At 67.5% G+C, this 56,676-nt stretch carries 51 protein-coding genes (2 of these 51 cut by a window edge); 20 read left to right on the top strand and 31 right to left on the bottom strand.

Annotated features, from left to right (window positions below):
• The 4 genes in view from M8A51_RS04930 to hemC are tightly spaced (at most 56 nt apart) and all read right to left on the bottom strand, a layout consistent with a single transcriptional unit that may run on beyond the window.
• Positions 1–102, bottom strand: the start of a protein-coding gene (locus tag M8A51_RS04930) for a heme biosynthesis HemY N-terminal domain-containing protein (RefSeq protein WP_251777000.1). It extends 1,146 nt beyond the left edge of the window; the window shows 102 of its 1,248 coding nt (coding positions 1–102); it begins with the start codon at positions 100–102; the stop codon falls past the left edge of the window.
• A gap of 14 nt (positions 103–116) precedes the next feature.
• Positions 117–1,211, bottom strand: a complete 1,095-nt coding sequence (locus M8A51_RS04925) for a uroporphyrinogen-III C-methyltransferase (protein WP_251776999.1) — start codon at positions 1,209–1,211, stop codon at positions 117–119.
• Between the two features lie 56 nt (positions 1,212–1,267).
• Positions 1,268–2,050 (bottom strand): uroporphyrinogen-III synthase, encoded by a 783-nt coding sequence (locus M8A51_RS04920; RefSeq protein ID WP_251776998.1) that lies wholly within the window; start codon positions 2,048–2,050, stop codon positions 1,268–1,270.
• Between the two features lie 4 nt (positions 2,051–2,054).
• The gene (hemC, locus tag M8A51_RS04915) at positions 2,055–2,993 is read right to left on the bottom strand and encodes a hydroxymethylbilane synthase (protein WP_251776997.1); all 939 of its coding nucleotides are present in this window, start codon (positions 2,991–2,993) and stop codon (positions 2,055–2,057) included.
• 110 nt (positions 2,994–3,103) lie between these two features.
• Between hemC and ppc the strand changes: the two genes are divergently transcribed.
• Positions 3,104–5,956, top strand: coding sequence for a phosphoenolpyruvate carboxylase (gene ppc / locus M8A51_RS04910; RefSeq protein ID WP_407062202.1), 2,853 nt, complete (start codon positions 3,104–3,106; stop codon positions 5,954–5,956).
• A 13-nt stretch (positions 5,957–5,969) separates the two neighbouring features.
• Here ppc and M8A51_RS04905 read toward each other — a convergent pair whose 3' ends face one another.
• From M8A51_RS04905 to apbC, 5 genes are read right to left on the bottom strand one after another with little or no spacing between them, the layout of a single operon-like run.
• Positions 5,970–6,599, bottom strand: coding sequence for a TorD/DmsD family molecular chaperone (locus tag M8A51_RS04905; RefSeq protein WP_251776996.1), 630 nt, complete (start codon positions 6,597–6,599; stop codon positions 5,970–5,972).
• Entirely contained in the window at positions 6,596–8,722 is a 2,127-nt protein-coding gene (locus tag M8A51_RS04900; RefSeq protein ID WP_251776995.1) for a 4Fe-4S binding protein, read from the bottom strand. The genes M8A51_RS04905 and M8A51_RS04900 overlap by 4 nt, the downstream gene beginning before the upstream one ends.
• Positions 8,646–9,221 (bottom strand): DUF3306 domain-containing protein, encoded by a 576-nt coding sequence (locus M8A51_RS04895; RefSeq protein WP_251776994.1) that lies wholly within the window; start codon positions 9,219–9,221, stop codon positions 8,646–8,648. Before M8A51_RS04895 ends, M8A51_RS04900 begins: the two co-directional genes overlap by 77 nt.
• A gap of 3 nt (positions 9,222–9,224) precedes the next feature.
• Positions 9,225–9,746: a DUF3305 domain-containing protein gene (locus tag M8A51_RS04890; RefSeq protein ID WP_251776993.1), complete on the bottom strand. Its 522-nt coding sequence runs from the start codon at positions 9,744–9,746 to the stop codon at positions 9,225–9,227.
• On the bottom strand, positions 9,747–10,838 hold the full coding sequence (gene apbC / locus M8A51_RS04885) for an iron-sulfur cluster carrier protein ApbC (protein ID WP_251776992.1): 1,092 nt from the start codon (positions 10,836–10,838) through the stop codon (positions 9,747–9,749).
• A 138-nt stretch (positions 10,839–10,976) separates the two neighbouring features.
• On the opposite strand from apbC, the gene metG reads away from it, so the two are divergent.
• Entirely contained in the window at positions 10,977–13,058 is a 2,082-nt protein-coding gene (gene metG, locus M8A51_RS04880) for a methionine--tRNA ligase (protein ID WP_251776991.1), read from the top strand.
• Positions 13,059–13,208: 150 nt separating this feature from the next.
• Here metG and lolA read toward each other — a convergent pair whose 3' ends face one another.
• From lolA to M8A51_RS04860, 3 genes are all read right to left on the bottom strand, one after another.
• Positions 13,209–13,814 (bottom strand): outer membrane lipoprotein chaperone LolA, encoded by a 606-nt coding sequence (gene lolA, locus M8A51_RS04875; protein WP_251776990.1) that lies wholly within the window; start codon positions 13,812–13,814, stop codon positions 13,209–13,211.
• A complete protein-coding gene (locus M8A51_RS04870) occupies positions 13,811–16,195 on the bottom strand; it encodes a DNA translocase FtsK (protein ID WP_280925984.1) in 2,385 nt (794 codons plus the stop codon). Before M8A51_RS04870 ends, lolA begins: the two co-directional genes overlap by 4 nt.
• A gap of 112 nt (positions 16,196–16,307) precedes the next feature.
• Entirely contained in the window at positions 16,308–16,976 is a 669-nt protein-coding gene (locus M8A51_RS04860) for a Crp/Fnr family transcriptional regulator (protein WP_251776989.1), read from the bottom strand.
• Between the two features lie 242 nt (positions 16,977–17,218).
• On the opposite strand from M8A51_RS04860, the gene trxB reads away from it, so the two are divergent.
• The 3 genes from trxB (at position 17,219) to rpmG (ending at position 18,843) form a co-directional block, all read left to right on the top strand.
• The gene (gene trxB / locus M8A51_RS04855; protein ID WP_251777047.1) at positions 17,219–18,178 is read left to right on the top strand and encodes a thioredoxin-disulfide reductase; all 960 of its coding nucleotides are present in this window, start codon (positions 17,219–17,221) and stop codon (positions 18,176–18,178) included.
• Between the two features lie 234 nt (positions 18,179–18,412).
• Positions 18,413–18,646: a 50S ribosomal protein L28 gene (rpmB, locus tag M8A51_RS04850; RefSeq protein WP_251776988.1), complete on the top strand. Its 234-nt coding sequence runs from the start codon at positions 18,413–18,415 to the stop codon at positions 18,644–18,646.
• A 29-nt stretch (positions 18,647–18,675) separates the two neighbouring features.
• The gene (gene rpmG, locus M8A51_RS04845) at positions 18,676–18,843 is read left to right on the top strand and encodes a 50S ribosomal protein L33 (RefSeq protein WP_047194013.1); all 168 of its coding nucleotides are present in this window, start codon (positions 18,676–18,678) and stop codon (positions 18,841–18,843) included.
• A 196-nt stretch (positions 18,844–19,039) separates the two neighbouring features.
• On the opposite strand, the gene M8A51_RS04840 is transcribed toward rpmG, so the two are convergent.
• The 3 genes from M8A51_RS04840 to purN all read right to left on the bottom strand — a co-directional run bounded on the left by M8A51_RS04840 (position 19,040) and on the right by purN (position 22,345).
• On the bottom strand, positions 19,040–20,263 hold the full coding sequence (locus M8A51_RS04840) for a DesA family fatty acid desaturase (protein ID WP_251776987.1): 1,224 nt from the start codon (positions 20,261–20,263) through the stop codon (positions 19,040–19,042).
• Positions 20,264–20,429: 166 nt separating this feature from the next.
• Positions 20,430–21,686: an RsmB/NOP family class I SAM-dependent RNA methyltransferase gene (locus M8A51_RS04835; RefSeq protein WP_251776986.1), complete on the bottom strand. Its 1,257-nt coding sequence runs from the start codon at positions 21,684–21,686 to the stop codon at positions 20,430–20,432.
• A 32-nt stretch (positions 21,687–21,718) separates the two neighbouring features.
• Entirely contained in the window at positions 21,719–22,345 is a 627-nt protein-coding gene (gene purN / locus M8A51_RS04830; protein WP_251776985.1) for a phosphoribosylglycinamide formyltransferase, read from the bottom strand.
• A 135-nt stretch (positions 22,346–22,480) separates the two neighbouring features.
• On the opposite strand from purN, the gene M8A51_RS04825 reads away from it, so the two are divergent.
• Together M8A51_RS04825 and M8A51_RS04820 are read left to right on the top strand one after the other, a co-directional pair.
• Positions 22,481–23,791, top strand: coding sequence for a tryptophan--tRNA ligase (locus tag M8A51_RS04825; protein ID WP_251776984.1), 1,311 nt, complete (start codon positions 22,481–22,483; stop codon positions 23,789–23,791).
• A gap of 17 nt (positions 23,792–23,808) precedes the next feature.
• Positions 23,809–24,264, top strand: coding sequence for a DUF3717 domain-containing protein (locus tag M8A51_RS04820; RefSeq protein WP_251776983.1), 456 nt, complete (start codon positions 23,809–23,811; stop codon positions 24,262–24,264).
• Here the strand turns inward: M8A51_RS04820 and M8A51_RS04815 are convergent.
• The 6 genes from M8A51_RS04815 to M8A51_RS04790 all read right to left on the bottom strand — a co-directional run bounded on the left by M8A51_RS04815 (position 24,236) and on the right by M8A51_RS04790 (position 30,189).
• Positions 24,236–25,576: a sensor histidine kinase gene (locus tag M8A51_RS04815; protein WP_251776982.1), complete on the bottom strand. Its 1,341-nt coding sequence runs from the start codon at positions 25,574–25,576 to the stop codon at positions 24,236–24,238. The two genes, M8A51_RS04820 and M8A51_RS04815, sit on opposite strands and share 29 nt — an antisense overlap.
• Complete coding sequence (locus tag M8A51_RS04810; RefSeq protein ID WP_251776981.1) at positions 25,573–26,298, bottom strand: response regulator; 726 nt, start codon at positions 26,296–26,298, stop codon at positions 25,573–25,575. Before M8A51_RS04810 ends, M8A51_RS04815 begins: the two co-directional genes overlap by 4 nt.
• A gap of 93 nt (positions 26,299–26,391) precedes the next feature.
• Positions 26,392–26,928 carry a Spy/CpxP family protein refolding chaperone gene (locus M8A51_RS26470; protein WP_251776980.1) on the bottom strand — a complete coding sequence of 179 codons (537 nt, stop codon included), beginning with the start codon at positions 26,926–26,928 and terminating at the stop codon, positions 26,392–26,394.
• Positions 26,929–27,127: 199 nt separating this feature from the next.
• Positions 27,128–28,072 (bottom strand): XdhC family protein, encoded by a 945-nt coding sequence (locus tag M8A51_RS04800; protein ID WP_251776979.1) that lies wholly within the window; start codon positions 28,070–28,072, stop codon positions 27,128–27,130.
• A gap of 6 nt (positions 28,073–28,078) precedes the next feature.
• On the bottom strand, positions 28,079–29,527 hold the full coding sequence (locus tag M8A51_RS26465) for an ATP-binding protein (RefSeq protein WP_251776978.1): 1,449 nt from the start codon (positions 29,525–29,527) through the stop codon (positions 28,079–28,081).
• The gene (locus tag M8A51_RS04790; RefSeq protein WP_251776977.1) at positions 29,524–30,189 is read right to left on the bottom strand and encodes a response regulator transcription factor; all 666 of its coding nucleotides are present in this window, start codon (positions 30,187–30,189) and stop codon (positions 29,524–29,526) included. The genes M8A51_RS26465 and M8A51_RS04790 overlap by 4 nt, the downstream gene beginning before the upstream one ends.
• Positions 30,190–30,337: 148 nt before the next feature.
• On the opposite strand from M8A51_RS04790, the gene M8A51_RS04785 reads away from it, so the two are divergent.
• Together M8A51_RS04785 and M8A51_RS04780 are read left to right on the top strand one after the other, a co-directional pair.
• Positions 30,338–30,802, top strand: a complete 465-nt coding sequence (locus M8A51_RS04785; RefSeq protein ID WP_368408522.1) for a (2Fe-2S)-binding protein — start codon at positions 30,338–30,340, stop codon at positions 30,800–30,802.
• Positions 30,803–30,812: 10 nt separating this feature from the next.
• A complete protein-coding gene (locus tag M8A51_RS04780; RefSeq protein ID WP_251776975.1) occupies positions 30,813–33,032 on the top strand; it encodes a xanthine dehydrogenase family protein molybdopterin-binding subunit in 2,220 nt (739 codons plus the stop codon).
• Here M8A51_RS04780 and M8A51_RS04775 read toward each other — a convergent pair.
• The 5 genes from M8A51_RS04775 to M8A51_RS04755 all read right to left on the bottom strand — a co-directional run bounded on the left by M8A51_RS04775 (position 33,010) and on the right by M8A51_RS04755 (position 37,802).
• A complete protein-coding gene (locus M8A51_RS04775; protein ID WP_251776974.1) occupies positions 33,010–33,816 on the bottom strand; it encodes an FkbM family methyltransferase in 807 nt (268 codons plus the stop codon). The two genes, M8A51_RS04780 and M8A51_RS04775, sit on opposite strands and share 23 nt — an antisense overlap.
• Before the next feature lie 161 nt (positions 33,817–33,977).
• Complete coding sequence (locus tag M8A51_RS04770) at positions 33,978–34,439, bottom strand: hypothetical protein (protein ID WP_251776973.1); 462 nt, start codon at positions 34,437–34,439, stop codon at positions 33,978–33,980.
• Between the two features lie 173 nt (positions 34,440–34,612).
• The gene (locus M8A51_RS04765; protein WP_251776972.1) at positions 34,613–36,784 is read right to left on the bottom strand and encodes a xanthine dehydrogenase family protein molybdopterin-binding subunit; all 2,172 of its coding nucleotides are present in this window, start codon (positions 36,782–36,784) and stop codon (positions 34,613–34,615) included.
• A gap of 10 nt (positions 36,785–36,794) precedes the next feature.
• Complete coding sequence (locus M8A51_RS04760) at positions 36,795–37,253, bottom strand: (2Fe-2S)-binding protein (protein WP_251776971.1); 459 nt, start codon at positions 37,251–37,253, stop codon at positions 36,795–36,797.
• A 42-nt stretch (positions 37,254–37,295) separates the two neighbouring features.
• On the bottom strand, positions 37,296–37,802 hold the full coding sequence (locus tag M8A51_RS04755) for a DoxX family protein (protein ID WP_251776970.1): 507 nt from the start codon (positions 37,800–37,802) through the stop codon (positions 37,296–37,298).
• Positions 37,803–37,944: 142 nt separating this feature from the next.
• Here M8A51_RS04755 and M8A51_RS04750 point away from each other — a divergent pair, with 142 nt between their 5' ends.
• Both M8A51_RS04750 and M8A51_RS04745 read left to right on the top strand, forming a co-directional pair.
• Positions 37,945–38,853, top strand: a complete 909-nt coding sequence (locus M8A51_RS04750) for a LysR family transcriptional regulator (protein WP_251776969.1) — start codon at positions 37,945–37,947, stop codon at positions 38,851–38,853.
• A 116-nt stretch (positions 38,854–38,969) separates the two neighbouring features.
• Positions 38,970–39,647: a class I SAM-dependent methyltransferase gene (locus tag M8A51_RS04745; protein WP_251776968.1), complete on the top strand. Its 678-nt coding sequence runs from the start codon at positions 38,970–38,972 to the stop codon at positions 39,645–39,647.
• Here M8A51_RS04745 and M8A51_RS04740 read toward each other — a convergent pair.
• Positions 39,547–40,521 (bottom strand): LysR substrate-binding domain-containing protein, encoded by a 975-nt coding sequence (locus tag M8A51_RS04740; protein WP_251776967.1) that lies wholly within the window; start codon positions 40,519–40,521, stop codon positions 39,547–39,549. The genes M8A51_RS04745 and M8A51_RS04740 overlap by 101 nt on opposite strands.
• A 107-nt stretch (positions 40,522–40,628) precedes the next feature.
• On the opposite strand from M8A51_RS04740, the gene phnC reads away from it, so the two are divergent.
• The 6 genes from phnC (at position 40,629) to M8A51_RS26220 (ending at position 44,770) form a co-directional block, all read left to right on the top strand.
• The gene (phnC, locus tag M8A51_RS04735) at positions 40,629–41,441 is read left to right on the top strand and encodes a phosphonate ABC transporter ATP-binding protein (protein WP_259371840.1); all 813 of its coding nucleotides are present in this window, start codon (positions 40,629–40,631) and stop codon (positions 41,439–41,441) included.
• A 41-nt stretch (positions 41,442–41,482) separates the two neighbouring features.
• Positions 41,483–42,349, top strand: coding sequence for a phosphate/phosphite/phosphonate ABC transporter substrate-binding protein (phnD, locus tag M8A51_RS04730; RefSeq protein WP_251776966.1), 867 nt, complete (start codon positions 41,483–41,485; stop codon positions 42,347–42,349).
• Positions 42,349–43,158 (top strand): phosphonate ABC transporter, permease protein PhnE, encoded by an 810-nt coding sequence (gene phnE, locus M8A51_RS04725; protein WP_259371839.1) that lies wholly within the window; start codon positions 42,349–42,351, stop codon positions 43,156–43,158. The genes phnD and phnE overlap by 1 nt, the downstream gene beginning before the upstream one ends.
• A gap of 7 nt (positions 43,159–43,165) precedes the next feature.
• The gene (locus M8A51_RS04720) at positions 43,166–44,158 is read left to right on the top strand and encodes an NAD(P)-dependent oxidoreductase (RefSeq protein WP_251776965.1); all 993 of its coding nucleotides are present in this window, start codon (positions 43,166–43,168) and stop codon (positions 44,156–44,158) included.
• A gap of 118 nt (positions 44,159–44,276) precedes the next feature.
• On the top strand, positions 44,277–44,570 hold the full coding sequence (locus M8A51_RS04715; RefSeq protein ID WP_251776964.1) for a PsiF family protein: 294 nt from the start codon (positions 44,277–44,279) through the stop codon (positions 44,568–44,570).
• A 71-nt stretch (positions 44,571–44,641) separates the two neighbouring features.
• Positions 44,642–44,770 (top strand): hypothetical protein, encoded by a 129-nt coding sequence (locus M8A51_RS26220; RefSeq protein WP_259371838.1) that lies wholly within the window; start codon positions 44,642–44,644, stop codon positions 44,768–44,770.
• 63 nt (positions 44,771–44,833) lie between these two features.
• Here M8A51_RS26220 and M8A51_RS04710 read toward each other — a convergent pair whose 3' ends face one another.
• Positions 44,834–45,592, bottom strand: a complete 759-nt coding sequence (locus M8A51_RS04710) for a hypothetical protein (RefSeq protein ID WP_251776963.1) — start codon at positions 45,590–45,592, stop codon at positions 44,834–44,836.
• A gap of 291 nt (positions 45,593–45,883) precedes the next feature.
• Between M8A51_RS04710 and M8A51_RS04705 the strand changes: the two genes are divergently transcribed.
• The gene (locus M8A51_RS04705; RefSeq protein ID WP_251776962.1) at positions 45,884–48,145 is read left to right on the top strand and encodes a hybrid sensor histidine kinase/response regulator; all 2,262 of its coding nucleotides are present in this window, start codon (positions 45,884–45,886) and stop codon (positions 48,143–48,145) included.
• A gap of 52 nt (positions 48,146–48,197) precedes the next feature.
• Here the strand turns inward: M8A51_RS04705 and M8A51_RS04700 are convergent, their stop codons facing one another.
• The 3 genes from M8A51_RS04700 to M8A51_RS04690 form a co-directional block, all read right to left on the bottom strand.
• On the bottom strand, positions 48,198–49,676 hold the full coding sequence (locus M8A51_RS04700) for an eCIS core domain-containing protein (protein ID WP_251776961.1): 1,479 nt from the start codon (positions 49,674–49,676) through the stop codon (positions 48,198–48,200).
• Positions 49,677–49,825: 149 nt separating this feature from the next.
• The gene (locus tag M8A51_RS04695) at positions 49,826–51,406 is read right to left on the bottom strand and encodes an HrpF/NolX family T3SS translocon protein (protein ID WP_251776960.1); all 1,581 of its coding nucleotides are present in this window, start codon (positions 51,404–51,406) and stop codon (positions 49,826–49,828) included.
• A gap of 336 nt (positions 51,407–51,742) precedes the next feature.
• Positions 51,743–52,177 carry a hypothetical protein gene (locus tag M8A51_RS04690; RefSeq protein WP_251776959.1) on the bottom strand — a complete coding sequence of 145 codons (435 nt, stop codon included), beginning with the start codon at positions 52,175–52,177 and terminating at the stop codon, positions 51,743–51,745.
• Positions 52,178–52,397: 220 nt separating this feature from the next.
• On the opposite strand from M8A51_RS04690, the gene M8A51_RS26460 reads away from it, so the two are divergent.
• Entirely contained in the window at positions 52,398–54,986 is a 2,589-nt protein-coding gene (locus tag M8A51_RS26460) for a sensor histidine kinase (RefSeq protein ID WP_251776958.1), read from the top strand.
• Positions 54,983–56,676 carry the 5' portion of an EAL domain-containing protein gene (locus M8A51_RS04680; RefSeq protein ID WP_251776957.1) on the top strand. 598 nt of this gene lie beyond the right edge of the window, so the window shows 1,694 of its 2,292 coding nt (coding positions 1–1,694); the start codon lies at positions 54,983–54,985; its stop codon lies beyond the right edge, outside the window. Before M8A51_RS26460 ends, M8A51_RS04680 begins: the two co-directional genes overlap by 4 nt.

The raw sequence follows: 56,676 nt of genomic DNA, 5'->3' as shown, positions 1-56,676 counted from the left end.
CGGTGCCCAGAACACCGTGACCAGGGCGTCGTTGGCGCCGAGAAACGCGGCTGAGACCACAGCCGCCGCGAACAGCAGAACCAGCCAGACGATCGCGCGCATCGCTCGATGCCCCTTCAGCGCCCGGCCGCCACGGCGGTCAGCGCGGCGAAGGTGTCGTCGGGGCGAGGCACGACGGATTGATGCGCTTGGCTGGCAACCTGCCGCAACAGGTCGCCCACGGTCGCCGTCCGGCGTGCGCTGCCGTCGAAGTAGCGCTCCAGCGACTGCTGCGCGATGACGATGTCGGACTGCACCGTTTCGAACTGACGGCTCAACAACGCAAGCCGGGCGTTGAGCAGCCGCAGTTTCAGGTTTTCGCGCAGGAAGAAGGCCTGTTCGGGCGCGACCAGCATCGCCTCGGGCCGATCGATGCGGGTCACGCGGATCAGCGATTTCGCCTCGGTCCAGACGCGCTCACCGGCTTGGCGCCACCAGTCGGACGATGCCTGGGGCGGGGCGGCAACCGCGGGCCCGGATGCGGTCGCCCCTGCGCGCGAGACCCGGCGGGGTTTGGCGGGAGCAGACGCGGCGGCCTCGGCAGTGGGCGCCGCCTGCTTCAGGCTCGCAGGGCTGGAGACCAGCGGCAGTTCGTCGACCAGGCGCTCGGCCTCGTCGAGCCGGATCACGAGCGCCGAGACATCGGCCACGCTGACCGAGCGCACGCGTTCGAGGTCTCGCGCGATCGCGCGCCGCACCCCTTCGAGCCGCGGCTGATTGACGCGCTGCAAGCGCTCATCGGCCGACTTCAAGGCAGCGACGAGCGGCTCGGCGCTGCCGGTGATGGCCGTCTGCTGCACGGCCACGCGCAGGCTGGCTTCGATGTCGACGACCAGGTTCTCGTCTCGCGAGCGCGACAGCGACTGCATCAACTCTTCGAGTTGCGTGCGCTGCACCGCGACCTCGGCCAGCCTGGCTTCGACCAGCGCGACCTTGGCGCTGGCGTCGCGCGAGACGTCCTGCGCCTGGCGCGCCAGTGCCCGCGCCTCGGTCGCCTGCTCCTGGCTGTCCTGCTGCCGGCGCACGAGTTCCTGCTCGAGGCTCTGCACTTGCTGCTGAGCTTGATAGGCCAGGACGATGCTGGCAACGCCGAGCAGCACCAGCGCGAGCACCACGAGCCACCTGAGGGCCCGTCCGGCATTCGAGGGCTGGCTCGATTGCACAGCCGGCATGCGGCCATGGGCGTCGCGAGAGTGCGTGTCGGTCGGGGATGGGGAAGAGGTATCGCTCACGGTGCGGACGATTGTATAGAGCGCTCGATAGCGGCCGTGACGGCCTCCATCGACGGCCGGCACTCGACCGGCTCGACGATGCCCAGTCGGCGTGCACGCTGCACAATGCGCGGGTGCGTCGCGAGAGCCCTGGCCTGCGACCAATCGGGATGCAGGCCGCGCTCGGCGCAGCAGCGTTCGAGATGGTCGACGGCTTCGGAGCTGCTGAAGAACCACAGATGCTGCGCGGGCCGCGCGATCGCATCGCCGAGCAGCGCCTGAGCGCCGGCATCCAGCAGCGGCGCATGGCGCCGGTAGGCGCAGACGAACTCCACCTCGGCCCCTGCTTCGCGCAGCCGTTCGGCCAACCAGTTGCGGCCGCCGTCGCCGCGCACGACGAGCACCCGCTCGCCGGGCCACGACAGCTCGCGCAGGCGTTCCCACAAGCTGGTCGAATCGAACTGCACCGCCGCGCTGTCGGGTTGCAGGCGCTGTGTCGCCGGCACGCCGGCCGCCTGCAGCGCCGTGTCGGTTCCCGGCCCGGGCGATGCGGCCAGCACGGCTTCGGGCCATGCCGCCGCCGGCGGGCGCAGCGCGAAGAACTGCTCGACCGCATTCGGGCTCACGAACATCACCGCACGATAGCCGCCGAGGCGCAGCCAGGCGCCATGCACCGCGGCCGCATCGGGCGGCGGGGCGATGTCGATCAGCGGCAGTGCATGCGCGTCCAGCCCGGCACGCCGCAGCTGGGCGACCCAGGCTGCGGCTTGCGCGGCCGGCCGCGTGACGAGCACTCTCATGCGGTCAGCCGCGTGGCAGGTAGCCGGCAGCACCCTGCTCGAGCAGGCGGGTGGCCGCAGAGGCTCCCAGCGCTTCGGCCTGCGCCGCGTCGTCGACCGGCCCGCTCACGGCAGCCTTCAGCAACGGTGCATCGGCCCGTTCGGGATGCCCGACCGCGGCAGCGAGCGTCATCCGGCCGGCCTGCCACACCGCATGGGCAGCGAGCGGCACGCTGCAACTGCCCCCCAGCGCACGCGATACGGCACGCTCGGCGTGCACGGCGAGCCAGGCCGGCGCATCGATCAATTGCGCCAGCCGCTCGGCCAGCTCCTGCTGCTCGACACGGATCTCGATGCCGAGCGCACCCTGGCCCGCCGCCGGGATCATCTGCTCGACGCTGAACCGGCAGCGGATGCGCTCGGGCAGGCCGAGCCGCATCAGGCCTGCCGCGGCCAGCACGATGGCGTCGTACTGCCCTTCGTCGAGCTTGCGCAAGCGCGTGTCGAGATTGCCGCGCAGCGGCTCGATTCGCAGGTCCGGCCGCATGGCGCGAAGCTGCACGACGCGGCGCAAGCTGGACGTGCCGACCACCGCGCCTCGCGGCAGCGTCGTGATCGACTCGTAGCGCGGCGAGACGAAAGCATCGCGCGGGTCTTCACGTTCGAGCACGGCAGCCAGCACGAAGCCGGCCGGCAGCTCCATGGGCACGTCCTTCAGCGAATGCACCGCCAGATGGGCGCGCCCTTCTTCCAGGGCGACCTCGAGTTCCTTGACGAACAGGCCCTTGCCGCCGACCTTCGACAGCGTGCGATCGAGGATCTGGTCGCCGCGCGTGGTCATGCCCAGCAACTCGACCGGGCGGCCGAAACGTTGCTGCAGCAAGGCCTGAACGTGATGGGCCTGCCACAGGGCAAGCCGGCTTTCTCGGGTGGCGATGACCCACGGGGTGGATGACGTCGTCATGATGCCGGCATGCTACCCGAGCGCCGGCGCGCCGCCGCCGACGGCCCTTCCCGGTGCTACCATCGTGGGTTTGTAACTTAGTTACCACTCTTCTTCAACCGAGGTAACCGATGCCGCGCGCCGCCCGCCCTGCTGCTTCCCCTGTCTCCCCGCCGGCCGCACGCCGCCGCACGTCAGCCGCTGCCGCGGCGCTCAGCAGCGACGACGCCGCGGAGAAGAACCGGCCGCTGATGGAAGACATCCGGCTGCTGGGGCGCATCCTCGGCGACGTGATCCGCGAGCAGGAGGGCAAGGAGGCCTTCGAACTGATCGAGCGCATCCGCAAGCTCTCGGTGGCCTACCGGCTGAAGCGCGACGCCGACGCCGGCAAGACGCTGTCGCGCCTGCTGAAGAACCTGAGCAGCGACCAGGCAGTCTCGGTGATCCGGGCGTTCAGCTATTTCTCGCACCTGGCCAACATCGCCGAAGACCGCCATCACGTGCGCCGCCGGGAACACCACGAGCGCCAGGGCCACCTGCAGGAAGGCTCGCTGGCGATGACCTTCGAGCGGCTGGCCGAGAAGGACGTGCGCGCCGAAGAGATTGCGAAGACGCTGGACCACGCCTACATCTCGCCGGTGCTGACCGCCCACCCGACCGAGGTGCAGCGCAAGTCCATCCTCGACGCCGAGCGGGCGATCGCGGAGCTGATCCACCTGCGCGACGAGCTGCACACGCAGCGCGAACTGGACGACAACCAGGCGATGCTGCGCTCGCGCGTCACGCAGTTGTGGCAGACGCGCATGCTGCGCTACACCAAGCTCACGGTCGCCAACGAGATCGAGAACGCGCTGAGCTATTACCACGCGACCTTTCTGCGCCAGATCCCGCGTCTGTACCGCGAGCTGGAACACGCGCTGCCCGGGTTCGACATCGCGCCCTTCTTCCGCATGGGCAACTGGATCGGCGGCGACCGTGACGGCAACCCCAACGTCACGGCCGACACGCTGACGCTGGCCCTGAGCGCACAGAGCGAGACCGCGCTGCGCTTCTACCTCACCGAGGTGCACGAGCTCGGCGCCGAGCTGTCGATCTCGGCCATGCTGGTGCAGATCACGCCGCAGATGCAGGCACTGGCGGAACGCTCGCCGGACACCAGCGACCACCGCAAGGACGAACCCTACCGACGCGCGCTGATCGGCATGTACTCGCGGCTGGCTGCAACGCTGCAAGAACTGACGGGCACCGAGGCGCTGCGCCACGCAGTGGCGCCGTCGACGCCGTACGCCGCGGTCGACGAGTTCCTCGCCGACCTGCGCGTCATCGAGTCCTCGCTGGTGTCGCACCATGGCACCGCACTGGCCAACACGAGGCTGCGTCCGCTGATCCGCGCGGTACAGGTGTTCGGCTTCCACCTGGCCACCGTCGACCTGCGGCAGAGCTCCGACAAGCACGAGGCGGTGATTGCAGAATTGCTGGCGCATGCCAAGGTCGAGCCACGCTATGCCGAGCTGACCGAAGACGACAAGATCGCGCTGCTGCTGCGCCTGCTGAACGACGCGCGCGGCCTGCGAGTGCGTGGGGCGACCTATTCCGAACTCGCCGAGAGCGAGCTGGCGATCTTCGAGACGGCAGCCCGGATGCGGCGGCGCTTCGGCCCGGCGTCGATCAAGCACTACATCATCAGCCACACCGAGACGGTCAGCGACCTGCTCGAAGTGCTGCTGCTGCAGAAGGAAGCGGGCCTGGTGCGCGGCACGCTCGACGACGGCGCGACGGCCGACCTGATCGTCGTGCCGCTGTTCGAGACCATCGGCGACCTTCGCAATGCGGCACCCATCATGCGCAGCTTCTATGCGCTGCCGGGCGTGCTCGATCTGGTCAAGCGCTCAGGCGCCGAGCAGGACATCATGCTCGGCTACAGCGACAGCAACAAGGACGGCGGCTTCTTCACCAGCAACTGGGAGCTGTACCGCGCCGAGATCGCACTGGTGGAGCTGTTCGGCGGCCTGCGCGAGGCGCACGGCATCACGCTGCGCCTGTTCCACGGCCGTGGCGGCACGGTCGGCCGTGGCGGCGGCCCGAGCTACCAGGCCGTGCTGGCGCAGCCGCCCGGCACGGTGAACGGCCAGATTCGCCTGACTGAACAGGGCGAGGTCATCGCGTCGAAATACGCGAACCCGGAGATCGGCCTGCGCAACCTCGAGACGCTGGTCGCTGCCACGCTGGAAGCCACGCTGTTGCATCCGACGAAGTCGGCGCCGAAGTCCTTCCTCGATGCAGCGCAAGAGCTCTCGAATGCCAGCATGTCGGCCTACCGCCAGCTGGTCTACGAGACGCCCGGCTTCACCGACTATTTCTTCGCCGCAACGCCGATCCGCGAGATCGCCGAGCTGAACATCGGCTCGCGCCCGGCCTCGCGCAAGGCGACGCGCGCGATCGAGGATTTGCGCGCGATCCCCTGGGGCTTCTCGTGGGGCCAGTGCCGCGTCGCGCTGCCGGGCTGGTTCGGCTTCGGCTCGGCGGTCGAGGCCTATCTGGGCGCCACGCCCCGGGAGCGCAAGGAACGCCTGGCGCTGCTGCAGCGCATGCACAAGCAATGGCCCTTTTTCCGTACGCTGTTGTCCAACATGGACATGGTGCTGGCGAAGAGCGATCTTGCCGTCGCGGCGCGCTATGTCGAGCTGGTCGAGGACAAGCGGCTGGGCAAGAAGATCTTCGCGGCGATCCAGACCGAGTGGCAGCGCACGCACGATGCCGTGTCGCTGATCACGGGCGAGAAGCGGCGGCTGGCGTCCAACCCGGCGCTCGCGCGCTCGATCGAACACCGCTTTCCCTACCTCGACCCGCTGAACCACCTGCAGGTCGAACTGATGCGCCGCTATCGCCAGCTGAAGGAAGGCGGGCAAACCAACGAGCGTGTCCAGCGCGGCCTGCACATCTCGATCAACGGCGTCGCGGCAGGGTTGCGCAACACCGGCTGAGCGGCCTCAGGCCTCATTCGAGCAGGTCGAAGCCCTGCGCCTCGACCTCGACGAACTTCTGCGTGAAGCCGGCGACCGCGCGGTACAGCCGGGCACGCGGGTGCCCTGCCAAGGCCTCGCAAAGGCTGCCGAGCCAGGGCTGCACATGCGCGCGAAAGAAGCGGCGCTGCTGTTCGAGGTTGCAGACCTCGATGTCGTCGCCCGCGATCAGATAGCGCATCACCTCGAAGACATACGCCACATGGTCCTCGGTCTCGCCGGCGCCTTCGTCGCGGCCCAGCCCGAGCCGGGTCAGCTCGGTGCGCAGGGCCGCGAGCGGCTTCTCATTCAGAAAGCCAGCCAGGTAATAAGAGCCGTACAGGAAGACCTCGGGCTTGCCGACGCCGAGGAACAGTGCGTCGTATTCGTCGGCCGCGGCCCGCGTATCGGTGGCGCGCATGGCCGCCACCAGCTCCTGCCATGGCGCCTCGAGAAAGGCACCCTCCTGCGGCGCCTGTGTCACGGCGACGCGAAACTGCGACAGCAGCGGTTCATCAGGCGCCGCCACGTACAGCCGCGCGAGCAGGCCGTACAACTCGGCCCGCGCCAACTCCTCGCCGTCGTCCGGCGTCGTGAAGGCCAGAGCCTGCGCACGGGTGCTCATAGGTCGGTGATCCTCACTTCGTTGCTCTGCATGTGCATGTCGATGACGCGGCAATCGCCGCACATGCGCAAACGGTCGGCGGCCGCGCCCCGGAACGCAGGATGGTCGGCCAGCTTGCCGAGCATCAACTCGATCGCTTTCAGCGTGCCGAACGGCTTGCTGCAGCGAATGCAACGGTACGGCTCGACCTCGTGCAGCACGCGCGCCTGCTTGCGCGCCTTGCCTTCGTCGGCGAGCAGCAGGCGGGGCTGCAGCGCGATCGCGCCCTCGGGGCAGGTGGTCGCGCACAGGCCGCATTGCACGCAGTTTTTCTCGACGAAGCGCAGTTGCGGGCGCTCCGGATTGTCGGCCAGCGCGCTTTCGGGGCAGGCACCGACGCAGCTCAGACACAAGGTGCACTTGTCGGTGTCGACCTGCACCGCACCGAACGGGCTGCCGGAGGCGGGCAGCGCGATCTCGTCGGGCGCCGCCGGCGCCTGCGCCAGCAGGTGGTCGAGCGCCAGGTCGAGGGTGGCCCGCTTGTCGGCCTGCGCTGCATAGGCGGCCGGCTGCGCGACGCCCTGCGCCGCAGCGAGTTGCAAGGCCGCGTCGAGCGCCGGCAGATCGCGCGCATCGCGCACCTGCAGCAGGCGCACATGCTCGCCCCGGTAACCCATGCCCTGGAGAATCGCGTTCGCGACCGCTGCCTGCTCGGCCAGCGCCACACGGTACTCCGGCGCTTCCTCCTCGGTCAGCAGCAGCCACACGTCAGCGGCGCCGTAGGCCACGGCACTCAGCCACAGGTCGAGGCCGACGCTGGCGGTGTGCCACACGGCCAGCGGCAGCACGCGCGCCGGCACACCGTGCACCGAGCGGTCGGTGCGGGCCGCGCGTCCCAGGTCGTCGATCACGCGGGCCCCGGCGCCTTCGCTGTGGACCAGCAACGCCGCATCCCGGCCACCGGCGCGCCGGTAGGTCTGCAGCAGCGTGCGCAGGCGCTTGCCTTGGTCGACCGTGCCGGGGTAGGCATACGCCAGTGCACCGCTCGGGCACACCGTCGTGCAGGCGCCGCAGCCGACGCACAAGTGCGGCTCGACGAAGATGCCTCCGTTCGTCTGTGCCTCGCTGCGTATCGCACGCGCCGAGCAGACCTCGATGCAGGCATCGCAGCCCACCTGCTCGTTGCGGCTGTGCGCGCAGAGCTTGGACTTGTACTGGAAGAACTTCGGCTTCTCGAACTCGCCGCTCATCTCGCGCAGCTTCAGCACCGCATCGATCAGGCGCCGTTCGTCCCCGCCGGCATGAAAGTAGCCCTGCGGCGGCTGGTGCATCGACAACAGTGGCCTCTCGCCCAGGTCGAGCACCAGGTCGAAGCGCTCGCCGAAATCCTGCGGGGCGCGCTCGAAGTCGATCGCCCCGGCCGCCTCGCACACCCGCACACAGTCGCGGTGGGAGCGACAGGCAGCCAGGTCGATCTGGTAGCCGAAGTCGATCGCACCTTCGGGACAGGCGTCGATGCAGGCGTTGCAGCGGGTGCACAGTTCCAGGTCGATCGGGTTGGCGTGGCGCCAGCTGAGCTCGAACGCGCCGAGCCAGCCGCGCAATTGCGTGACCTCACCGGCGAACACCGCACGCTCGCGGCGCTGCGACAACGCACCTCCCGCGCGGTCGACCAGCAGGGTCACGTCGAGCCGGTCGTCCAGCATCGCTGCCGCCCGCTCGGCCGCTTCGGCCGGACCGATGACGACGCAGCGGCCACCGCTGCGGTAGCTCACGGTGGGGACGGGTTCGGGGTCAGGCAGTTGCGCGGCAGCGATCAGCGCCGCCAGCTTGGGCGTCGCGCCCACCGCGTCCCTGGACCATCCACCCGTCTCGCGAATGTTGACGAAGCGGATGGGCCGCTCGGCCACGCCGGGCGCGCCTTCCGTTTCCTGGTTCAGTTCCAGGAAAAGCCGGCTTTCCTGCGTGCAGGCCACGAGCAGGTCGTCGCCCGACCGGGCCGCGCGCTGAAAGGCGCCTGCCTCACGGCGGCACAGGGTGGTGTGGACCGGGATCGGTGCGCCGCCGTCAGCGCCCAGCGCCTTGGTCAGGGCCGGGCCGTCCAGCGGCATCGTCCGGTTGCAGTTGCACAGCAGGGTTTTCATCGTGGGGTACTGCAGCGCCCGCTGCATCGGCGGGCGCGGTGTCGTGAGGTGTCGATGACTCTGACACGTTCGGCGTCGCGGCACCAGAGGAGCTTCCAGCGGCAGGGGCATCGCCGGACGGCTCATCCTGGAACAGCCCGAGCATGCGCGCCTGCGTCATCTGGCGGAGCATCGCCAGCGGGATCGGGTCCGGCCGGCTGTAGTCGTCGATATAGACGTCGAGCCCATCCATCTGGTTGAAGTGCGGGTCGCTGAACAGCTTTTTCATCGCCGCGCGCTTCACGTCGTCGTCGACGCCGCGCGAGACGAAGCGCGAATAATCAGACTGGTGCGTCAAGCGCGCAACGTCGTCCATCGTCGGTGGCGGTTCAGGCGGCGGTGCGTCAACGGGTGCGTCGTCAGCCGGTGCCTCGACGGCGGGCGGCGCGGCAGGCTCGGCCTCTTCGCGTGCCTCGGCCTTGCGACGCGACCAGCGGGAGAAGAAGCTTTCGTCCGCCATGGCTCACTCCTTGCCTTCCGGCATGCCGGCAGGCCCGGGCCGTGCGTCGGGTGCGACAAAGGACGCGGGCCGCTGCCGTTTTTTCGGCTCGGGCCGGTAGTGTTCGTCGGTGTAGGCGGTCAGCCATTGCGTCACGTCCACCGGCAGCGGCAGGTTGTCGACGCGCTCCTGCGCGTCGAGCCAGCGCCCCGCTTCGTTGTAGGACAGGCTCACGGCCTGCACCGAAGCACGCGACGGATCCTCGTCGTCCACGCGCCACATCACGAACCACACCGGCCGGCCCGACGTCAGGTTCAGGTAGTAGCCCTCGCCCTCATCGCGGAACAGCGCCACTTGCAGCGCCGGGAACAGCCAGCGCGCGATGCGCCCGTCATCGACCAGCAGCCGCGGCTCGCTGCCGAAGGCGTCTTGCTGCCGGGTGACCTCGGCGATACGGAAACGCCAGTCCTCCCAGGCATTGGGCTGCGCTTCGCGCTCCAGCACCACTGCAACGTCCATCGAGGGCCGGGCCGCTGCCATGGCCATTCACGTGTTCTTCGAGATCGAGATCGTCGGGAACTTGGCGGAGTAGTCCTTCGCCCTCTCGGCGATCTTGACCGCGACGCGGCGCGCGACCTCCATGTAGAGCCTGGCGATCTCGCCGTCGGGCTCGCTGACCACCGTCGGACGGCCCGCGTCGGTCTGCTCGCGGATGCTCAGGTTCAGCGGCAGCGCACCGAGGTAGTCGACACCGTATTCGGCCGCCATGCGCTTGCCGCCGTCGGCGCCGAAGATGTGCTCGACATGACCGCAGTTGGAGCAGACATGCACGGCCATGTTCTCGACCACGCCGAGGATGGGCACGCCGACCTTCTCGAACATCTTCAGGCCCTTGCGTGCGTCGAGCAGCGCGATGTCCTGGGGCGTGGTGACGATCACCGCGCCGGTCAGCGGCACGCGCTGGCTCAGCGTCAGCTGGATGTCGCCGGTGCCCGGCGGCATGTCGACGATCAGGTAGTCGACGTCGCGCCAGTTGGTCTGCTTCAGCAACTGGTCGAGCGCCTGCGTGGCCATCGGGCCGCGCCAGATCATCGGGTTGTCGGGCTCGATCAGGAAGCCGATCGACATCACCTGCACCCCGTAGTTCTCGAGCGGCTCCATGGTCTTGCCGTCCGAGCTTTCGGGGCGGGCGTCGATGCCCAGCATGGTGGGCTGGCTGGGGCCGTAGATGTCGGCGTCCAGCACGCCGACCGTCGCCCCCTCGGCGGCCAGCGCCAGCGCGAGGTTGACCGCCGTGGTGCTCTTGCCGACACCGCCCTTGCCGGATGCGACCGCGATGATGTTCTTGACGTTGGGCAGCAGTTGCACGCCGCGCTGGACGGAGTGCGCGATCACCTTGCTGGCGATCTGCACGCTGACGTTCTCGACCCCCGGCACGCCGCGCGCCGCGGCGATCAGCGACTTGCGCAGCAGCGCCACCTGGCTTTTGGCCGGGTAGCCGAGCTCGATGTCGAACGTGACATCGCCACCGTCGACGCGCAGGTTCTTCACCGCCTTGGTCGAGACGAAATCCTTGCCGGTATTGGGATCGATGACGGGCTTCAGCGCGTCGAGTAGGGCTTGCTCGGTCAGGGCCATGGGTGGGTGCGAAAACGGAGGTGGGAAGGCGAATGGCCAGTCTAGCGCAGCGCCCGACAAGCTGCGGCACGGCGCCTAGAATCGGGGGTTTCCCCGAACGACGCGCCCTGCCGCGGGCGCCACCACCCCGAGGCCACGATGACCCGCAAGCTCTTTGTCACCACTGCGCTGCCCTACGCCAACGGCAATTTCCACATCGGCCACATCATGGAATACATCCAGGCCGACATCTGGGTGCGGTTCCAGCGCATGCAGGGTGCCGAAGTGCATTTCGTCGGTGCGGACGACGCACACGGGGCGCCGATCATGATCGCCGCCGAGAAGGCCGGCAAGACGCCGCAGGAGTTCGTCGCGTCCATCGCGGCCGGGCGCAAGCAGTACCTCGACGGTTTCCACATCAGCTTCGACAACTGGCACTCGACCGACAGCCCGGAGAACACCGAACTGGCGCAGGGCATCTACCGTGCGCTGCGCAGGAACGGCCTGATCTCCTCGCGCAACATCGAGCAGTTCTTCGACCCGGTCAAGGAAATGTTCCTGCCGGACCGCTACATCAAGGGCGAGTGCCCGAAGTGCGCCGCGAAGGACCAGTACGGTGATTCGTGCGAGGTGTGCGGCGCGGTCTATACCCCCACCGACCTGAAGAACCCCTATTCCACGCTGACCGGCGCCACGCCGGTGATGAAGACCAGCGAGCACTACTTCTTCCAGCTCTCGTCCCAGCGCTGCATCGACTTTCTGCAGCAGTGGACCCAGGACGGCAAGCTGCAGCCCGAGGTCGCGAACAAGATCAAGGAGTGGTTCACCACCGACGAGGCCGGCGCGGGCGGGCTGTCGGACTGGGACATCTCGCGCGATGCGCCCTACTTCGGCATCGAGATCCCCGATGCGCCGGGCAAGTACTTCTACGTGTGGCTCGACGCGCCGGTCGGCTACCTGGCGTCGCTGAAGAACTACTTCGACAAGGGTGGCCCGAAGGCCAGGTACAACGAGGCGCGCAGCTTCGACGAATTCATCGCCGACCCGCACGTAGAGCAGTATCACTTCATCGGCAAGGACATCACCTACTTCCACACGCTGTTCTGGCCGGCCATGCTGCAGTTCAGCGGCCGCAAGGTGCCGAACAACGTCTTCGTGCACGGCTTCATCACCGTGAGCGGCGAGAAGATGAGCAAGAGCCGCGGTACCGGCATCGACCCGTTGAAATACCTGTCGCTGGGCATGAACGCCGAATGGCTGCGCTACTACATTGCGGCCAAGCTCAATGCCAAGGTCGAGGACGTCGACTTCAACCCGGAAGACTTCGTCGCGCGGGTCAATGCCGACCTGGTGGGCAAGTACGTCAACATCGCCAGCCGCGCAGCCGGCTTCGTCAGCAAGCGCTTCGGCGGCGAGCTGACGGCGGCCCTCTCCGCCGACGGCGAGCAGTTGCTGGGCGGTCTGCGCGCGGGCGCGGACGAGGTACAGCGTCTGTACGAGGAGCGCGAATTCGGCAAGGCGCTGCGCGAGATCATGCTGCTGGCCGACCGCGTCAACGAATACGTCGACCAGAACAAGCCGTGGGAGCTGGCCAAGCAGCAAGGCATGGACACACGCCTGCACGACGTCTGCTCGGTGTGCATCGAAGCCTTCCGGCTGCTGACGATCTATTTGAAGCCGGTGCTGCCGGCCCTGGCGGCCAACGTCGAGGCCTTCCTGAAGGTCGGTCCGCTGACCTTCACCGATGCCCAGCGCCCGCTGGGTGCTCATGCCATCGGCGCCTACCAGCACCTGCTGCAGCGTGTCGACCCGAAGCAGCTCGATGCGCTGTTCGAGGCACCCGCTGCGGCCGACACCGCGCCCGCCACGGCGTCGCTGCCGGGCGGCGAGGAGATCGCGCCCACCATCGGCATCGAGGACTTCGCCAAGGTCGACCTGCGCATCGCGAAGATCATCAACTGCGAATATGTCGAAGGCTCGGACAAGCTGTTGCGCCTGACGCTGGACGCCGGCGAGGGCCAGACGCGCAACGTCTTCAGCGGCATCAAGTCGGCCTACAAGCCCGAGGACCTGATCGGCAAGCTGACCGTGATGGTGGCAAACCTGGCGCCGCGCAAGATGAAGTTCGGCTTGAGCGAAGGCATGGTGCTGGCGGCCTCGCACACCGACGAGCAGGCGCACCCGGGTGTGTTCGTGCTGGAGCCCTGGCCGGGCGCCGAGCCCGGCATGCGCGTGCGCTGAACAAGCAAAGGGTGGGTTCGAGCCCCCGCGGGGCCACCGCGGAACCACGAGTGCGCCGCGCCGGCCGCCCCATGCGACCGAGAACTCCGCAGGGGCCGTCTCCCGCCCGAGAGCCTAGCCGGGATCGGCGACGCCGACGTTACAAATCGATCATTGCTCCAGCACGTCCGCGCCCTGCGGCGGCGTGAAGCGGAAGTCGTCGGCCGGGACCGCGGCATTGGACTGGACCTGGCTGAAGTTCAGCAGCGACTTCTGGCCGAAGTTGTCGAGGATCTCGAGCGCAGCCAATGCGCCGCCGCGAAAACCGACCCGCACCGACTGGAACTGGCTGTCCTTCTCGCGCGGCACGGCTTCAGCCCATTGCAGGCCGTCACGGTCGGCCATGGCTTTCAGCTGGAAATCCTTCTCGAGCGCCCCGCCGGCCAGCAGCGCGGCGGGGGTCGCGCCCAGCGCCTGGCTCATCGGCCGCACAGTCACCTGGTTCAGATCGGGGTCGTAGAGCCAGACCTTCTGGCCGTCGGCGACGATCAGTTGCTCGAACGGCTTGTCGTATTCGAAGCGAAACCGCCCCGGACGCGAGAACGCGAAGCTGCCCTGCGTGGTGCGCTTCTTGGCACCGTCGGGCGAGGTCACGGTCTGCGTGAAGGCCGCGCGGCCGCTCTTCACGTCCTGCACGAAGCTCTTCAGCGTGTCGACGGCGTCAGCCCAGGCGGGCACGACAACGGCCAGCAGTGACATCAGTAGGAGTTTCTTCATTCTTCGCGAGACGGTACGAGGATGTCCCGGTTTCCGTTGGTGGCCATGCCGGATACGAGCCCGGACTTTTCCATTTGTTCCAGCAGCCGTGCGGCGCGGTTGTAACCGATGCGCAAATGCCGCTGCACCAGCGAGATCGACGCGCGCCGATGCTGCAGCACCACCTGCACGGCTTGGTCGTACATCGGGTCGGCCTCGCCTTCGCCGTCCGCACTGCCGCCCTCGCCGGCCGGCCCGCCTTCGCCGTCGAGCGTGCCGCCTTCAAGGATGCCCTCGATGTAGTTCGGCTCGCCCTGGCTCCTGAGGTATTCCACGACGCGATGCACTTCGTCGTCGCTGACGAAGGCGCCGTGCACGCGCACCGGCAGGCCGGTGCCGGGCGACAGGTAGAGCATGTCGCCCTGACCCAGCAGCGCCTCGGCGCCCATCTGGTCGAGGATGGTGCGGCTGTCGATCTTGCTCGACACCTGGAATGCGATGCGGGTCGGGATGTTGGCCTTGATCAGGCCGGTGATCACGTCGACACTGGGCCGCTGTGTCGCCAGCACGAGGTGGATGCCGGCCGCGCGCGCCTTCTGCGCCAGGCGGGCGATCAATTCCTCGATCTTCTTGCCGACCACCATCATCAGGTCGGCCAGCTCGTCGATCACCACGACGATGTAAGGCAGCCGGTCGAGCGGCTCGGGCTCCTCGGGCGTCAGGCTGAACGGGTTGGACAGCTTCTCACCGCGATCGGCGGCTTCGGCGATCTTCTTGTTGTAGCCGGCCAGATTGCGCACGCCCAGCTTGCTCATCAGCTTGTAGCGGCGCTCCATCTCACCCACACACCAGTTGAGCGCGTTGCCCGCCTGTTTCATGTCGGTGACCACCGGTGCCAGCAGGTGCGGGATGCCTTCGTACATGGCCATCTCCAGCATCTTGGGGTCGATGAGGATCAGGCGCACGTCGCGCGCCTCGGCCTTGTACAGCAGCGACAGGATCATCGCGTTGATGCCGACCGACTTGCCCGAGCCGGTGGTGCCGGCCACCAGCAAGTGCGGCATCTTGGCAAGGTCGGCGACCACTGGGTGACCGACGATGTCCTTGCCCAGGCCCATCGTCAGCATCGATTGCGCGTCGTTGTAGACCTGCGAGCCGAGGATCTCGGCCAGGCGAATGCTCTGCCGCTTCGCGTTCGGCAGCTCCAGCGCCATCAGGTTCTTGCCGGGGATGGTCTCGACCACGCGGATGCTGACCAGGCTGAGCGATCGTGCCAGGTCCTTCGCCAGGTTGACGATCTGCGAACCCTTCACGCCGGTGGCCGGCTCGATCTCGTAGCGGGTGATGACCGGGCCGGGCGAGGCCGCGACCACCCGCACATCGACGCCGAAGTCCTTCAGCTTCTTCTCGATCAGCCGCGACGTCATCTCGAGCGTCTCGGGCGTCACGGTCTCGGTCTTGCCCGGCGCGGAGTCGAGCAGGTCGACCTGCGGCAGCTTGGTGTCGGCCAGCTCCGTGAACAGCGGCTTCTGCCGCTCCTTGACGACGCGCTCGGACTTCGGCACCTCGACGATCTGCGGCTCGATCAGGATGGGTGCATGGTCCACGATGACCTGGCGCTCGACCTCGACGATCTGCTCGCGCTCCTTCATCGCCTTCTCGCCCAGGCGCAGGTCTTCCTTGATTTCGCGCTGCGTCTCGCGCCGCACACGCCAGCTGTCGATCCAGCCACCGAGCTGCTCGGCGGCGCGCACCCACGAGAAGCGCAGCGCCATCGACACACCGGCCACCAGCAACGCGATCCACCAGACACCCGAGCCGGCAAAACCGAGCAGCCGCATGCTCAGCGGGCCCAGCGTGTGGCCGAGCACACCGCCGGCATGGCCCGGCAGGTAGGCTTCGAGCTGGTACAGCCGCGTCCATTCGAGGCTGCTGCTCGCGCACAGCAGCGCCGCCACGCCGGCCCACAGCAGCCACCTGGGTGGGGCATCGGCGCTCTCGGCCACCGGTGCCTGCTCGCCACGCAGCAGGCGCGCGAGCGACGACAGCCAGCTGCGCATCGCGATCAGCACGATCCACCAGGCCGAAAAACCGAACAGGAACAGCAGCAGGTCGGAGGCCCAGGCCCCCAGCACGCCGGCCGCGTTGTGCACGCCGGTGCCGTCGCCGGTGGTCGACCACGCGGCATCGGACGACGAATGGGTCGCCATCGCGAGCAGCAGCAGGACCAGCCCCAGCGCGCCGAGGAACACGCCGAGCTGCAGGCGCCAGCGGGGCGGCGCGGGCGGTGGCTCGACCGCCTTGGGCTTGCGCGTGTAGGCCGCGGACGACCCGCGCGCGGACGACGACGAAGGAGGAGCGGTGCCGGGATCGGCCCCGAGGGACCCGAGAGGAAATGCCATGCGCGGATTGTGAATCAAGCGCGCACCGGAACACCGGGCCGAGGAAACATCTGCATACCTTGGCGGCCGGCAGAGCGCGGCTTGTGCCGCACCGGCAACCGCTGCCGGGCGCTCAGCCGGCCTGCAGGCGTTCCTTGATGATGACCGAGCCGTCCGGCTGGGTCTCGACGTATTGCCGTTCCTCGAGGTCCTTCATGACGCGGCTGACCATCTCGCGCGAGGCGCCGACGATCTTGGCCAGGTCCTGGCGCGAGACCTTGTTGCGGATCAGCAGCGTGCCGTTGCTGTCCTCGGCCATGTCGAGCAGCGTGCGGGCCACGCGGCCGTAGACGTCGAGCAGCGCCAGCGACTCGATCTGGCGGTCGGCGGCGCGCAGGCGCGACACCAGGCCGCGCATGATCGCGTAGGACAGGCTCGAGTTCTCGGGCAGGCAGCGCGCGAACTCGGTGCGCCCCAGCACCAGCACGTCGGTCTGCACCTCGGCGCGCACGGTGGCGGAGTGCGGCTCGTTGTCGATCAGGCTCATCTCGCCGACGTAGTCGCCGGGGTGCAGCATCGCGAGGATGACTTCACGGCCACGCGCGTCGGCCGTCAGCACCCGGGCGCGGCCGGTGAGCAGGATGAACAGGGCGTTGGACTTGCGGCCTTGCTCGACGATGATCTCGCCGCGGCGGTACCGCCGCTTGACCACGCCTTCAGCGACCGCCTCGGCCTGGGTGCTGGTGAGCATGGAGAACAAGGGAACGCGTCGAATCAGGTCGAGGTTGGACAGCATCGCCATGAGAGATCACCTTTTGTTCGTCGTTGATCGCGCGCAAAGCCCGCGTCGTGCGCCCGGCCGTCGGCCTTTCCTACAATGCCGCCTTGCGGTGGCGCCCGAAGGCCCCATCTGCCAGCGGTACGCACGTCCTTCCTGCGGGCCTGTGAGATATCTCACAGCCGGCACTCTACCGTAAGCGAGGCATTCGCTGGAAGGTGTGCAACCCGAGCATGTCTTCACTTCGCACCAACAGCGCCAACGCCATGAGCACCACATCCAAGCACGCCCAGGTCCTGATCCTCGGTTCCGGCCCCGCGGGCTATACCGCCGCTGTCTACGCCGCGCGCGCCAACCTGAAGCCGATGCTGGTCACCGGCCTGGCGCAGGGCGGGCAGCTGATGACGACGACCGAGGTCGACAACTGGCCGGCGGACGTGCATGGCGTGATGGGGCCGGACCTGATGCAGCGCTTCCAGCAGCATGCCGAACGCTTCAACACCGAGATGGTGTTCGACCACATCAACGAGGTGAACCTGTCGAAGCGGCCGTTCTGGCTCAAGGGCGACGCCGGCGAATACACCTGCGACGCACTCATCATCGCGACCGGCGCTTCGGCCAAGTATCTCGGCCTGCCGTCCGAAGAAGCCTTCATGGGCCGCGGCGTCAGCGGCTGCGCCACCTGCGACGGCTTCTTCTATCGCGACCAGGACGTCTGCGTCGTCGGCGGCGGCAACACCGCCGTCGAGGAAGCGCTGTACCTGTCGAACATCGCACGCAAGGTCACCCTGATCCACCGCCGCGACAAGTTCCGCGCCGAGCCCATCCTGGTCGACAAGCTGATGGCGAAGGCCGCCGACGGCAAGGTCGAGCTGAAGCTGTTCTCGACGCTCGACGAGGTGCTGGGCGATGCGTCCGGCGTGACCGGCGTGCGGGTGCGCAGCGTCAATGACGACAGCACCGAGGAGATCGCGCTGAAAGGCTGCTTCATCGCCATCGGCCACCAGCCCAACACCGATATCTTCAAGGGCCAGGTCGAGATGAAGGACGGCTACATCCTGACCCGCTCGGGCCTGAACGGCTTCGCGACGATGACCAGCGTGCCGGGCGTGTTCGCCGCCGGTGACGTGCAGGATCACGTCTATCGTCAGGCCATCACCAGCGCCGGCACCGGCTGCATGGCCGCGCTGGACGCCCAGCGCTTCCTGGAGCAAAGCGGCACCTGACCGCGGCCCGCCACCCCGAAAGGCCGGTCTCATTTGGCCGGCCTTTGCTTTGTGGCTATAATCGCTGTCTTTGCCGATTGTGGCTGCGCCGCTCAAGCCTTTGCAGGCTTTGTAGTGCGTGGTCCTCGAAGGGCGTCCACCAGGTGAGCGGGTCGACCGACAACGGTCTTCATGACATCGCGCTCACCTGCTCTAGGCGTCACCTCTGAACCGAGATTGAAACGGAGAAGCGTCATGGCACGCGTCTGTCAAGTTACGGGCAAGCGCCCGATGGTGGGCAACAATGTGTCCCACGCCAACAACAAAACGAAGCGCCGCTTCCTGCCGAACCTGCAGTACCGCCGCTTCTGGCTCGAGACCGAGAACCGCTGGGTGCGCCTGCGCGTGAGCAACGCCGCGCTGCGCCTGATCGACAAGGTGGGCATCGACCAGGTGGTCGCCGACCTGCGCGCCCGGGGCGAACTCTGATCGCCGCCGCCGCATAAAGGAACCGCATCATGGCCAAGACCGCTCGCGAAAAGATCAAGCTGGAGTCGACTGCAGGCACCGGTCACTTCTACACGACCACCAAGAACAAGAAGACGACGCCCGAGAAGATGGAGATCATGAAGTTCGATCCCAAGGCTCGCAAGCACGTTGCCTACAAGGAAGTGAAGCTGAAGTAATTCAGCCCTCTTTCCGCGAAAAACCCGCCCGCTCCGCCTGGCGGGTTTTTTCTTGCCCTCTCCGCATCCTCCTCGCCTGCCTGCGGCTGCGGCGCTGGCTCTGCACGTGCGCCGCTGTTCTGCCAGCCGGGCTGTCACCAGGCATGAAAAAAGGCGCCTCGAACGAGGCGCCTTTTCCTGGCCGCGGCTCAGGGGATCAGGCGTGCGCGGCGCGCAGCTTCAGCGCGAAGTCCTGCAACGCGGCCACACCGCTTTCCTCGGCCTTCTTGCACCACGCCTGCAGGTCGACCACCAGTTGCTCGGCGGACACGTTGGTTCGCGTCCAGAGCTGACGCAGTTCTTCTCGCATGGCGACCAGCTTGGCGAGTGCCGGCGACTGGGCGCAGGCGCTGGCGAGTTGCGGCTTCACGCTGGACGGGATGCGGTCGTCGTCGCGGTGCAGCCAGCGCTTGGCCAGGCGCAGCTCCTTCCATTTGGCTGAGTTCTTCGCGCCGCTGTCCTTCAGGTGCGCCAGCTCGGCCTTGCAGGCCCGGCGCAGCTCGCGCCCGTACTTCGCCATCACTTCGTAGCGGTTGGCGATGATCGCCTCCAGCGTGTGGGCGTCGGCCACCGGCTTGATGGTTCCAAGCTTCAGCATCGGCGGCGTCTTGCGGACCTTCGCCAGGCCCAGCATCTCCATGCCGCGGATATAAATCCAACCGATGTCGAACTCGTACTTCTTGACCGAGAACTTCGCCGACGTCGGATAGGTGTGGTGGTTGTTGTGCAGCTCCTCGCCGCCGATCAGGATGCCCCAGGGCACCACGTTGGTGGACGCGTCGGGTGCTTCGAAGTTGCGGTAGCCCCAGAAGTGGCCGATACCGTTGATCACGCCGGTCGCCATGACGGGGATCCACAACATCTGCACGGCCCAGACCGTCAGACCCACGCCGCCGAACAGCAGCAGGTCAAGAATCAGCATCAGGCCGACACCTTGCCAGGTGAATCGGCTGTAGAGGTTGCGCTCGATCCAGTCGTTCGGCGTTCCGAGCCCGTACTTGGACACGGTTTCCGGATTGGCAGCCTCGGTGCGATACAGCTCCACGCCGGTCAGCAGCAGGGCTTTCAGGCCGCGCGTCTGCGGGCTGTGCGGATCTTCCTCGGTTTCGCACTTGGCGTGGTGCTTGCGGTGCACGGCCACGAACTCCCTGGTGACCATGCCGGTGCCGATCCACAGCCAGAAACGGAAGAAGTGCGAGGGGATCGCGTGCAGGTCGAGCGCACGGTGAGCCTGGGCCCGGTGCAGGAAGATCGTGACGGACGCGATCGTGATGTGGGTGGTGACGAGCGCGAACAGAACGATCTGCCACCAGGCAGCGTCGGCCACGCCATGGGCGAGCCAATCGATCAAGCTTTCCCACACGATCAGGAGTTGTGACATCTAGAACAGCCTTTCTGAAGCTGGCGGAATTGTAGGTGAGCGCCCTCCGCACGCGCCGCCAAAATGCACCGGATTCCCGGTGCCTTCAGACGCTTTGTATGGATACACGGCAAGATTCGAGCCTGCCGGCAAAACTGTTCGGGGACTCCCGTCAGACCGGATCGCGCTATTTGCGTTCCCAGATGGCGGCAAAAAAGCCGTCGGTCGCGTGACGGTGTGGCCACAAACGCAGGAAATCGCCGGATGTGAGCGCTTGCCCGTCGATCTTGCCTTGCTCCAGCACGGCAGCGGCCGGCACGGCCGTGAACTCGGGGTGCGTTTCGGCAAAGCTTTCGGCGATGCGTTCGTTTTCGCCCTCCAGCAGGCTGCAGGTGGCGTAGACCAGCCGCCCGCCGGGCTTCAGCAGGCGGGCCGCGCCGGCCAGGACCGCCTGCTGCTTGGCACGCAGCTCCTCCACCGCCTGCGGCGACTGGCGCCATTTCAGGTCAGGGTTGCGCCGCAGGGTGCCCAGCCCCGAGCAGGGGGCGTCGACCAGCACCCGGTCGATCTTGCCGGCCAGCCGCTTGATGCGCTCGTCGCGCTCGTGGACGATCTGCGCCGGGTAGACGTTGGACAGGCCACTGCGGGCCAGGCGGGGTTTCAGGTTGTCCAGGCGATGGCCCGAGACGTCGAAGGCATAGAGCCGGCCGGTGTTGCGCATCGCCGCGCCGAGGGCCAGCGTCTTGCCGCCCGCCCCGGCACAGAAGTCCACCACCATCTCGCCACGCTTGGCGCCCGTCAGCACGGCGAGCAACTGGCTGCCTTCGTCCTGCACCTCGACATCACCGCGGGTGAACATCTCGAGCTTGTTCAACGCCGGCTTGCCGTCGATGCGCAGACCCCACGGTGAATACGGGGTCGGCTTGGCGTCGATGCCGGCCCGGGCCAGTTCCTCGGCGGCGGCGTCGCGCTTGGTCTTCAGCAGGTTGACGCGCAGGTCGAGCGGTGCGCTTCGGGCGAGGCTGTCGACCAGCGGCCAGAACTCTTCGTCGCCGAGCGACTGCTTCAGAGGCGCCGCCAGCCAGTCCGGCAGGTTGTGGCGCAGCTTCTCGGGCAGGGCGCTGCGGTCCACGGCCTGCACCTGGGTCAGCCACTGCTGTTCGTGCGGGCCGAGCGCGCTGCGCAGGAAACTCTCGCTGCCCTGCCAGCCCAGGATAGCGAGGCGCCGCTCCAGCGAGCCGGAGCCCGATTGCGCGAAGTGCTGGAACAGCAGCCGCTGGCGCAGCACGTTGTAGGCCGTTTCGGCCAGCGTGTGCCGCTCGCGCGGCCCCAGCTCGCGGCGCTGGCGGAAGAAGGCCGAGACGACGCTGTCGGCCGGAGCGTCGAACTTCAGCAACTGGCGCAACAACTCGGTCGCCAGGTCAAGCAGGGCATTGGGGTGCATGGCCCGGATTATCCCCGCGACCCCGGGGAGCCTCAGACGAGGAGTTGCGGCTCGCTGCCCCGGTGGGTGACGACGCCGTCGCGCAGGTGCAGTTCGTCGCTGACGATCCAGCGCACCGCGCGCGGGTAGATCACGTGCTCTTTCGCGAGGATGCGCTGCGACAGCGAGTCTTCGGTGTCGTCGGGGTGTACCGGCTCGACGGCCTGGATGATGATGGGCCCATGGTCCAGTTCGGCCGTCACGTAGTGCACCGTGGCACCGGCCAGCTTGCAGCCCAGCTCGATGGCGCGACGGTGAGTGTGCAGGCCGGGGAAGGCCGGCAGCAGCGACGGGTGGATATTGATCATGCGGCCTGCGTAGTGCTCGACGAAACGCGCAGTCAGGATGCGCATGAACCCGGCCAGCACGACCACATCGGGTGCGTGCCTGTCGATCACTCGCGCCAGCTCGGCGTCGAAGGCCTCGCGCGTCTCGTACTGCTTGTGGTCGACCGCTTCGGCCGCGATACCTCGGCTGGCGGCGAACTGCAGGCCGCGGGCTTCGGGCCGGTTGCTGACGACCGCGGCCACCGTGGCGGGCCAGCGTTCGGCGGCGCAGGCCTCGACAATGGCCTCCATGTTGGAGCCCCGGCCGGAGATCAGGATCACGATGCGCTTCATGGGCCGCGAGTGTAGGGCTTTCGCGCCCTGCCCGGCGCGGACCGCGACGCTCCTGCGGGCGAGCCCCGCCACCTACAATCTCCCCCTCGCGGCGCCACGCCGCATGAACTTCGACCCGCCTCGCAGCCGCCCACCATGACCGAACGTGTCCTTACCGGCATCACCACCACCGGCACCCCGCACCTGGGCAACTACGTCGGTGCGATCCGGCCCGCGATCGAGGCCAGCCGGGCGCCCGGCGTCGAGAGCTTTTTCTTCCTGGCCGACTATCACGCACTGATCAAGTGCGACGACCCGGATCGCATCGAACGTTCACGCCTGGAACTTGCCGCCACGTGGCTGGCCGCAGGGCTGGATCCGCAGCGGGTGTACTTCTTCCGTCAGAGCGACCTGCCCGAGACACCGGAACTGACCTGGCTGTTGACCTGCGTGACCGCCAAAGGCCAAATGAACCGCGCCCATGCCTACAAGGCGGCGACCGACGCGAACGAGGCAGCCGGCGAGGACATCGATGCCGGCATCACGATGGGCCTGTACTCCTACCCGATCCTGATGGCCGCCGACATCCTGCTGTTCAACGCCCACCGCGTACCGGTCGGGCGCGACCAGGTGCAGCACATCGAGATGGCGCGCGACATCGCGCAGCGCTTCAACCATTTGTTCGGCAAGGGGCATGAGCTGTTCGTGCTGCCGCAGGCCGAGATCGACGAGGAACTCGCGACGTTGCCCGGCCTGGACGGCCGCAAGATGTCGAAGAGTTACGACAACACGATTCCGCTGTTCGAGGGCGGCGCCCGCGCTCTGAAGGACGCGATCGCGCGCATCGTCACCGACTCACGGCTGCCCGGCGAACCGAAGGACCCGGACAGCTCGCACCTGGTGACCATCCACGACGCCTTCGCAACGATGGAGCAACGCGCCGCCTTCCGTGCCGACCTGCGCGCCGGGCTGGCCTGGGGCGAAGCCAAGGAGCGCCTGGTCCGGTTGATCGAATCGCACATCGGGCCGATGCGGGAGCGCTATGCCGACCTGATGGCGCACCCGGAGCGTATCGAGGACACCCTGCAGGAGGGCGCCCGCAAGGCTCGCAAGATCGCTGGACCGTTCCTCGCGCAGTTGCGCCAGGCCGTCGGCCTGAGGCCCATGACCGCGTTGCCGAAAGCCGCCGGTACGGCGCAGGGCGAAGCCCACAAGCAGGCTCTGCCGGTGTTCAAGCAGTACCGGGAAGCCGACGGCCGCTTCTATTTCAAGCTGACCGCCACCGACGGCACGGTGCTGCTGCAAAGCAGCGGCTTTGCGGAAGGCCGCGAAGCCGGCGTCTGGGTCAAGCGGCTGAAGACCGAGGGCGCAGCGGCACTGGGGGCGGCGCCGGTCGAGCTGCCGGCCGGCGTGGATCGGACCACCGTCGATGCCGCGCTGGCTGCGCTGATGGCCGCACAGGAGTGACGCCCGAAGCTGCAGCGATGGCCGGCATCCACATCACCGACATCGAATCGGCCATCAATTGGTGGCGCGAACGCCAGCCCTCGCCTGACGGCATCTCGGCGTGCGCCGAAGTGCGCGCGCTGGCAGAAGTCTATGGGCTGATGGTGTACTACCACGAGCACGAGTGCGACGAGGACACCATGCCGCCGCGCGCGAAGGATGCCTGGCTGGCGTGGTACGCGACGACGCCCGACACGCCGTGCATCGCGATCTGCTCGACCAGCCAGGGCGATGACGTGTGCAAGGGCTGCGGGCGCGACTTCGGTGAAGTGCAGTTCTGGCCCGAGATGACGCCCGCCGAGAAGCGGGCGACATGGCGCCGCATCACGATGGACGGCAGCGCCTGGCGCTTCAACCGCTACGCCGAGCGGGCGAAGGGAGCGGGCACGGGCGACGACAAACCGCCTACGCCGCCAGCGGCAGACGCAGGCTGAAGCAACTGCCGCCACCGTCGCGCGGCTCGCAGCGCACCTGCCCGCCGTGGCGCCCGGCGATCTGCCGCACGAGGCTCAGGCCCAGCCCGACGCCGCCCGCATGCTCGGCGTGGCCCGGCATCCGGTAGAAGGCTTCGAAGATGCGTTCGCGCTGGTCTTCCGGCACGCCGGGGCCGCGGTCGCACACGCGCACCACGGCGTCGGGGCCCTCGACGGCCACCGACACCTCAGGGGGCTCGGCACCGCCGTAGCGCTTCGCGTTCTCCAGCAGGTTGCGCAGTGCCCGGCGCAGCAGACGCTCGTCGCCACGCACCACGGCATCGTCGCCCTCCACTTGCGCACCGACGTAGGCGCCCTCTTCCGCGGACAGCGCCAGCAGGTGCACCGGATCATGCCGGTCGAGCTGCGGTGCAGCGTCGAGCCGGCTGGCGAGCAGCACTTCCTCGACCAGGGCGTCGAGTTCGCGGATGTCGTGCTCGATTTCCTGCTTCAGCGAGACACGCGACTCGGGTGACGCGGTCTCCATCAGTGAAACCGCCATCTTCAAGCGCGCCAACGGCGAGCGCAGTTCGTGCGACGCGTTGGCCAGCAGCGACTGGTGCGAACGCACCAGCGCCTCGATCCGGTCAGCCGCCTGGTTGAAGCTGGTGGCAACCGCCGCCACTTCGTCGCGCCCGCTGACATGGACCCGGTGGCTCAACTGCCCCCCGCCGAAGGTTTCGACGCCCCGCTTGAGCGATTCGAGCTGGCGTGTCAGCCGGCGCACCACCGGGTAGGCGCCGACCGAAACGGCAAAGAACAGCGCGAGCAACGCAGCCACCAAGCCGCCGCCGCGCAGGAAAGGAGGCGGCGGGCCGATCTCGCGTCGCGACTCGCCCCTCATTTCGCGCATCGGTTCCGCCTTGCGCTCGGCTTCCCGTTGAGCGCCCGAGCGCTGTGCACGCAGCACCCAGATCGTGCGACCGTCGGCCAGCGGCACCCGGAACCGGCGTCGCGGCCCTTCCTTTTCAATGTGCTCGAAGCTGCGGGATGCGCCGATGCGCCGGCCTTGTGCGTCCTCGAGCGCCAGCGGCAGGCGCAAGCGTTCCGACCAGTCGAGCAGCGCCGCGCGTTGCTCCGCACGCGGCGCGTCCGGGCGCGGCAGGTTGTTCTGCGCCAGTTCGCCCCAGGCCGCCATGCGTTCGGACCAGGCCGCCTGGTCGAGCTGACGCTCTTCGTCGATGTTGCGCTTGAACAGCCAGCCGGCCGCCAGCGCGAACAGCAGTAGCACCGCGACAACGGTCAGGTAGATGCGCAGGTACAGGCTTTTCACGCTTCGTCGCCGTCCTGCTTTTTCGCAAACACGTAGCCGGCGCCGCGCACGGTCAGGATGCGGCGCGGGTTCTTGGGATCGTCCTCGATCGCGGCGCGGATGCGCGAGATGTGCACGTCGATTGAACGATCGAAGGCCTCGAGCACGTGCCCCTTCAAGGCATCCATGATCTGGTCGCGTGACAGCACCCGCCCGGGGTGCTCGGCCAGCACCGCGAGCATCTGGAACTGGTAGCTGGTGAGGTCGCACTCGCGACTGTCGAGGCGCGCGACGCGCGCACCGAGGTCGATTTCGAGCCGGCCGAAGCGCTTGACGTCGGGGTCGTCGCTCGGCTGGCCCACGCTGCCGCTGCGACGCAGGATGGCGCGCAGCCGTGCGAGCAGCTCGCGCGGCTCGAAGGGCTTGGGCAGGTAGTCGTCGGCCCCCAGCTCGAGCCCGACCACGCGGTCCATCGGTTCGCCGCGGGCCGTGAGCATCAACACCGGCAGCTGCCGCGTGCGCGGCTGGCCGCGCAGCTCGCGGCACAGGTCGAGGCCATTCCCGTCCGGCAGCATCAGGTCGAGGATCACGCCGTCGAAGCCGTGTTCGCGCGGCTCCAGCCGTTCGCGGCCGGCCTTCAGCGACGGGGCGCTCTCGATCACGTAGCCGGCCTGGCGCAGGTAGTCACCCACCATGCCGGTCAGGCGGGTGTCGTCGTCGATCAGCAGGATGCGGGCAGACATGGTGGCGTCGGGTCGATACGCTGAAGAAATGCGGCTGAGCATAACGGCAAGCGCCGCCGTGGAGACGGCGGCGCTGCACGCGTTGAGCGCCGATCAGTTGCGCCGTTCCTGGCCTTCATGGCGCTGGCGGCGCTCCTTCCACCGCTCGGCGCGCTGCTTCATCCGCTCGGCCAGCTGGGTACGCTGCTCGGGCGTCAGCACACGGCTGATCTCGATCATCGCCTGGCTCATGCGCCTGGAGCTCTGGTCCATCTGCGCCATGCGCTGCTGGCGCAGTGCCTCGACGGCATTCGCGTCGACCGTGGGCTGCGTGAACAGCTGCATCGCCTGCTCGTGCAAGCCGCGGCTCGCCTCGCGCTGGGTCTTCAGGTCGGCTGCAGCGGCCTGCGCGATCTGCTTGACCTGGGCGCGCTGCGCGTCGGTGGCGTTCAGGTCGCGCAGGAGGTGTTCGACCATGCGGTCGATGCGTTCCGGGCTGCCCATGAAGCCAGCGCCGCCCATCATGCCCATTGGGGCGGCTTGGCGGGGGCCATGGGCCAGCACGGGGATGGCGGCTGCCGCGGCCACACCGAGGACGAGACCGGCGATGAGGGTCTTCACCGGGCGGCGGGAGGTTTTGGTATTGGTCACGATGCGCTCCTTGGGGGTCAGGGCACGGCGCCCATGGACGTATGGTGGGGAGCGTGGGTAAAGGGGGGATGGGGGGTGGGTAAAGTTCTGTGAACCGGTATGACGTGGCTGGCTTGGCTTGGTGCGCTGACGGGCGTGCTGTGCTCCATTGCGCTGCCGCGCCGGGAGTCCGCCCCGGCAGCAAGCCAAGCCGGCCCCCTCAGCGCCCGTTCTTGACGGCCACCACCTGCGCCGCAATCGACACCGCGATCTCAGGCGGCGTCCGGCTCGCAATGTCGAGCCCGACCGGCCCATGCAAGCGCCCCACCTCAGCGGCCGACAGGCCGAAATGCTCCATCAGCCGGGCCCGGCGCGCATCGTTGTTGCGCCGTGATCCCAGCGCTCCCACATAGAAGGCTCGCGACCGCAGCGCCTCCATCAGTGCCAGGTCGTCGAGCTTGGGGTCGTGCGTCAAAGCCACCACCGCGGTGCGCTCGTCGGGTCGCATCTCGGTCACGACGTCGTCGGGCATCGACCGCGTCAGCGCGACACCGTCGACATCCCAGGTGTCGCGGTACTCCGAGCGCGGGTCGCAGACGATCACCTCGAAGTCGAGCCCCAGCGCAATGCGGCACAGGAACTTCGACAACTGCCCCGCACCGATGACGATGAGGCGCCAGCGCGGACCGTGAACGGTGCGCAGCGTCTCGCCGTCGAAGTGCAAGGCCTCGTCGCGAGCCGCAGGCTCCAATGCCGCCTCGCCGGTGGCGAGCACCAGCCTGCGTGCCACCAACCGTCGCTGCTGCACGGCCTGCAACAGGGCCTCGACGCCACTGTGCTCGCCCACCGGCTCGCACACCAGTTGCAAAGCGCCGCCGCACGGAAGACCGAATCGCCGCGCCTCGTCGGCCGAGACGCCGTAGGTCACCTGCTCGGGCCGTTGTGCAGCGATGCCCTGCGCACCGACTCGGGCCATCAGGTCATCTTCGATGCACCCTCCCGACACGGAGCCCACGGCGAGGCCATCGTCGCGCAGGGCCAGCATCGCGCCCGCGGGCCGCGGCGACGAGCCCCAAGTCTTGACCACCGTGACCAGCAGCACCCGGTGGCCTTGCGCGCGCCACTGCACGCAGCTTGCCAACACCTCCAGGTCGACGCCGTGCATCCGTGCTCAGGCGGCCTGCGGCGCACGCCCGGGCGCCAGCGGCGGTTGCGGTTCGCGAGGGGCCGGCCGCACCGGTGCCTGCGGCGCCGGCTCGAAGTCGAGCCAGATGCCGAAGCCACGGCCGTCGATGCCTTCGCCGACGCAGATGCGCGCACCGTGCATCTGCGCGATGCGCGCCACCAGCGACAGGCCGATGCCGCTGCCGCGCTCGCCGGTGCCAGGCACGCGGTAGAAGCGGTCGAAGATGCGCTCGCGCTCGTCGACCGGCACACCAGGACCGTTGTCGGCGACCTTCAGGCGCACCACGTCGCGGCCGTCGACCGCTTCGGTACGGCACGAGACGACACAACGGCCGCTCGCAGGCGTGTAGCGCAGCGCGTTGTCGACCAGGTTGCGCACCAGGATGCCGATCGCGTCGACATGTCCGGCCACGGTGCACGGCTCGAGGTCGAGCACGATGCGCTGCTTCTTCTGCACCGCCACCATCTCGAAGTCGCGCACCACCATCTCGACCGTTTCGTACAGCGGCACCGTCTCGCTCTGGCCGGGCTTGGAGACGTCGACGCGCGCGAGATCGAGCAACTGCTCGGACAGCCGCGCGCTGCGCTCGACGCCGGCCGTGAGTCGCCGCAGCGCGGCCTTGGCCTCCTGGGGATCGTCGGCCTCGGCCGCAAGCTGCGCATGTGCCAGCAGCGCGGCCAGTGGCGTACGCAGTTCATGAGCGGCATCGGCAATGAAGCGCTTCTCCGTCTGCATCGCCGTGTCGAGCTGGCTCAGCAGGGTGTTGAACGACGCCACCAGCGGCCGCACCTCGTTGGGCAGCCGTTCTGTCGGCAACGGGTGGAAATCGAGCGGACTGCGGGTGCGCAGCGCACGCTGGACCGCCGTCACGGGCTTGAAGGACCAGTGCACCACGCCCCAGATCGAGGCTTTCAGCAGCAGCAGCACCAGCACCGCGGTGGTGAGGCTCAGGGTCGACCAGCGCTCCAGGTCGGCCATCAGCACGGTTTTCGGCTTGCCGACCTGCACCTGCAAGGCCCCGGTGGCGTCCGACACCGCATAGACGCGCCAGCGCTCGCCGTCGACAGTGGTCTCGGCAAAGCCGTCGGCGAAGTCCGGCTTCAGCGGCGTGTCCGGCGCACCAGGCGAAGTGAACGCCAGCCGCTTGCCGTGCAGCCACGCCTGGAAACTGATCTTGTCGCCCTTGTAGCTTTGGTTGACCGGCAGTGAGAAGCGTTCGCTGGTGCTCAGGCGTCCCAGTTCGGTCGGCATCGACAGCACGATCTGCGTGCCGATGTCGCGCAGCATGCTGTCCCACTGCCCGGTCTGGTGCCGGCTCATCGTGACCACCTGGCAGCCGATCCAGACGACCCAGAACACCAGCAGCGTGGACAGCACGACCACCAGCAGCCGCACCCGCAGCGAGTGGAACTTGACGCAAGGGCTCTTCTTCACGCCCGTTCCTCGCCGATGCGGTAGCCGAAGCCGTGCACGGTGACGATCAGGTCGTCGCCGAGCTTGCGGCGCAACTGGTGCACGTAGACGGCAATGGTGTTGCTTTCGATGCTGCTGCTGCCGCCGTAGACGGCGTCCTCGAGCTGGTCGCGCGTGACGACCCAGCCGCGCTTTTCCATCAGCGCGAGCAGCGTGCGGTATTCATGCACGCTCAGCGACACGCGTTCGCCCTCGCGGCTGACCGCGCGGCGTGCCGGGTCGACCGTGATGTCGCGATAGGTGATCAGCGGCGAGACGCGCCCCTGGCTGCGTCGCACCACGGCGCGGATGCGCGCACCGAGTTCGTCGAGCTGGAACGGCTTGACGATGTAGTCGTCGGCCCCGGCATCGAGGCCCTGGATGCGCTCGCTCAGTTGGTCGCGCGCCGTGACGATCAGCACCGGCGTGGGGTCGTAGCGCGAGCGCATGTGCTGCAGCACGCCCAGGCCCGAGCCGCCGGGCAGGCCGATATCGAGCAGCACGGCGTCATAGCCGTGGTCGGTCAGCGCCAGGCGGGCGCCCGGCGCGTCCTTGGCCCAGTCGACCCGCCAGTCGGCTTTCTGCAGGCGGTTGCGTACCGCCTCGCCCAACATCTCGTCGTCTTCCACCAGCAACAGTTGCATGGCTCACCTCGTCATCGCTACGCCGCGTAGTGTGCGGAGCGGCCATTAAAGACTTCTTAAATCCCGCTTCCCAGAATCGGCGCCGAACGGCGCATTGTCCACCTGTCCGGCCAAGGTGCCAACGAGTACGAGCGAGGAGCCCCCCATGATCGAGCTGCACGTCAACGGTCGTCTCCATGCCAGCGAGTCCGACCCGCAGGCACCGCTGTTGTGGGTGCTGCGCGAAGACCTCGGTTTCACCGGCGTGAAGTTCGGCTGCGGCGTCGGTGCATGCGGCGCCTGTACCGTGCATCTGGACGGTCAGGCGGTGCGCTCGTGCACGCTGCCGGCGGCTCGGGCCAGCGGGCACCGCATCGTCACGATCGAGGGCCTGGCGGCCAGCGAGGGTGTGCCGGACGGTGAACTGCACCCGTTGCAGAAGGCCTGGATCGCAGCGCAAGTGCCGCAGTGCGGCTATTGCCAGTCGGGCATGTTGATGGCGGCCGCCGCGCTGCTGCGCAGGTCGCCGCAGCCGAGTGACGCCGAGATCGACGAGGCCATGACCAACCTGTGCCGCTGCGGCACCTACCCGCGCGTGCGCCGCGCGATCCACGACGCCGCGCGCAGCGCGTGAGGAGTACGGCATGAACCGCAGATCCTTCCTGCTCAGCTCCGCCGCCGGGGCCGGCGGCCTGGCGCTGGGCTACCAGGCCTGGACGCACTACACCGCCGCCGAAGCCCGTGCCGCCGCGGGGCCGGGCCAGAGCGTGCTGGCCGGCTGGGTCAAGATCGGCACCGACGACAGTGTCACCGTGCTGGTGCCGCACTGCGACATGGGTCAGGGCACGCACACGGCGCTCGCGATGATGCTCGCCGACGAGCTGGATGCCGATTGGGATCATGTCCGCACCGAACGGGCGCCCGCGGACAAGGCGTTCGCCAACCGCTTTCTCGCTGAAGGCTGGGTGTTGCGCAACCGCCGGCTGCCGGCCTTCACCGACGGCGTCGTCGACACAGGCTTTGGCCTGGCCGCGCGCATCGTCAACCTGCAGATCACCGGCGGCTCGACCGCGGTGCGCTTCACCGGGCAGGTCGGCATGCGCGTCGTCGGCGCTGCGGCGCGCAGCATGCTGCTGCAGGCGGCTGCGCGCGAATGGAAGGTGCCGGTGCGCGAGCTGCAAGCCGCAAGCGGTGTCGTGAGCCATGCCACCAGCGGCCGCAGCGCGCGCTACGGCGAGCTGGCCGCCGCCGCCAGCGAGCTGAACGTGCCGGCCAGCCCGCGCTTGAAGAACGCCGCCGAATTCCGCCTGATCGGACGGGCCGTGCCACGGCTGGACATCCCCGACAAGACCACCGGCCGCACCCGCTACGGCATCGACGTGCGTCTGCCAGGCATGCGCTACGCCACCGTCCGGGCCGCGCCGGTGCACGGCGGCAGATTGGCGTCGGTCAACCCTGCCGCAGCACTGGCACAGCCCGGCGTAGAGCGCGTGATTCCGCTCGACGATGCGGTGCTCGTCGTGGCGCGCGACTACCCGTCGGCCCGGCTGGGGCTGGCGGCGCTGCAGCCCGCGTTCACCGACGGCGGCCACGGCGGCGTCACGCACGAGCGACTGTTCGAGTGGCAGCAGCGCGCACTCGCCGAGGGGCCGAGCCGATCGCTGGTCGCCATCGGCGACGCCGAAGACCTGTTGTGGGAGACCCCGCGCGAACGGGTCATCGAACGCCGCTACCGGGTGCCGATGCTCCACCACGCGGCCATGGAGCCGATCAACGCCACCGGCCAGTTCAAGGACGGCCGGCTCACGGTGTGGGCCGGCGAGCAGGACGCCCTGTCCACCCGTGCCGAGCTGGCGAAGCTTTCGGGCTTGCCCGCGGCCATGGTCGAGTTCGTGCCGTTTCCGATCGGCGGCTCCTACGGGCGCCGCTTGCCGAAGAGTTCGCACCATCTCGTCCAGGTGGTCCGCGCGGCGATGGAGATGTCGCCGCACCCGGTCAAGCTGATCTGGAGCCGCGAGGAAGACTTCGCCCAGGGCAGCTATCGGCCCGCCACGTCGACGCTGATGCGCGCGACGCTGAGCGCCGACGGCAAGCCGCAGGCCTGGTGGCAGCGCTTCGTCGAAGGCGTGACATCGCCGTCCGAGGGCTACCACCTGCCGTACGGGATCCCTCACCAGGCCGTCCACGCGGTCGAGGCGCCGGGCCACGTGCGGCGCGGCTCATGGCGCAGCGTCAACCACACGCAGCACGGCTTCTACACCGAGTCTTTCATCGACGAACTGGCCCACGCCGCCGGGCGCGACCCCTACGAGTACCGGCGTGACCTGCTGCCCACCGGCTCGCGCCACCGCCGTGTGCTCGAGACGGCCGCCGAGCGGGCCGGCTGGGGCGGTGCACTGCCGCCTGGCCGCGGGCGCGGCATCGCGCTGGTGGAGTCCTTTGGCTCGATCGCGGCACATGTCATCGAGGCGTCGGTCGACGCAGACGGCACGACTCGTGTACACCGCGTGGTGGCGGTGATCGACTGCGGCGGCCTCTGCCACCCCGACACCGCAGCGCAGCAGGTCGAAGGCGCCGTGCTGATGGGCCTGAGCGCCGCGCTGGCCGAACAGATCACGCTCGATGGCGGGGCGGTCGTGCAGCGTGGCTTCCAGGACTACCCGCTGATGACGATGGCACGCACGCCCGTGATCGAGGTGCACTTCCTCGCCAGCGATGCCCCGTGGGGTGGGCTGGGCGAGCCGGGGGTGCCGCCGGTGGCACCCGCTCTGTGCAATGCGCTGTTCGCCGCCACAGGGCAGCGCGTGCGCGAACTGCCGGTGGCGCGGACACTGCGGCCGGTCAGTGTGGTCGCCGCGCGATGAAGCGCTCCATGGCCTCGATCTCGTGCCCGCGTTCGACCGGCACGAAGATGAAGTTGTTGACGTAGTGCCCGGCAGACCGGCCGGGCACCGGCCGCCTGTCGGGTGGCTGCAGCTCGCCGATCGAGCCGGTGCGGTAGTTCTCGATGCGTGCGTCGCGCAGGTAGCAGCAGAAGTAGCCCTGCGACACGAGACTGCCGATGATGTCTTCCGACCGGCCCGCGTGGTGGCGCTCCTCGATCTCGACGATCAGCGTCGGCCGCTCGCGCGCCAGGGTCTCGCGCGCGCCGGCGATCACCGCCGCCTCGTGCCCTTCGACGTCGATCTTGACGACGTCGACGTCCAGCAGCGCCAGGCTGTCCAGGCGCGCCAGCCGCACCTCGTGCACGGCTTCACCGTCGACGCCGATGTTCGCGCCGCGCTCCAGCGAGGCACGCGTGGTGACGGCGCGGCCGCCGTAGATGGGCACCGCAAACCGTCCATGGCCCTCGCGGTCGGACAGCGCCAGCTCGTGCACCACCACGTTCGGCGGCGCTGCCCGCCGCAGCGCTGCTGCGAGCGAGGCGATCGGCTCGAACGCGTGCACCTCGGCAAACGCCCGCGCCGCCTGGCCGCACCAACTGCCCATGTTGGCGCCGACGTCGAGAAACACGCCGCCGCGAGCCAGCGCCGGCAGCAATTGCAGTTCCGCGTCAGGGGCTCCACGCAGGGCCCGCCGCACCTGCCACTCGGCCACCACCGACGCCGGCAGCATGGCTTTCGCGATCTCTTTCAACGCTCGGTTCATCGAGACTCCCGTGGCCTGGCATGCAGTGCAATGCCGTGTGGGAGGCGCAGCAGCGGCAGCGCCACCGCAGGGACGGTAGCGCGACGCGAAGGGAAACACTGATGCGAAGTGTTGCCTGGGTGAATGTCCCGCGGAGGGCGGGACGCCGCTGCAGCGAGCGGTCAGTGCTGCACGGCGGACACCGGGGCGCGGATGATCAGAAAGGCCTCCGCCACGAGCTGATGGCAAGCACTCAGCGTGCCATAAGTGGTTTCGGCATCGAACGGCTCCATGTCGTGGCTGCCTTCGAACTTGAAGAAACACTCCTCGATCATGCCGACCACCGCACGCGCCTCCTGCAGCCTCGATGCCAGGCCGGTCGCCGGCGCTTCCGGCACGTCGAGCAGCGCGCAGCATTCTTCCAGCAGCGTGCGCACGCGCAGCAGCACCAGCGCCATGCCGCTGCGCCACTCCTCGCGGCTGCCGTCGAGCTGGCCGTACTGGAACAGCAGCACGTTCAGGATGCCGCGCACCTGCAGCAGGCGCGAGTCGAGTTCGCCGACATGCTCGTCGCTCCAGGGCTGGCGGCTCAGGGCGCGCACGCGGGCCAACGCGGCAGTTTCGGCATGCAGGGGCTCGGACATGGACAGGACCTTTCGTCGACGGGCACGCGCGGCCGAGGCGCCGCGGTGCTCCTGCCCTTGTATCGGCTCTGCGTGACGTCGTTGTAGTGCTGTTACGTAACGAACGTGCCAGGGGTGCACGATTTCTCGCACTGCCGAGGGCGACACCGCCTCGATGCGGCGTCGTCGCAACGTCACGCACCTGGAGATCGAACCCGCGAGGCCGACAGCGGCAGCCGCGTCACACGCTCGCCGGTGAGCTGGAACAAGGCATTGGTGACGGCCGGAAGCAGCGGCGGCAGGGCCGGTTCGCCGATGCCGCCCGGCGGCCCGTCGCCAGGGACGATGTGCACGTCGATGCGAGGCGCCTCGGTCATCCGCAGCACAGGGTAGTCGTGAAAGTTCGATGACTGGGGCACCCCGCGGTCGATCACCACCTCGCCATACAGCAAGGCCGACAGGCCGTAGAGGATGGAGCTTTCCATCTGGGCAACCACCTGCTGTGGATTGATCGCGGTGCCGCAGTCGACGGCGCAGGTCACCCGCTCCACCACCGGGCGACCTTCGGCCAGGCGCACCCGTGCCACTTCGGCCACGATCGAGCCGAAGATCTCGACCATCGCGATGCCCAGCGCAGTGCCGGGCGGCAGCGCCTGCCCCCAGCCAGCCTGCTCGGCCGCCAGCTCGAGCACCCGGCGGTGCCGGGGCCGGTCCGCCAGCATGGCGCGGCGGAACGCGTACGGGTCCTGCCCTGCCAGCTGGGCCGCTTCGTCGATGACCGTCTCGACCGGCAGGCAGTTCTGCGAACCACCCGGCGTGCGCCAGAACCAGATCGGCACGCCCGTGTCGTGTTCCACCCACTCCACCCGCACATGCGGGATCGCATAGGCAGGCTGCAGACATTCGGTGGCGTAGTTGTCCACACCGTTGGCCTTGCGCAGGAAACCGAATCCGGTCCACTTCGAGATGGCGGGCACGGCCGTGCGCGCGGTGAAGCTCACCAGCTTCTGGTCGCGGTCCAGGACGGCGCGCACACGGATGCGGTTGTAGGGGCGGTAGTGGGCCGCCTTCATGTCGTCTTCGCGCGTGTAGACCAGCTTCACCGGCACGCCGGCCGCCTTGGCGATTTCCGCGGCCGGCGCGACGAAGTCGAGCGTGCCGCGCCGACCGAACCCACCGCCGAGGAAGGTGGTGTGCACCTCGACCCGGCCAGGCGGCAAACCGGCGATCTGCGCAACCGTGCGCTGCACCGTGGACGGGTTCTGCGTGCCGACCCACACCTGCGCATGGCCGGCGTCCAGTTGCACGGTGCAGTTCAAGGGCTCCATGCACGCATGCGCGAGAAACGGCTGCTCGAACTCGCGCGCGATGATCCGCACACCGCTGCCTTCGGGGGGCACGCCATGCTCGTGGTCCAGCAGGCCGGGACGGTCGAGCGCTTCGGCGTAGCTCGCCTGCAGCGCCTGGGCCGTCAGGTCGGCCAGCGGCCCGTCGGCCCACTCCACCTCGAGCCGCCGACGCCCTTCGAGCGCGGCCCAGGTGTGATCCGCCACCACCGCAACGCCCGCGGTGACGGGCAGCACCTGCCGCACGCCGGGGACGGCCAGGGCGGCCTGCGCATCGAAGCGCACCAGCCGGCCGCCCAGGTTGGGCGGAAAGGCGATCACCGCGGTTTTCAATCCGGGCAGCGTCACGTCCAGCCCGAATCTCGCCGTGCCGTCGACTTTTGCGGCCGTGTCGACGCGCGGCACCGGACGCCCGATCAGCGTGTAGCGGTCGCGCGTCTTCAGCTTCGGCTCCGGAGGCGGCTGCAACGCCGCTGCCGCCTCGGCCATCTCGCCATAGCCGGCTCGGTGACCGCCCGGTGCGGTCAGTTCGCCGGCACGCGCCTGCACCAGAGAAACATCGACCTGCCACGCACGGGCCGCGGCTTCGACCAGCATGGCCCGGGCCGTCGCGCCGGACAACCGCAGTCGCATCCAGTTGGCGCGGATCGACGTCGACCCGCCGGTGTTCATCATTTGCGCGTTCGGGTTGGCGTAGTCGAGATGCACAGGGGCTTGCTCGACGCGCACGCGCTGCCAGTCGGCATCGAGTTCGTCGGCGACGATCTGCGCGAAGCCAGTGAGCACGCCCTGCCCCATCTCTGCCTTGCCGCAACGCACCGTCACCGTGCCGTCTCTTGCGATGCGCACGTAGGCCGTGGGCGCGAATTCGTCTGCGGCCAGGCCCTGCTGATAGTGCGCAGCCTGCCCTGCCCATGCGGAAGCCGGAATCCCGTAGCCGACCATCAGGCCGCCGCCCAGTGCGGCGCCAGCACGCAGGAAGTCGCGCCGCGACACCGGGGAACCTGTGTTGCCGTTCATCGGTGGCTCCCTATGCGTCGCTGCCCGCAGCCGAACGAATCGCGGCCTTGATGCGGTGGTAGGTGCCGCAACGGCACACATTGCCGGCCATCGCGGCGTGGATCTCGGCCTCGCTCGGCTTCGGGGTGCCGTGCAACAAGGCCACCGCCGACATGATCTGGCCGGACTGGCAGTAGCCGCACTGCGGCACGTCGTGCTCGATCCACGCGGCTTGCACCTTCTGCCCGACCGGCGTCATGCCGATGCCCTCGATCGTCGTCACGCGGCGGCCTTCGACGCTCGACAGGGGGGTCTGGCACGAGCGCACCGGCTCGCCGTCGAGATGCACGGTGCAGGCACCGCACAGGGCCATGCCGCAGCCGAACTTGGTGCCCGTCAGGCCCGCGAGGTCGCGCAGCGCCCACAGCAAGGGCATGTCGGCAGGCGCATCGAGTGTCGTGGCCTGTCCGTTCAATCGGAACGTCGTCATGGCTGGAACTCCTTTTCGATCTAAAACGCGCGGGGGCCGCACTCAGACTTCGACACCGATCAGCCGGTCGGCCGAATAGCGGCCCGAGCCCTTGAACGACACGAAGACCGCGAGGAACAGCATCAGCACCGGGAACTCGATGCCACGGTCGATCCAGACCCAGGTCGGGCCGAGGAGATAGCAGATGACGAGCATTTGCACGGCGATCATCGGCGCAATGACGCGTGTCCCCAGCCCCAGCGCGAGCAGCGCGCCGCCGAGGCCTTCCAGCAGGGCGACGAACATCGCGAACACCTCGGGCGCCGGCAGTTTCAGCACGTTCGCGATCAGGGCCGTCGAGGCCGCCATCGGGTCGGCCATCGAGCCATGCGACGTGCGCAGCAGCTTGGGCACGCCATGACTGAGCATCACGATGCCGAAGCAGGCCCGCAGCATGGCGTAGCCGACCGGCTCGCCCCACTCGTAGAAGCGGCGCAAGGCCGGAAACGCCAGCCGGGCGGTGCTTCGGTCGGGGCCGGCAGCGGTTGCGAGCGGGGGGGAGATGGTCATCGCGAACTCCTCGGGTGATGCGGCAAGCGCCGAACGGATGGAGGAGATTCTGTGCAGTCGCGCCTGCCCAATAAATGGGCAAGAATGAACAGAACAATCCACCGCCGGTCAACAATCCGGGGTTTGCACTCTCACCGTTCATATGGACCGACTGGACACCCTGCGGCTCTTCACTCGCATCGTCGAGCTCGGCAGCTTCATCAAGGCCGCTGTCGCACTCGACGTCCCTCGCGCGACGGCGACGAAGTCGATCAAGGAACTGGAGGACCGCCTCGGCGCGCGCCTGCTGGAGCGCACGACCCGGCAGGTGAAGCCGACGCTGGACGGCCAGGCCTTCTACGAACGCTGCACGCGCATCCTCGCCGACCTGGAGGATGCCGAGTCCTCGCTGAGCACCGCCAAGGCCGATCCCCACGGCACGCTGCGGCTCGACTTGCACGGCACGCATGCCGTGCGCATCATCCTGCCCCGCATCCCCGAGTTCCGCCGCCGCTACCCGCGCATCGAGCTCAAGGTCAGCAGCGGCGACCGGCTGGTCGATCTGGTGCGCGAAGGCGTGGACTGCGTCGTGCGCGCCGGCCGCCCGCGCGACTCGTCCCTGGTGATGCGCAGGCTCGCCTCGATGCCGGAGATCGTCTGTGCCAGCCCCGCCTACCTGAAGGAATTCGGCACGCCACAGCACCCGGACGAGCTGACCGCGCACCAGGCGGTCGGCTTCTTTTCGAGCCAGCAGGACATCCAGTACCCGTTCACCTTCTTGCAGGACGGAAACATCGTCGAGTACAAGGTCGGCGGCTGGATCTCGGTCAACGACGCCGAGTGCTACACGACCGCAGCCTTGCAGGGGTGCGGCCTGGTGCAGGTGCCCCGTTTCCGGATCGAAGATCACCTCCAGGCCGGCCGCCTGGTGCAGGTGCTGGCCGACTGGCCCTGTCCCGACCTGCCGCTGTCGGTGATGTACCCCTACCACCGCCAGTTGTCGCCGCGGGTCAAGGCGTTCGTCGAGTGGGTGGCCGCGCTCTACCTCGAACGGTTCGGGCCGGCGTCCTGACAGCGGCTGCGGGCCGTAACGCCTCAACGGCCAGGGAACGTCGGTTGCTGAAGAGGCTGGACGGCCCTCGCTTCGGGCCGACCAGCCCACCCGCTCACCGACAAGGACGTTTCCGCATGGCTCACCGAGCGAACCTCGCCACTCGCAACCTGCCGTCTGCGCGCCCCTCGCACTCGCCGACACAGGTCACGTTGGACAGTGTCCGGCGCACCTACGGCCGCTACGCCCCCTGGTACGACTGGATCTTCGGCGCCGTTCTGGAGCCCGGCCGACGCCGTCTCACACGGGCCGTCTGCGAATTGCAGCCTCACCGCATCCTCGAAGTCGGCGTCGGCACCGGCCTGACGCTGGCACGCTACCCCGCGTCGGCCCGCGTCACCGGGATCGACGTATCGCAAGAGATGTTGGCCCGGGCGCAACAACGCGCCGCGCGACTGCCCGGGCGCAAGATAGCGCTCCATGCGATGGACGCGGAACAAATGGGGTTCGCCGACAACAGCTTCGACTGCGTGGTGCTGCCGTACGTGCTGTCGGTTACGCCGCACCCGGCACAGCTCGTCGCCGAGTTGCGCCGGGTGTGCCGGCCGGGCGGCGCGATCCTGATCCTCAATCACTTCAGCGGCAGCCGCTTCTGGTGGTGGCTGGAGCGCTGCGTCACATCGATCGCCGACCGCGTCGGATTTCGCTCCGACTTCAGCTTCGAGGACCACGTGCTGGCTTACGACTGGGAGGTGCAGTCGGTGCGCCCGGTGAATTTGCTCGGTCTGTCGAAGCTGGTGATGCTGCGCAACTGAGCCCCTCGCGCTCGGCCTGCACCGCCTGCAGGAAGCGCGCGATCAGCGAGGCCTGCAGCCGCTCGCGCAGGCAGATCACATGGACGTGGGTGGCGAGATCCTCGCGCACCGGTATGGCCACGACCCGCTCGTCCGGCGCATGTGCGGTCGACGCCACGACGCCGAGCCCGAGGCCTTGCGCCACCGCCTCCTTCACGCCCTCGCGGCTGCCCATCACCAGCGAGCAGCGCACTTTCACACCGGCCGCGGCCAGACCGGTCTCGAACACCGCGCGCGTGCCCGAGCCATGTTCGCGCAACACGAACTCCAAGCCTTCGAGATCGGTCAGCGCGACCTGCTCGCGCGACGCGATGGGATGCGTGCGGGGCGCCAGCACCACCAGAGGCTGGCGTCGGTACGGCAGGCAATGCACGTGTGCGTCGTCCACGGCATGCAGCAGCACGCCGACATCCTGCTGCTGGTCTCGCACGCCTTGCACGACGGCGCGCGAGTCGCCCATGCTGACGCTCACCTGCACCCGGGGGTAGGCCGCCCGGAAACGCCGGATCACCGGTGTCACGTTGTACGGCCCGATGGCGCCGATGCGCAGGTGCCCCTGGTACTGGCTGCGGGCACTGAGCAGCAGTTGCTCGGCCTGCTCCTCGGCCCGCGTGATCCGGTGGGTGGCTTCATGCAGCAGCGCCCCCAGCTCGGTCAGCACGACCCCACGGCCGCGCCGGTGGAACAGCTCCACGCCGAAGCGCTGCTCCAGGCTGGCCACGTGCGCCGAAATGGTCGGCTGGCTGACGCCCAGCAGCCGCGCCGCGGCGGACATGCTGCCGGCACGCGCGGCGGCGTCGAAAGCTTTCAGCTCGGCGGAGGAAGAGGTACCCATAGAACAGGCCTATACCTTATTCGGTACATGCGACGGTTTTGATGACACGCCTGTCACACACGGCTTCGACACTGGCCGGCATTGAAGTGGTTTTCCAAGGACGCCGCATGACCGCCAGCCTGAGATTCCTTGCCGACGCCGCGCCCGCAGCACCTGCGGTCCCCGCAGCGCGCACCGGCACGGCGTTGCGCACCGCCGCTGTCGAGGTGCGCTACCCCAACGGCACACAGGCGTTGCAAGCCACCTCGCTGGTCTTCGAGCCGGGCCGCTTCACGGTGCTGCTCGGTGCCTCGGGCGCCGGCAAGTCGACGCTGCTGCGCTGCCTGAACGGGCTGGTGCGGCCCACGGCCGGCACCGTGAGCGTCGACGGCATCGGCGAGCTGCGCAGTGCGGCCGCCCTGCAACAGCACCGGCGCAGCACCGGCATGGTGTTCCAGCAGCACCACCTGATCGGGCGGCTTTCGGTGCTCAGCAACGTCTTGATGGGCCGGCTCGGCTACCACTCGTCGTGGGCCACGCTGCGTCCCTGGTCGCGCAGCGAAAAGGAATCGGCGCTGGCCGCCATCGAACGGGTCGGGCTGCTCGATCGCGCGCTGGATCGCGCCGACGAACTTTCCGGCGGCCAGCAGCAGCGTGTCGGCGTGGCGCGCGCCCTGGTGCAGCAACCGCGCGTGCTGCTGGCCGACGAGCCGGTGGCCAGCCTCGACCCCGCCACGGCCGAGCATTTGCTGAGCCTGATGCAGCGCATCTGCCGCAGCGACGGCCTGACCGCGGTGGTCAGCCTGCACCAGGTGGAGCTGGCGCGCCGGCATGCCGACCGCATCGTCGGGCTCAAGGGCGGCGCGGTCGTCTTCGACGGCGCGCCGTCCGCACTGGGCTCGCAGGCCGTGCTCGAACTCTACGGCCCGGCCGGCACCTGAGCCGGCCTTTTCACGTTCCTCGTCGTTCAACGGAGTCCCATATGAACCGTCGCCACCTGCTCGCCGCCTCGATCGCGCTGGCCGCGCTGTCGCCTCTCGTGCATGCGCAAAACGCCAACCCGGCACGCCTGCGGGTCGCGCTGCTGCCGGACGAGAACGCAGCCACGCTGATCCAGAATGCGCAGCCGCTGAAGGCGCATCTCGAGAAAGCGCTGAACAAGGACATCGAGATCATCGTCACCACGGACTATTCGTCGATGATCGAGGCGATGCGCTTCGGCCGCATCGAGGTTGCCTACTTCGGCCCCTTTTCGTACGTGCTCGCAAAGTCACGCGCGCCCGGTATCGAGCCCTTCGCCGTCGGCGTCGAGAAGGGCTCGCCCACGTACCAATCGGTGCTGATCGCCACGGCCGGCGGCCCCGTTGCCAAGCTCGCGGACGTGCGCGGCAAACCCTTCGGATTCGGCGACCAGGCCTCCACCTCCAGCCACCTGGCACCCCGTGCGCACCTGCTGAAGAAGGCCGGCCTGTCGGGCGATGCCGACTACAAGCCGGTGCACCTGGGCACGCACGACGCGGTGGCACGCGCGGTGCAGGCTGGCCAGGTACCGGCGGGCGCCTTGTCCAAGGTGATCCTCGACAGCCTCGTCAAGCGCGGCATGATCGACGCCGGCAAGATCGTGCAGCTCGACCTGTCGGCCCCGATCCCGAACTACCCGCTGGTGATGCAAGGCTCGCTGGCACCCGAGCTGAAGACTTCGCTGCGCAACGCCTTCCTCGGCTTGAAGGACCAGGAGGTGTTGAAGTCCTTCCGCGTCGAAGGCTTCCTGCCCACCGACGACAGCGCTTACGACGTCTTGCGCGATACCGCCACCGTGCTGAAGCTCGATCTGGCTCGGATGAAGTGATGACGATAGCCACCGTCTCGCCCTACGCGGCGATCCTGACCTCTGCCCGGGAGCGCGCCGCCCGGCAGTGGCGCCTGGCCCTCGGCGTCGCCGCGGTGTGCATGGTGTCGCTGGCCATCGCCGGCTTCTTCGATGCAGCACGCTTTGTCGAGGGCGCGCCCGCCATCGCGCAGCTCGCCTCCGAGATGGTGCCGCCCGACTTCACGCGCTGGCAGCACTGGATGAAACCGCTGCTCGACACAATGGCGATGTCGGTCGCCGGCACCGCGCTGGCAGTCGTGCTGTCGCTGCCGCTGGCGCTGCTGGCCGCGCCCAACACCACGCCCCACCCGGTGCTGTATCGTGCGACGCGCACGCTGCTGGCGGCACTGCGCTCGGTGCCCGAAATCATCCTCGGCATCCTGTTCGTCGCCGCCGTCGGCTTCGGCGCGCTGCCCGGCGTGCTGGCGCTGGCCTTCCACTCGGTCGGCATGGTGGCGAAGTTCTATGCCGAAGCCATCGAGCACGTCGACCCCAGGCCGCTGGAGGCAGCGCACGCGGCCGGTGCCAGCCGCTTCCAGGTGATCACGCATGCCGTGCTGCCGCAGGTGCTGCCGCAACTGGCCGACATCACGGTCTATCGATGGGAATACCACTTCCGGGCGTCTGCGGTGCTCGGCATCGTCGGCGCCGGCGGCATCGGCTTCGAGTTGATGGCGGCGCTGCGCCTGATCAAGTACGACGAGGTCAGCGCCATTTTGCTGACCATCCTCGCCTGCGTCGTTGTCGTCGACGCGATCGGTGCAATGCTGCGCCGCAAACTGAAGTAGGAAACCGATGAATCACCCGCCCCGTATCGTCGTCACGAACCGCATCCACGACGAGGTGCGCGCGCGGCTCGAAGCGCTGGGCAGTGTCGAGATGAATACCGGACTCGAACCGTGGTCCGCTGGGGAACTGGCCGTGAGGCTGCGCGGCGCGAGCGCGATGATGGGATTCATGACCGACCGTGTCGACGATGCACTGCTGGCCGAAGCTGCCGACCTGCGCATCGTCGCCTGCGCGCTGAAAGGCTATGACGCCTACGACGTCGACGCCTGCAGCCGCCGCGGCGTCTGGCTCAGCATCGTGCCCGACCTTCTGACCGAGCCGACCGCCGAGCTGGCGCTGGGCTTGGCGATCGGCTTGGGCCGGCATCTGCGAGCCGGCGACGAGTACGTGCGCCGGACCCACTACGCCGGCTGGCGCGCGCACCTGTACGGCACCGGCCTGCACGGCGCAACGGTGGCGATGGTGGGGCTGGGCCGGGTGGGTGCGGCGATCGTCGAGCGCCTGCGCGGCTTCGGGTGCACGCGCATCCTCGGCGTGGACCCGCAGGTGCGCCACCCGGCCGCACAGCCGGCGGCGCTGCACGAAGCCATGGCCGTTGCGCAGCTCGTGTTCCTGGCCGTGCCGCTGCGGCCCGATACACACCACCTTGTCGATGCCGAGCGTCTGGCCCGTGCCGCTGCCGGGCAGCAGCTCGTCAACGTCGGCCGCGGCTCGGTGGTCGATGAGCAGGCCGTTGCGGCAGCGTTGCATTCGGGCCGGCTCGGGGGTTACGCGGCCGACGTGTTCGGCTGCGAGGACTGGGGGCTGCCCGAGCGACCCGCGCGCATCCCGACCGCGCTGCTGGACGCGCCGAACACGTTGTTCACGCCGCATCTTGGTTCGGCGGTGCACGGTGTGCGACTCGCGATCGAGCATCGGGCGGCGGACAACATCGTCGCCGCACTGACGGGCGGTGTCCCGGCCGATGCGCTCAATCACCCGGAATCCGCTCTCGCCTGAAACCGCTCGCACGCGTCTTGCGCTCTTGTATCGGCGGCGCGACACTGCCCTGCCGCCGCCATGCACGCGGGTGTCGTGCCGGCATAGCATGCCGACTCTCCACTTCCGGAACGCGCAAATGAAACCGTGCATGCTTCTGGCCGCCGTCGGCCTGTCCGTGACGTCCACGCTGGCCGGGGCCCAGGCTCAACCGCCCGAGCCGACCAGGCAGCAGAGCAAGATGGCCGAATGCAATCAGGCCGCCGGCGAAATGAAGGGCGACGAGCGCAAGGCCTTCATGAAAGACTGCCTGACCGACAAGCAAAAGGCGCAGCAGAACAAGATGAAGAGCTGCAACGCCGAGGCCAAGGACCTGAAAGGCGACGAGCGCAAGCAGTTCATGAGCCAGTGCCTGAAGAAGACCCCGGGCTGACGGGCACCGCACAAACGCCAGAATCGCACCGGTACTGGCCGGTTTGCGACCGCACCAGCAGCAGCCCTCGCGTGCCGGCTCGGTGGCAGCTCGAGCCGGGCTGGCGGCGCCTGCTGGCCTGCCAGGACCCGGCCGTCAACAACCGCACCCCGGTGTCGCAGCTCGCCCTGGGCCCCAAGGAAGGGCTGGTGCGCCGGTGACGCCCTGCCCGGGGGCTCGCGGCTGCCGGACGCAGCCGTTCTCGAACCGCAGCGCTCCCACGCTCAATCGGCGTACGGCTGCACCGACAGCGTGTCGGGGTACAGCATCGCACGCGCCAGCTCCTCAACCGCAAAGGCGTCGGCCTCGACCGGCTGTTTCCGGTAGCCTTCGGGGTCGCCCGACGGATCGGACGTGCGGGAGTAGTCGTCCGCCCATTCCTTCGCCTGCCAGAAACTGGGAAAGGAGTTCGGACGCCGCAGCACGCGCCACTGGAGGTAGTGCCGGCTTTCATGAACCACCGTGCACACCAGCTCCACCACGGCCTGCTCGGGCCGCAGATGCATCGGCTCGATCAACCGTTCTTCCACCTTCAGCAAGCGCTCGTTCGCGACGTACACGCCGTAGACCGTGGCGCGACCGTTCGGCGGCAACCGCTCGAAGCTCATGGCCGAAGGCGCCATGCCGAAAGCCGCTGCATAGATGCGATGCACTTCCCGCAGCGCCGCGATGCGCTGCTCCCGATTCAGCGTCACCCACACTTCGCGTCTGATCTCTTTCATGTCGCGCAGCGCCCGCAATGCCAGCCGGGTCCGCTGGGTCTGTATGCGCCTGCGATAGTCCGCGATCAGCGCCTCGGACGCGGGAGTGCCCTGACCGGCACTCAGCAAGCCCACCAGCGTCTGCGTATGCGCGTATACCTCTGCCCGCTCAGAACACAAGGTGCCGGGCGCAGGAGAAGCGGTGCGGGCGGTCGTTCCATCGTTGACCGCCTGGATGGATTTCAGACTGCAGAGCGGCCCAGGTGCTTCACCGGCTGCCATATCGACTCCTGAAGGTGCTTGCTCGGCCCCCACGAGCCGAGCCTGTGCTCGCAGCGCTGCTTCGTGGGGCCGACCTTAGAAAAAATGGAAACCACTTCCATTCGACCCGCGCGCCAGTGGAAATGGAAAACGGCAGGCTATCCGAGATCGCCGGCCGGATCTGTCCCTTCATCGAGGGACAACCAGCGACGCGGGATGCGTTGCAACGACGCGCAACGAAAAGCCGACACCGGGCTGAGTTTGAGCAAGAATGGCTCCGATCGACGTGATCGGCACTCATGAGAGGCCTGCATGGAGTCCCCGAGGGCCTGGCAAGGCAGCCGGTGGATACGCTGGATTGGCGTCGCACTGGCCGTATTGCTGGTCTCCGGTGCGCTACTCGCCTCTGTGATGCTCGAACGGGTGGCTCGTCGCGCCTGGCAGATGCAGGCCGACAACCTGGCGGTCGTCATCGCTTCACACGCCTCAGAAGTGCTCACCTCCACGGGCATTTTGCTGAGCGGCATCGGCAGCAACCTGCAGGAGCTGAGCGCAGGAGACCCCGCGCAGTTTTCCGCCCACGCGTCCACGCACGAGATGCACCGGGTGCTTCGACGACGCACAGCCTCGCTGCACATGCTGGAAGTGGTGGCGATCGTCTCCGCCGAAGGGCGGTTGCTCAACGACTCGCGGTCGTACCCCACCCCGCCGATCTCTGTCGAGTTCGACCGCGATTTCGAGTACCTGAAAAACCACCCGCAGGAATCGCGATTCCTGAGCGCACCGCAGAGGGGCCGTGGCGGTAAGTGGACGTTCTACCTGAGCGACCGCGTTGCCTCGAAAAATGACCTCTTTCTCGGGGTCGTGACGGCCGGGATCTCCTGCCTCTCTCTCCAGCGCTTCTTTGATGCGGTGCGCCTGCAAGGCGAGCGCCTCGAGCCCGGTCAGGCGGCGATCACGTTGATGCGCGACGACTTGACCATCCTGGCTCGGGCACCCGCCGGCGACGACGGCGTCGGCAAGCAATTCGATCCATCCGGCCCCCTGCCAGCGGTGCAGCAACGAGACACGGTCATCGGCCTGTCCAAGCTCGCGGCATGGGAGACCCGCGCCGGATCAGAAACCAGCACCCTGCGGGCTGTCCATCATCTCGACGGGCATGCCGCGCTGGTGATGGTGGCGGTGAGCGATTCGCTGTTTCTGGCCGACTGGAGAAAACAGGCCTGGGGGCTTGCCGGCCTGACGATCGCGGGTCTCGTACTGCTGATGGTGACCTTCGGGGCGCTCGAACGATTGCTGCGTCAGCGCGAAGGCGAGTATGCAAGGACCGACCGTTTGCGCATGGCTGCCGAGGCGGCCAACCAGGCGAAGACCCGGTTCCTCGCGACGATGAGCCACGAGATCCGCACGCCGATGAACGGCGTGCTCGGAACGGTCGAACTCATATCGCACAGCGACTCGCAGGACGAGAGGAACCGTCACCTGGCGACATTGTCCCGATCGGCCCGGCACATGATGAGCCTCATCGACGACATCCTGCAGTTGTCGCAACTGGAGGCCCAGGCCGTCCCCGTGCGCCGCGAGCCGTTCGACGCTGCAGCCATTGCGCGGGAAGTGCACCGCATGTTCCGCGACACCGCCCATACGAAGGGTCTGTCGCTAGAGCTGCAGGTAACGCCCACCGATCGGCCTCTTCTGATGGGCGACGCCGAGCACGTCGGCTTGATCCTTGCGCATTTGGTCAGCAACGCGATCAAGTTCACGCACTCCGGTGGCGTCTGGATAGACCTCGACGTCTCGCCCGTCCAACACACCCAGACGTGCCACCGCCTGTACGTTCAGGTGCGCGATACGGGAATGGGCATCGACGAGGCGGCCCGGTTGGTGATCTTCGGCGTTTTCGCACAGGCCGACGACTCGGCCCAAAGAACGGCAGGCGGTACCGGCCTCGGTCTTCCCATCTGCCGACGCCTGGCAGAACTTGCAGGAGGCAGCCTGAATTTCAGCAGTGCGCCTGGCGTCGGGTCCGTCTTCTCACTGACGCTGGAGCTCGAGGCCGCGACGCATGTGCCGGCAGGTCATCGCGACATGCCGGGCCTGGCGGGTCGATTCGCCCACAGCGGCGCGGCCCCGCTGCCGGAGTTCCCGCCAACGCCGAGCGCTGCAGCCCGCGAGAGCCACGTGCTGATCGTGGAAGACAACCCCGTCAATGCCATGGTGACCCGGGCACAACTCGAAAGTCTCGGGTGTTCGTGTGCGGTGGCGCCAGACGGCGAAACGGCTTTGCAAGAACTCTCGACCCGTTCGTTCGATCTGGTTCTGCTCGATTGCATGCTGCCCAAGATGTCAGGCTACGAAGTGGCCAGGACATGGAGAAGCGTCGAGTTGAAACGCCAGTCGCCCCGGACACCGATGGTGGCGCTGACCGCCGATGTTTCGGACAGCAACCAGATCGAGTGCCGCAATGCGGGCATGGACGCCTTTCTGACCAAACCCTGCAGCAGAGCGACGCTTGCGACCCTCATGGACCGATTTGCCGACGGCACGCGGACGCAGGATCATCGAGACGGCTAGTGGGCTGTCCCGGTTCGAGCGCTGCGATGGGCAAGAGCGGGGAGCACCGCCGTCATAGCTTGGCTGTCAGCGAGCCACCGGTGTTCGGGGGAATGTCAGCGGGATAGGTGAAGGGCACGAACGGCACGCCCCAGTTGGCCGCCATGTCCATCACTTCATGGAAACGGTGCACCCAGGTCGACGAGGTCGGGTAGCACTGGTTCCAGAACGCGAAGATGGCCCAGGCCAGCGCCTCGTACTCCTGCGGCGTGGCACCGGCCCATTCGGCCATCCGCATCAGGCGCCCGGTGGTGAACGACGGCCCGGCCCAGATCGGAATGCCCTGCACCCTTGCCGCCATGACGTAGCCGCTGTTCTCCTTCAGCGTGTAGCGGTCCGGCTCGTCGGCCTGGGCCTTGTAGCGGAAATCGGCGGTGCCCTGGATGACGCGGCGGCTGTACTCGGGCTTGCCGAATTCGTTGATGCGGAAGTAGGTGCCGCTGCTCTTCTCCGGCGGCACTTCCACCGCTGACGGGCTGTTCTTCTTGAGGAATTCGGTGATGTCGTGCAAGGTGACGACGCGGTCTTCGAAGTAGTAGGCGTCGGGCTGCTTCAGCACCCGGGCGATGTTGGCACCGGCCTTCTTGTAAAGGGGCTGATAGGGCAGCTTGAGCTGCGCCTTCTCGTCGAGCAGCGGCGCCAGCACCTGCGGCGCGGCCGGGCCGGAGACCTTCATGCGCACCTTGTCGAGCAGCGACGCCAGATGGCTGCCGATGTAGCGCGACTGCACCGTGGCCCGCGCCAGGCGGGTTTCGCTTTCGTCCAGGGCTTCGCGCGCAAGAAACTCGCCCATCACCGCGCGCGCCATATTGGTGTAGTCGCCGAACTCGAGGATGTGGCGCTGCTGGCCGAGCTCCCTGCGGATGCGCCACGCCGTCGGGTCGTCGCCGCCGTGCGCACTGATCCATTCCCTGAGGATGGGGATGATCTCCCGCTTCAGGTGCAGGAAGAAGTTGTGAAACCCGCCCGACACATGGTCGCGAATATCGCGGTAAGCAGCTTCCGCGTCGTGGTACGTGCGCACCTTCCCGTCGGCCCCGCGGAACTTCAGCGTCGCTTGCAGGACATGCCACCGGTAGCCCTGAGACGCGGGGGCCACCGAAGGCGTGACTGCCCCCAGAGAACCTGCCGCCGCCAGCACGCCCATGTGATCGGCTTCGGCCTCCAGCCGGGCATCGACGAGCAGGTGCACGGGTGCGCCGACCGCACCGCCCGGCACGCGCCCTTGCTGCTGCTGGCGCACATGCGCCAGTTCATGGCCGATCAACTGGCGCCCGGCTGCAGTGTCCGGCTCGAAGGCGCGAGGCGCGAAGTACAGGTCGCTGCCATGATTGAAAGCCGGCACGCCGAGCGCTGTCGCCTGCGTGCCGACATGCACCCGGACCGCTTCGAAGTTCACGCCGAACAGGCTTTCCATCGGACGACGCAGACGATCCGGCAGCGGAAAGCCGCGATCGGCAGCGCCGAACGACAAGTCGGGCAAGGCTTGCATGCAGAAGCTCCAGGTGGCTCGAGAAGAGGACCGGGCGCCACAGCAGGCCCGCCCCGTGTCTGTGCGCCATTGTGCGGGCCTCACCGGCAGGAGCCATCCCAAGACTTAGGGTGTCGCCGCCCCGCCCGGCCGGGTCTCGGGGCCGCGTGCTACAGCGGGTTGAGCGCTTGTGCCGGGTCGAACTTCGTGTTCGGGTCCGCCAGCGAGCGCATGCCGTGGGCGAACATGCCGGACGCGACGCCGGTCGGGTCGACGATACCGGTGGTGGCGGAGATGCTCGTCTCCATCATGTCGAAGCCGAAGTCCTTCGCGGCCTTGCCGACGTTGCCGCCGTCGGTGGCCGTCTTGGCCACGTTCAGCCCGCCGGAGATCGCTCCACCGACGATCTCGGCAGGAGCCGACAGCAGCTTGCCGATGCCGGGAATGCGGCCGATGGTGTTGGACACCACGCTGGTCAGCACTTCGAACACCTTCGACAACCCGCCGAGCAGGCCGCTGACGAAATCGCGCAGGCCGCCTCCCTTCTTGGACTTGATGTCCGGCTGGTTCATCTGGCCGCAGGCCATTTCCTGCACCGCCGTAGGGTCGGCGTGCGGGTTGTTCGCATGGCCCTTGGGTTCCGGCGCCACCGTCGGGTCGCGGACCTGCTTGAACTTGTCCAGGTCCCCCTTGCCGATCTGCCCGTCGTCGGCAGCGTTCCAGAGGTTGCCCTTGTGGCCATGCTTGCCGTTGTCCAGCACGCCGAACAGGGTCTGGCTGGTCAGCAGCGTGGTAGCCGCTTCGGCGATCTTCGGATCCTTGTGCTTGGACAACTCTTCGAGCTTGCCACGCTTGAGGTTGCCGTCGGCGAAGAAGAGGTCGCGGTTCTCGTCCAGCGTCTTGACGGCCCGGTCTTCCTTTGCAGTCAGCTGGTAGTGAGTGGCCACCTTGTTGCCCAGCTCGTGCTTGCCGGCCAGGCCGTCCTCGCCGCCGAACTTCTTCCATTGGTCGGGGTGGTCCAGGTAGTACTGGGCGGCGGCCACCACCTGCGGCGGGCACTTTTTCATGTCGGCCTTGCCGTTGACGATGTCGCGGAAGGTGTCCGGGCCGATGTGCTTGCCGGGCAGGTGGTCGGAATATTTGTACAGCTCGCGCATCGCGTCGTTCTCGGTGATCGGACGCCCACCCTTCGAGGGGTCGCTGCCCGCATCCGACGGCAGGTAGTTGTTCTTGTAGCTCTGTGCACGCTGGCGGCTGAACGCCTGCACCTCGGGCAGTTCCTGCAGCTTGTTGATGTCCTTCGAGCTGATCTTGCCGTCGCTCTTGCCGTTCTTCGCGCTGTCGAGCCTGGCATACAGGCCGTTGGGATCGCCCTTGCTGTCGAGCACGGCCTGCAGCGCGCTCTTCAGGTCGGGTGGCGTGTCCTTGCTCTTGAGCTTTTCACGCATCTGCTCTTCAGTGATGCCCGACTTGCCGAACTGGCCCTCGTAGCGGCCGAGCACGCTCACCGTCTGCACCTGCTTCTGGCCGAGCTGGCCGGGCGCGCCGAAGCCGCCGACCTGAGCCGGCCCGCCCACCCCGCCGAGCGCGCCGGCCATACCCTGCAGACCGTTGTCGGCGCCGCAGCCGGCGCCTTGCGCAGACATCTGCTTGATGAACGCGGCCATCAAGGTCATTGCCGCCATCAGCGCCGTTTGCACCGCTTGCGACTGCAGGCGTGCGTTGTCCTGTGTCGGGTTGGGCCCCATCATGTGCGCTGGAAGGGCACTCTGGCTCCCGACCATCGGTTGTGCAAGTTGCAGCATCGAGACCCCCGCGAATCGAGCGTACATCTGCCGGCACACAGCGCCGACCCTTGTGCCTCATTTTCGAAGCTGCGGCGTTTGTCGAACGCCTGCCCCGAAGCGGCGTCGCATGATGCGAAGAGGCTGCATATCGGCCTCGGCGCACGGCATGCCCAACACCGGACGGCACCGGTGGACAGTCACATGCCGAAACCGGCCGGCACGGCGTTTCTCGGATAGAGGCCGCCGTTCATGGCGGCGTGCCTCGGTACAACGCAAGGCGTATCGGCGGCGCTCCAGCCGCTAAGCCGGCGCCACTTCGATCACGCGGCTGAAGCCGTGCGCCTCGGGCAGGTCCATGCGAACGATCACGACCCGGCACGCTGAGCCGCCGATTTCCGGCGGGGCCGCCGCGGGCGCCACCCGGTGGATGCGCCCTGGCCTAAGCACGGCTCGGAACGGGGCTGGAGCTCGATTCCAACGTGTTGCGGGCGCCGCCAGCAGCTCGGTGGCGACCAGTCGCTCGCCACCCTCGGCCAGTCGCTGCCAAAGCTGCGCCTCAAAACGACCGTGGCTGTGCGCTTGGTCGGGGCGCATTGTCACCGCGATGGCGTGGCCGCGCGCACAGAAGGAGCCATGTGCGGGAACGAACGCCTGTTCGTTTGAATCCGCCGGACATAGCGGTTTGACTGAAGAAACTCCCAGCGCAGGTGTGGCATGCGCATTCAGGTATGCCATGCAATGCCCTTCTCGCAAGCTCAGCGTGCGCCATGGCGCAGTATCGGCCGGTAGGACGATCACCTTAGCCTGGAAAGGTTGCGTCGCTGTGGGAAAGTACCGACCAACCGGCTTTAGTCCGCGCGAATGATGACAGCCTTTCGCCATGGATGCCGCTATGGAGGTGAGTTGCGCATCTGGCGCGACGCCGCCCGTCCCCGCGCTCACCAAGCCCATCCCCGTGAAAATCGACATCCCTTCGCTGAAATGGCGCATCGTCGCCCTCGCTGGCCTGGTCTTCTTGCCCATTCTGTTTGCTGGCACCTACGCTTTCTACAGCAGGGTTGTCGATCTGGAGGTCAAGACGGCCGTCAGCGGGCTCATGAATTTCACCGATGCAAAGCAGCACGGAGTGATTCGTTTCATCGACCAGAACCGCAAACTGAGTCGCCAGTTGGCCGAGCTTCTCAAGGACGCCGACACCGCCACGGCGCGAAGGTACTTCGCCACCGTGGTCGCCACCGATGTCTATGACCTGAACACGCACCCCTTCAGGGAAGAGATCGTGCGGGGCACCCGGGCCATTGCGACGACGGCGACTTATCACGCTATCGACTACGTGCGCAATGAGGTGATCGAGTTCTCCTCGAATCCGAAGCGCGAAGGTCGTCCGTGGACGCACAAGGTGGACGCGAGGCTGGGTTATGGCGATGTTTTCTTCGACGAGGGCACGCCTATCCTCAGCTTCGCCTCACCCGCGCGTGACGGAGTGCTCTATGTTCATACCGACGCCCGCATGCTGACGCTGATCGTCAACGGCGAGATCGGCAACATGGCCGGCATCGGCGCGTTCTATCTGGCAGGCGTGGGAAAGACTTTTGACTACTACATCGTCAATCGTGACAACGTATTGATCACGGAGTCGCGAGCGCATCCGGATGCCCTTTTGAAGCGCAAAGGCAGCGAGTATCCGTGGAAGGTGACACGTCAGGACGCCTCCGTGGGCATTGTGTGCAACAGCGAGGGTGTCTATCTGACCAATGCGGGCTGCACGACCGGTTGCCGCGAGACCATGGGCTTCTACGATGGTCCTGACGGCATTCGGATGCTAGGCGCCTCGATGCCTTTCTACGACACCGGTTGGACCATCGTTGTTGAGCAACAGGCGGACGAACTGCTCAGCCCGCTGTACAAGCTGCGCAATGCAGTCACGGCAGCGTGCATACTGCTGTGCGTCGTCGCCATGGCCATCTTCGGCTTCGTCATTCAGCGCTACATTGCGCGGCCTCTGAAAGATGTGCAGTACGTCGTCAAGGGACTCGTCGACGGCGACATGACGCGGCGTCTGCACAGCGATCGAGATGACGAGGTTGGACAGCTGGTCCGTGGTATCGATGCCATGCGCGAACAGTTTCAGCTCACGCTCGATCACATGCGGGAGGCCATCCATGCGCTGAGTTCCGAGACCAGCATGGATCGGCTACGGCTGCGGGTGACCGAACTGCTCGGGGCCATCACTGGAGCGACGGCGGTATCAGTGGTCACATGGAGCGAGGAATTGCGCGGCTGGTGCTTCTTGAAACCCGCTTTGCAAGACGGTCCTTCGGAGTTGCTTCCAGTGGGCGAAGCCTGCGATCGAGGCTTGCTGCCATTGTCGGTGTTCGGATCTGGCGCGCACACGACTGAGCCACTGTTGGTGGCAGATGCAAGGGGCGACGCTAGGTTTGCATCCGACACGTATTTTGCAGGGCAGGCTCACTGCTCCCTATTGGTGGTGCCTATCCACAGCAAGGGGGCGCCTCGTGCGATCCTGTTGCTGGAGAACCGCCTTGCGCCAGGTGCATTCTCGGCTCACGGCCTCGACAGCGTCATGCTGATTGCCGGACAGTTGGCAGTCGCCATGGACAACGCGCAGCTGTACGAACAACTGGAACAGCGAGTGCAGGATCGAACGCGTGAGTTGCAGGAAGCTCAGTCGCAGCTGTTGGGCGCAGCGCGCCTAGCCGGCATGGCAGAGATTGCCACCAACGTGCTGCACAACGTTGGGAATGTGCTGACCAGCATCAACATTTCCGCGGAGCAAGTCATCAGGCAGCTGCGAACCACCAAGCTCAAAGGGCTGGCCCGCGCCGTGCAGATGATGGACGACCATGCGGACGACCTGGGTGCTTTCCTGACGACTGACGTCAGGGGCAAGCTGCTGCCCTCCTATCTGCGCGAACTGGCGGCGGCGCAGGCGCGCGAACAAGGCGAGATGACAGACGAACTCATTGCGCTCGGCAGAAGCGTCGACCACGTCAAGAAGATCGTCGCCACCCAGCAGTCTTATGCCGGCAAGTCATGCGTCGTGGAACCGGTCGACATCCGCGAACTGCTGGATGACGCATTGCGCATGAACGCAGGCGCCCTGCAGCGCCACAAAGTCGAGGTCGTCAGAGAACTGGAAGATGTTCCCGCCGTGCCAGCGGACCGGCACCGTCTGCTCCAGATCCTCGTGAACTTGATCAGCAACGCCAAACAGGCACTGAGTGCCATCAGCGATCGCCCGGCGCGCATCACGTTGAGTGCTCGTCTTGATCACGCGGAGGAGGCCCCGAGGTTGCGGATCAGCGTGACCGACAACGGCGAAGGCATCGCCGCGGAGAACCTCACACGCATCTTCTCCCATGGTTTCAGCACACGCGAGAACGGTCACGGTTTTGGTTTGCACAGCTGCATCGTCGCCGCTCATGAGATGGGTGGGACGCTGCGCGCGCAGAGCGGAGGGCCGGGCCAAGGAGCGACATTCACGCTCGAAATACCGTGCGCACTCGAGGAAAGCACGCAATGACAGCCATGCAGAACCGTCGAATCTTGCTGGTAGACGACATGGTCGCAATCCATGACGCGTTCCGCAAGGTTCTGGTGCCGCAGCAAACCGAGTCCATCGAACTCGATGCGGTCGAGGCGATGCTGTTCGGGGATGATCCGGCCGCAGCCGCTGTGCCCACTTTTGAACTTGACTCGGCCTACCAGGGGCAGGAAGGTCTGGAGAAAGTCCAGGCCGCCCTCCTGGCCGGGCGCCCCTACGCACTGGCTTTCGTCGACATGCGCATGCCGCCTGGCTGGGACGGTGTGCAGACGATCGAAGAGCTGTGGCGGGCCGACCCAAGATTGCAGATCGTCATCTGCACCGCGTTCTCTGACCTGTCCTGGGACGAGGTGCTGTCCCGGCTGGAAGTACGGGACCGGTTGCTGATCCTGAAGAAGCCGTTCGATCCGGTCGAGATTTCCCAGTTGGCCAGCGCATTGACGGTCAAGTGGCAGACGACCCAGGACGCCGGGTTGAAGCTGGCTCAACTTGAAGAGGCGGTTGAGAATCGAACCGCTGAACTCGCCACGGCCAACGATGACTTGCGTCGCGAAATCACCGAGCGAACCCGAAACGAAAAAGAACTCAGGCTGGCCGCGAGCGTGTTCCACAACACCCTCGACGGCGTGATGATCATCGACCCCGATCGGCGCATGGTGTCGGTGAACCAGGCGTTCGCCGCCCTGACCGGCTACTCCCTGGAGGAGTGCCTCGGTCAGCCTGAGGCGGTGCTTCGCAGCGACCGGCAGAGCATCGAGTTCTACCAGGAGATATGGGCTGCCGTGGAACAAGCCGGCCGATGGCAAGGTGAGCTGTGGAACAAGCGCCGCGACGGCGAAGATTTTCTTGCCTGGATGAACCTGGTCAAGGTCTCGGACAGCGACGGCCGGGTGGAACGCTATGTGGGGGTATTTCATGACATCACCGAGATGCGCTCCAAGGAAGAGCGCATCCGCCATTTGGCATTCCACGACACGTTGACCGGGTTGCCGAACCGCACGCTTCTGCAAGACAGGTTAGAGCACGCCATAACGGCGGCCCAGCGCACTGGCGAGCCCCTCGGGCTCATGTTCATCGACCTGGATCGCTTCAAGTCGATCAATGATTCGCTTGGGCACGAGGCCGGCGATGCCCTGCTCAAAGAGGTGGCCCAGCGGTTGGCCAACTCACTGCGCAAGTCCGACACCGTGGCGCGCCTGGGCGGCGATGAATTCGTCGTGCTGTTGCCGCGAGTGGGAATGCCGCACAACTACGGGCTGGTCGCGCAAAAGCTCATCGAGGCCCTCTCGAAGCCGATCATCCTGGATGGCAATGCCATGCAGGTGAGCGCATCGATCGGCATTGCTTGCTTTCCAGACGACGGAATCGATACCATGGCCCTGATGAAGAACGCCGACGCGGCTATGTACGCTGCGAAGGTGGGCGGTCGCGGCACCTATCGCTTCTTCCAGCCGGCCATGACCAGCCTCGCCGTCGAGCGCCTGAACTTTGAAATGCAATTGCGCGGCGCAGTGGCGAACGGTGAGCTGGAACTGTTCTATCAGCCCAAGATCTCACTTGATAGCGGCGTCGCCTGCGGGGTGGAAGCGTTGGTGCGCTGGCATCACCCGACGCTGGGCATGATTCCGCCGGTCGAGTTCATCCCGGTGGCCGAGGCCACGGGCATCAT

Origin of the sequence: Caldimonas mangrovi (assembly GCF_023721835.1) — a bacterium.
GTDB lineage: Bacteria > Pseudomonadota > Gammaproteobacteria > Burkholderiales > Burkholderiaceae_C > Caldimonas > Caldimonas mangrovi.
Note: the sequence above shows the minus strand (reverse complement) of the source record. Positions and strands in the feature narration are given on the sequence as shown.

Bases quoted from the DNA above. Each gene is read 5' to 3' on its own strand.
- M8A51_RS04720 (WP_251776965.1), top strand. From the start codon at position 43,166: ATGAATCACCCGCCCCGTATCGTCGTCACGAACCGCATCCACGACGAG.
- purN (WP_251776985.1), bottom strand. From the start codon at position 22,345: ATGAAGCGCATCGTGATCCTGATCTCCGGCCGGGGCTCCAACATGGAG.
- M8A51_RS04835 (WP_251776986.1), bottom strand. From the start codon at position 21,686: ATGCACCCCAATGCCCTGCTTGACCTGGCGACCGAGTTGTTGCGCCAG.
- M8A51_RS04710 (WP_251776963.1), bottom strand. From the start codon at position 45,592: ATGGCAGCCGGTGAAGCACCTGGGCCGCTCTGCAGTCTGAAATCCATC.
- rpmG (WP_047194013.1), top strand. From the start codon at position 18,676: ATGGCCAAGACCGCTCGCGAAAAGATCAAGCTGGAGTCGACTGCAGGC.
- M8A51_RS04740 (WP_251776967.1), bottom strand. From the start codon at position 40,521: ATGGGTACCTCTTCCTCCGCCGAGCTGAAAGCTTTCGACGCCGCCGCG.
- M8A51_RS04745 (WP_251776968.1), top strand. From the start codon at position 38,970: ATGGCTCACCGAGCGAACCTCGCCACTCGCAACCTGCCGTCTGCGCGC.
- M8A51_RS04820 (WP_251776983.1), top strand. From the start codon at position 23,809: ATGGCCGGCATCCACATCACCGACATCGAATCGGCCATCAATTGGTGG.
- lolA (WP_251776990.1), bottom strand. From the start codon at position 13,814: ATGAAGAAACTCCTACTGATGTCACTGCTGGCCGTTGTCGTGCCCGCC.
- M8A51_RS04770 (WP_251776973.1), bottom strand. From the start codon at position 34,439: ATGTCCGAGCCCCTGCATGCCGAAACTGCCGCGTTGGCCCGCGTGCGC.
- phnE (WP_259371839.1), top strand. From the start codon at position 42,349: ATGACGATAGCCACCGTCTCGCCCTACGCGGCGATCCTGACCTCTGCC.
- M8A51_RS04825 (WP_251776984.1), top strand. From the start codon at position 22,481: ATGACCGAACGTGTCCTTACCGGCATCACCACCACCGGCACCCCGCAC.
- M8A51_RS04810 (WP_251776981.1), bottom strand. From the start codon at position 26,298: ATGTCTGCCCGCATCCTGCTGATCGACGACGACACCCGCCTGACCGGC.
- M8A51_RS04690 (WP_251776959.1), bottom strand. From the start codon at position 52,177: ATGGCATACCTGAATGCGCATGCCACACCTGCGCTGGGAGTTTCTTCA.
- M8A51_RS04695 (WP_251776960.1), bottom strand. From the start codon at position 51,406: ATGATGGGGCCCAACCCGACACAGGACAACGCACGCCTGCAGTCGCAA.
- M8A51_RS04755 (WP_251776970.1), bottom strand. From the start codon at position 37,802: ATGACCATCTCCCCCCCGCTCGCAACCGCTGCCGGCCCCGACCGAAGC.
- M8A51_RS04760 (WP_251776971.1), bottom strand. From the start codon at position 37,253: ATGACGACGTTCCGATTGAACGGACAGGCCACGACACTCGATGCGCCT.
- M8A51_RS04705 (WP_251776962.1), top strand. From the start codon at position 45,884: ATGGAGTCCCCGAGGGCCTGGCAAGGCAGCCGGTGGATACGCTGGATT.
- M8A51_RS04925 (WP_251776999.1), bottom strand. From the start codon at position 1,211: ATGCCGGCTGTGCAATCGAGCCAGCCCTCGAATGCCGGACGGGCCCTC.
- M8A51_RS04900 (WP_251776995.1), bottom strand. From the start codon at position 8,722: ATGAAAACCCTGCTGTGCAACTGCAACCGGACGATGCCGCTGGACGGC.
- M8A51_RS04715 (WP_251776964.1), top strand. From the start codon at position 44,277: ATGAAACCGTGCATGCTTCTGGCCGCCGTCGGCCTGTCCGTGACGTCC.
- metG (WP_251776991.1), top strand. From the start codon at position 10,977: ATGACCCGCAAGCTCTTTGTCACCACTGCGCTGCCCTACGCCAACGGC.
- M8A51_RS04750 (WP_251776969.1), top strand. From the start codon at position 37,945: ATGGACCGACTGGACACCCTGCGGCTCTTCACTCGCATCGTCGAGCTC.
- M8A51_RS04860 (WP_251776989.1), bottom strand. From the start codon at position 16,976: ATGGCGATGCTGTCCAACCTCGACCTGATTCGACGCGTTCCCTTGTTC.
- phnD (WP_251776966.1), top strand. From the start codon at position 41,483: ATGAACCGTCGCCACCTGCTCGCCGCCTCGATCGCGCTGGCCGCGCTG.
- phnC (WP_259371840.1), top strand. From the start codon at position 40,629: ATGACCGCCAGCCTGAGATTCCTTGCCGACGCCGCGCCCGCAGCACCT.
- M8A51_RS04780 (WP_251776975.1), top strand. From the start codon at position 30,813: ATGAACCGCAGATCCTTCCTGCTCAGCTCCGCCGCCGGGGCCGGCGGC.
- M8A51_RS04890 (WP_251776993.1), bottom strand. From the start codon at position 9,746: ATGGCCATGGCAGCGGCCCGGCCCTCGATGGACGTTGCAGTGGTGCTG.
- M8A51_RS04840 (WP_251776987.1), bottom strand. From the start codon at position 20,263: ATGTCACAACTCCTGATCGTGTGGGAAAGCTTGATCGATTGGCTCGCC.
- M8A51_RS04800 (WP_251776979.1), bottom strand. From the start codon at position 28,072: ATGCACGGCGTCGACCTGGAGGTGTTGGCAAGCTGCGTGCAGTGGCGC.
- M8A51_RS04790 (WP_251776977.1), bottom strand. From the start codon at position 30,189: ATGCAACTGTTGCTGGTGGAAGACGACGAGATGTTGGGCGAGGCGGTA.
- apbC (WP_251776992.1), bottom strand. From the start codon at position 10,838: ATGGCCCTGACCGAGCAAGCCCTACTCGACGCGCTGAAGCCCGTCATC.
- ppc (WP_407062202.1), top strand. From the start codon at position 3,104: ATGCCGCGCGCCGCCCGCCCTGCTGCTTCCCCTGTCTCCCCGCCGGCC.
- M8A51_RS04895 (WP_251776994.1), bottom strand. From the start codon at position 9,221: ATGGCGGACGAAAGCTTCTTCTCCCGCTGGTCGCGTCGCAAGGCCGAG.
- M8A51_RS04775 (WP_251776974.1), bottom strand. From the start codon at position 33,816: ATGAACCGAGCGTTGAAAGAGATCGCGAAAGCCATGCTGCCGGCGTCG.
- M8A51_RS04870 (WP_280925984.1), bottom strand. From the start codon at position 16,195: ATGGCATTTCCTCTCGGGTCCCTCGGGGCCGATCCCGGCACCGCTCCT.
- rpmB (WP_251776988.1), top strand. From the start codon at position 18,413: ATGGCACGCGTCTGTCAAGTTACGGGCAAGCGCCCGATGGTGGGCAAC.
- hemC (WP_251776997.1), bottom strand. From the start codon at position 2,993: ATGACGACGTCATCCACCCCGTGGGTCATCGCCACCCGAGAAAGCCGG.
- M8A51_RS04700 (WP_251776961.1), bottom strand. From the start codon at position 49,676: ATGCAAGCCTTGCCCGACTTGTCGTTCGGCGCTGCCGATCGCGGCTTT.
- M8A51_RS04905 (WP_251776996.1), bottom strand. From the start codon at position 6,599: ATGAGCACCCGTGCGCAGGCTCTGGCCTTCACGACGCCGGACGACGGC.
- M8A51_RS04765 (WP_251776972.1), bottom strand. From the start codon at position 36,784: ATGAACGGCAACACAGGTTCCCCGGTGTCGCGGCGCGACTTCCTGCGT.
- trxB (WP_251777047.1), top strand. From the start codon at position 17,219: ATGAGCACCACATCCAAGCACGCCCAGGTCCTGATCCTCGGTTCCGGC.
- M8A51_RS04920 (WP_251776998.1), bottom strand. From the start codon at position 2,050: ATGAGAGTGCTCGTCACGCGGCCGGCCGCGCAAGCCGCAGCCTGGGTC.